This window comes from Nonomuraea sp. NPDC050310 (assembly GCF_040655795.1).
In the GTDB taxonomy this organism is placed as follows: Bacteria; Actinomycetota; Actinomycetes; order Streptosporangiales; family Streptosporangiaceae; genus Nonomuraea.
In genome coordinates, this window is record NZ_JBFAKP010000011.1 from 57,113 (window position 1) to 112,166 (window position 55,054).

51 protein-coding genes and 1 pseudogene (2 of these 52 cut by a window edge) are annotated in these 55,054 nt (G+C 72.2%); 26 read left to right on the forward strand and 26 right to left on the reverse strand.

The features are described 5' to 3' along the window. Positions 1–663, reverse strand: partial view of an acyl-CoA dehydrogenase family protein gene (locus AB0I67_RS24530; RefSeq protein WP_357927620.1) — the 5' portion only. Its footprint begins 477 nt before the window's first position; 663 of the gene's 1,140 nt are visible here — the first part of the coding sequence; the start codon lies at positions 661–663; its stop codon lies beyond the left edge, outside the window. Beyond that, on the reverse strand, positions 654–1,856 hold the full coding sequence (locus AB0I67_RS24535; protein WP_357927621.1) for an acyl-CoA dehydrogenase family protein: 1,203 nt from the start codon (positions 1,854–1,856) through the stop codon (positions 654–656). Before AB0I67_RS24535 ends, AB0I67_RS24530 begins: the two co-directional genes overlap by 10 nt. 112 nt (positions 1,857–1,968) lie before the next feature. Between AB0I67_RS24535 and AB0I67_RS24540 the strand changes: the two genes are divergently transcribed. Together AB0I67_RS24540 and AB0I67_RS24545 are read left to right on the forward strand one after the other, a co-directional pair. Beyond that, a complete protein-coding gene (locus AB0I67_RS24540) occupies positions 1,969–2,547 on the forward strand; it encodes a GNAT family protein (RefSeq protein ID WP_357927622.1) in 579 nt (192 codons plus the stop codon). A 24-nt stretch (positions 2,548–2,571) separates the two neighbouring features. Beyond that, complete coding sequence (locus tag AB0I67_RS24545) at positions 2,572–4,887, forward strand: hypothetical protein (protein WP_357927624.1); 2,316 nt, start codon at positions 2,572–2,574, stop codon at positions 4,885–4,887. Here AB0I67_RS24545 and AB0I67_RS24550 read toward each other — a convergent pair. Beyond that, positions 4,884–5,489, reverse strand: a complete 606-nt coding sequence (locus tag AB0I67_RS24550; protein ID WP_357927625.1) for a TetR/AcrR family transcriptional regulator — start codon at positions 5,487–5,489, stop codon at positions 4,884–4,886. The genes AB0I67_RS24545 and AB0I67_RS24550 overlap by 4 nt on opposite strands. A gap of 63 nt (positions 5,490–5,552) precedes the next feature. Between AB0I67_RS24550 and AB0I67_RS24555 the strand changes: the two genes are divergently transcribed. Further along, positions 5,553–6,767, forward strand: a complete 1,215-nt coding sequence (locus AB0I67_RS24555) for an FAD-dependent monooxygenase (RefSeq protein ID WP_357927626.1) — start codon at positions 5,553–5,555, stop codon at positions 6,765–6,767. A gap of 46 nt (positions 6,768–6,813) precedes the next feature. Here AB0I67_RS24555 and AB0I67_RS24560 read toward each other — a convergent pair. Together AB0I67_RS24560 and AB0I67_RS24565 are read right to left on the reverse strand one after the other, a co-directional pair. Beyond that, positions 6,814–7,554, reverse strand: a pseudogene (locus AB0I67_RS24560) (DMT family transporter); the annotation flags it as partial. A 70-nt stretch (positions 7,555–7,624) separates the two neighbouring features. Continuing rightward, on the reverse strand, positions 7,625–8,002 hold the full coding sequence (locus AB0I67_RS24565) for a VOC family protein (RefSeq protein WP_357927629.1): 378 nt from the start codon (positions 8,000–8,002) through the stop codon (positions 7,625–7,627). Between the two features lie 410 nt (positions 8,003–8,412). On the opposite strand from AB0I67_RS24565, the gene AB0I67_RS24570 reads away from it, so the two are divergent. Both AB0I67_RS24570 and secA2 read left to right on the forward strand, forming a co-directional pair. Further along, the gene (locus AB0I67_RS24570) at positions 8,413–9,501 is read left to right on the forward strand and encodes a DMT family transporter (RefSeq protein ID WP_357927631.1); all 1,089 of its coding nucleotides are present in this window, start codon (positions 8,413–8,415) and stop codon (positions 9,499–9,501) included. A 158-nt stretch (positions 9,502–9,659) separates the two neighbouring features. After that, positions 9,660–11,813, forward strand: a complete 2,154-nt coding sequence (gene secA2, locus AB0I67_RS24575) for an accessory Sec system translocase SecA2 (RefSeq protein ID WP_357927633.1) — start codon at positions 9,660–9,662, stop codon at positions 11,811–11,813. A 363-nt stretch (positions 11,814–12,176) separates the two neighbouring features. Here the strand turns inward: secA2 and AB0I67_RS24580 are convergent, their stop codons facing one another. Both AB0I67_RS24580 and AB0I67_RS24585 read right to left on the reverse strand, forming a co-directional pair. Next, complete coding sequence (locus AB0I67_RS24580) at positions 12,177–12,992, reverse strand: SAM-dependent methyltransferase (RefSeq protein ID WP_357927635.1); 816 nt, start codon at positions 12,990–12,992, stop codon at positions 12,177–12,179. Positions 12,993–13,079: 87 nt separating this feature from the next. Further along, entirely contained in the window at positions 13,080–14,126 is a 1,047-nt protein-coding gene (locus AB0I67_RS24585; RefSeq protein ID WP_357927637.1) for an acyltransferase, read from the reverse strand. Between the two features lie 144 nt (positions 14,127–14,270). Here AB0I67_RS24585 and AB0I67_RS24590 point away from each other — a divergent pair, with 144 nt between their 5' ends. Further along, positions 14,271–14,633: a PRC-barrel domain-containing protein gene (locus tag AB0I67_RS24590; protein ID WP_357927639.1), complete on the forward strand. Its 363-nt coding sequence runs from the start codon at positions 14,271–14,273 to the stop codon at positions 14,631–14,633. A 60-nt stretch (positions 14,634–14,693) separates the two neighbouring features. Here AB0I67_RS24590 and AB0I67_RS24595 read toward each other — a convergent pair whose 3' ends face one another. After that, complete coding sequence (locus AB0I67_RS24595) at positions 14,694–15,269, reverse strand: nucleotidyltransferase (RefSeq protein WP_357927641.1); 576 nt, start codon at positions 15,267–15,269, stop codon at positions 14,694–14,696. A gap of 81 nt (positions 15,270–15,350) precedes the next feature. On the opposite strand from AB0I67_RS24595, the gene AB0I67_RS24600 reads away from it, so the two are divergent. Together AB0I67_RS24600 and AB0I67_RS24605 are read left to right on the forward strand one after the other, a co-directional pair. Continuing rightward, the gene (locus AB0I67_RS24600) at positions 15,351–15,818 is read left to right on the forward strand and encodes a DUF1360 domain-containing protein (protein ID WP_357927643.1); all 468 of its coding nucleotides are present in this window, start codon (positions 15,351–15,353) and stop codon (positions 15,816–15,818) included. Next, entirely contained in the window at positions 15,815–16,345 is a 531-nt protein-coding gene (locus AB0I67_RS24605; protein ID WP_357927645.1) for a DUF6328 family protein, read from the forward strand. The genes AB0I67_RS24600 and AB0I67_RS24605 overlap by 4 nt, the downstream gene beginning before the upstream one ends. Here AB0I67_RS24605 and AB0I67_RS24610 read toward each other — a convergent pair. Then, the gene (locus tag AB0I67_RS24610; protein ID WP_357927647.1) at positions 16,312–17,256 is read right to left on the reverse strand and encodes a TIGR03557 family F420-dependent LLM class oxidoreductase; all 945 of its coding nucleotides are present in this window, start codon (positions 17,254–17,256) and stop codon (positions 16,312–16,314) included. The two genes, AB0I67_RS24605 and AB0I67_RS24610, sit on opposite strands and share 34 nt — an antisense overlap. Positions 17,257–17,317: 61 nt before the next feature. Between AB0I67_RS24610 and AB0I67_RS24615 the strand changes: the two genes are divergently transcribed. Next, on the forward strand, positions 17,318–17,467 hold the full coding sequence (locus tag AB0I67_RS24615; protein WP_020543887.1) for a GPGG-motif small membrane protein: 150 nt from the start codon (positions 17,318–17,320) through the stop codon (positions 17,465–17,467). Here the strand turns inward: AB0I67_RS24615 and AB0I67_RS24620 are convergent. From AB0I67_RS24620 to AB0I67_RS24635, 4 genes are all read right to left on the reverse strand, one after another. Further along, positions 17,457–18,989, reverse strand: a complete 1,533-nt coding sequence (locus AB0I67_RS24620) for a Coagulation factor 5/8 type domain-containing protein (protein ID WP_357927648.1) — start codon at positions 18,987–18,989, stop codon at positions 17,457–17,459. The two genes, AB0I67_RS24615 and AB0I67_RS24620, sit on opposite strands and share 11 nt — an antisense overlap. Positions 18,990–19,067: 78 nt before the next feature. After that, positions 19,068–19,799, reverse strand: coding sequence for a metallophosphoesterase (locus tag AB0I67_RS24625; protein ID WP_357927650.1), 732 nt, complete (start codon positions 19,797–19,799; stop codon positions 19,068–19,070). Next, entirely contained in the window at positions 19,783–20,031 is a 249-nt protein-coding gene (locus tag AB0I67_RS24630) for a BON domain-containing protein (RefSeq protein ID WP_357927652.1), read from the reverse strand. Before AB0I67_RS24630 ends, AB0I67_RS24625 begins: the two co-directional genes overlap by 17 nt. Positions 20,032–20,078: 47 nt before the next feature. Then, on the reverse strand, positions 20,079–21,071 hold the full coding sequence (locus AB0I67_RS24635; protein WP_357927654.1) for a DNA topoisomerase IB: 993 nt from the start codon (positions 21,069–21,071) through the stop codon (positions 20,079–20,081). Positions 21,072–21,153: 82 nt separating this feature from the next. Between AB0I67_RS24635 and AB0I67_RS24640 the strand changes: the two genes are divergently transcribed. From AB0I67_RS24640 to AB0I67_RS24650, 3 genes are all read left to right on the forward strand, one after another. Then, entirely contained in the window at positions 21,154–21,423 is a 270-nt protein-coding gene (locus AB0I67_RS24640; protein WP_357927655.1) for a hypothetical protein, read from the forward strand. Continuing rightward, entirely contained in the window at positions 21,420–22,433 is a 1,014-nt protein-coding gene (locus tag AB0I67_RS24645) for an SDR family oxidoreductase (protein WP_357927657.1), read from the forward strand. Before AB0I67_RS24640 ends, AB0I67_RS24645 begins: the two co-directional genes overlap by 4 nt. Positions 22,434–22,498: 65 nt before the next feature. Then, positions 22,499–24,328, forward strand: a complete 1,830-nt coding sequence (locus AB0I67_RS24650) for a transketolase (protein ID WP_357927659.1) — start codon at positions 22,499–22,501, stop codon at positions 24,326–24,328. 118 nt (positions 24,329–24,446) lie between these two features. On the opposite strand, the gene AB0I67_RS24655 is transcribed toward AB0I67_RS24650, so the two are convergent. Next, positions 24,447–24,692, reverse strand: a complete 246-nt coding sequence (locus tag AB0I67_RS24655; RefSeq protein WP_357927661.1) for a hypothetical protein — start codon at positions 24,690–24,692, stop codon at positions 24,447–24,449. Between the two features lie 37 nt (positions 24,693–24,729). On the opposite strand from AB0I67_RS24655, the gene AB0I67_RS24660 reads away from it, so the two are divergent. From AB0I67_RS24660 to AB0I67_RS24710, 11 genes are all read left to right on the forward strand, one after another. Beyond that, entirely contained in the window at positions 24,730–25,251 is a 522-nt protein-coding gene (locus tag AB0I67_RS24660; protein WP_357927663.1) for a shikimate kinase, read from the forward strand. Between the two features lie 47 nt (positions 25,252–25,298). Beyond that, on the forward strand, positions 25,299–28,691 hold the full coding sequence (locus tag AB0I67_RS24665) for a protein kinase (RefSeq protein ID WP_357927665.1): 3,393 nt from the start codon (positions 25,299–25,301) through the stop codon (positions 28,689–28,691). An 83-nt stretch (positions 28,692–28,774) separates the two neighbouring features. Then, positions 28,775–29,902: a hypothetical protein gene (locus tag AB0I67_RS24670; protein WP_357927666.1), complete on the forward strand. Its 1,128-nt coding sequence runs from the start codon at positions 28,775–28,777 to the stop codon at positions 29,900–29,902. A 34-nt stretch (positions 29,903–29,936) separates the two neighbouring features. Beyond that, positions 29,937–31,037, forward strand: a complete 1,101-nt coding sequence (locus AB0I67_RS24675; protein WP_357927668.1) for a winged helix DNA-binding domain-containing protein — start codon at positions 29,937–29,939, stop codon at positions 31,035–31,037. Between the two features lies 1 nt (position 31,038). Continuing rightward, entirely contained in the window at positions 31,039–31,950 is a 912-nt protein-coding gene (locus tag AB0I67_RS24680) for a sugar kinase (RefSeq protein WP_357927669.1), read from the forward strand. A 27-nt stretch (positions 31,951–31,977) separates the two neighbouring features. Next, complete coding sequence (locus AB0I67_RS24685; RefSeq protein WP_357927670.1) at positions 31,978–32,847, forward strand: DUF4429 domain-containing protein; 870 nt, start codon at positions 31,978–31,980, stop codon at positions 32,845–32,847. A gap of 85 nt (positions 32,848–32,932) precedes the next feature. Further along, positions 32,933–33,622, forward strand: a complete 690-nt coding sequence (locus AB0I67_RS24690) for a VIT1/CCC1 transporter family protein (RefSeq protein WP_357927671.1) — start codon at positions 32,933–32,935, stop codon at positions 33,620–33,622. 46 nt (positions 33,623–33,668) lie between these two features. Then, positions 33,669–34,646, forward strand: coding sequence for an AraC family transcriptional regulator (locus AB0I67_RS24695; RefSeq protein ID WP_357927672.1), 978 nt, complete (start codon positions 33,669–33,671; stop codon positions 34,644–34,646). A 128-nt stretch (positions 34,647–34,774) separates the two neighbouring features. Continuing rightward, entirely contained in the window at positions 34,775–36,001 is a 1,227-nt protein-coding gene (locus tag AB0I67_RS24700) for a styrene monooxygenase/indole monooxygenase family protein (protein ID WP_357927674.1), read from the forward strand. Further along, entirely contained in the window at positions 35,998–36,462 is a 465-nt protein-coding gene (locus AB0I67_RS24705) for a flavin reductase family protein (protein ID WP_357927675.1), read from the forward strand. Before AB0I67_RS24700 ends, AB0I67_RS24705 begins: the two co-directional genes overlap by 4 nt. Positions 36,463–36,534: 72 nt before the next feature. After that, positions 36,535–37,326, forward strand: coding sequence for an SAM-dependent methyltransferase (locus tag AB0I67_RS24710; protein WP_357927677.1), 792 nt, complete (start codon positions 36,535–36,537; stop codon positions 37,324–37,326). 388 nt (positions 37,327–37,714) lie between these two features. Here the strand turns inward: AB0I67_RS24710 and AB0I67_RS24715 are convergent, their stop codons facing one another. Genes AB0I67_RS24715 through AB0I67_RS24755 form a run of 9 tightly spaced genes read right to left on the reverse strand, consistent with a single transcriptional unit; the run spans position 37,715 to position 49,303 of the window. After that, positions 37,715–39,067, reverse strand: a complete 1,353-nt coding sequence (locus tag AB0I67_RS24715; RefSeq protein WP_357927678.1) for a hypothetical protein — start codon at positions 39,065–39,067, stop codon at positions 37,715–37,717. Positions 39,068–39,075: 8 nt separating this feature from the next. After that, positions 39,076–39,759 (reverse strand): tyrosine-protein phosphatase, encoded by a 684-nt coding sequence (locus tag AB0I67_RS24720; RefSeq protein ID WP_357927680.1) that lies wholly within the window; start codon positions 39,757–39,759, stop codon positions 39,076–39,078. Beyond that, on the reverse strand, positions 39,756–41,366 hold the full coding sequence (locus AB0I67_RS24725) for a beta-N-acetylhexosaminidase (protein WP_357927682.1): 1,611 nt from the start codon (positions 41,364–41,366) through the stop codon (positions 39,756–39,758). The genes AB0I67_RS24720 and AB0I67_RS24725 overlap by 4 nt, the downstream gene beginning before the upstream one ends. A 13-nt stretch (positions 41,367–41,379) precedes the next feature. After that, a complete protein-coding gene (locus AB0I67_RS24730) occupies positions 41,380–43,344 on the reverse strand; it encodes an NPCBM/NEW2 domain-containing protein (RefSeq protein WP_357927683.1) in 1,965 nt (654 codons plus the stop codon). Positions 43,345–43,356: 12 nt separating this feature from the next. After that, positions 43,357–44,901, reverse strand: coding sequence for an alkaline phosphatase D family protein (locus AB0I67_RS24735; RefSeq protein WP_357927685.1), 1,545 nt, complete (start codon positions 44,899–44,901; stop codon positions 43,357–43,359). Between the two features lie 11 nt (positions 44,902–44,912). After that, the gene (locus AB0I67_RS24740; RefSeq protein WP_357927686.1) at positions 44,913–46,235 is read right to left on the reverse strand and encodes a sugar ABC transporter substrate-binding protein; all 1,323 of its coding nucleotides are present in this window, start codon (positions 46,233–46,235) and stop codon (positions 44,913–44,915) included. 11 nt (positions 46,236–46,246) lie between these two features. After that, entirely contained in the window at positions 46,247–47,053 is an 807-nt protein-coding gene (locus tag AB0I67_RS24745) for a carbohydrate ABC transporter permease (RefSeq protein ID WP_357927688.1), read from the reverse strand. Positions 47,054–47,060: 7 nt separating this feature from the next. Then, on the reverse strand, positions 47,061–47,993 hold the full coding sequence (locus AB0I67_RS24750; protein WP_357927690.1) for a sugar ABC transporter permease: 933 nt from the start codon (positions 47,991–47,993) through the stop codon (positions 47,061–47,063). Further along, positions 47,990–49,303 (reverse strand): glycoside hydrolase family 36 protein, encoded by a 1,314-nt coding sequence (locus tag AB0I67_RS24755; RefSeq protein WP_357927691.1) that lies wholly within the window; start codon positions 49,301–49,303, stop codon positions 47,990–47,992. The genes AB0I67_RS24750 and AB0I67_RS24755 overlap by 4 nt, the downstream gene beginning before the upstream one ends. Before the next feature lie 159 nt (positions 49,304–49,462). On the opposite strand from AB0I67_RS24755, the gene AB0I67_RS24760 reads away from it, so the two are divergent. After that, a complete protein-coding gene (locus AB0I67_RS24760) occupies positions 49,463–50,638 on the forward strand; it encodes an ROK family protein (RefSeq protein ID WP_357927692.1) in 1,176 nt (391 codons plus the stop codon). A gap of 16 nt (positions 50,639–50,654) precedes the next feature. Here AB0I67_RS24760 and AB0I67_RS24765 read toward each other — a convergent pair whose 3' ends face one another. Beyond that, positions 50,655–51,479 carry a phytanoyl-CoA dioxygenase family protein gene (locus AB0I67_RS24765; RefSeq protein ID WP_357927693.1) on the reverse strand — a complete coding sequence of 275 codons (825 nt, stop codon included), beginning with the start codon at positions 51,477–51,479 and terminating at the stop codon, positions 50,655–50,657. A gap of 150 nt (positions 51,480–51,629) precedes the next feature. Between AB0I67_RS24765 and AB0I67_RS24770 the strand changes: the two genes are divergently transcribed. Further along, on the forward strand, positions 51,630–52,451 hold the full coding sequence (locus tag AB0I67_RS24770; protein WP_357927695.1) for a helix-turn-helix domain-containing protein: 822 nt from the start codon (positions 51,630–51,632) through the stop codon (positions 52,449–52,451). Here AB0I67_RS24770 and AB0I67_RS24775 read toward each other — a convergent pair. Then, positions 52,426–53,307 carry a helix-turn-helix domain-containing protein gene (locus AB0I67_RS24775; RefSeq protein WP_357927696.1) on the reverse strand — a complete coding sequence of 294 codons (882 nt, stop codon included), beginning with the start codon at positions 53,305–53,307 and terminating at the stop codon, positions 52,426–52,428. The genes AB0I67_RS24770 and AB0I67_RS24775 overlap by 26 nt on opposite strands. Positions 53,308–53,363: 56 nt before the next feature. Between AB0I67_RS24775 and AB0I67_RS24780 the strand changes: the two genes are divergently transcribed. Beyond that, positions 53,364–54,167, forward strand: a complete 804-nt coding sequence (locus AB0I67_RS24780) for a phytanoyl-CoA dioxygenase family protein (protein WP_357927697.1) — start codon at positions 53,364–53,366, stop codon at positions 54,165–54,167. Positions 54,168–54,228: 61 nt separating this feature from the next. Here the strand turns inward: AB0I67_RS24780 and AB0I67_RS24785 are convergent, their stop codons facing one another. After that, positions 54,229–55,054: the 3' portion of a ferritin-like protein gene (locus AB0I67_RS24785; RefSeq protein ID WP_357927699.1), read on the reverse strand. The gene runs 200 nt beyond the window's last position; 826 of the gene's 1,026 nt are visible here — the last part of the coding sequence; its start codon lies off the right edge, out of view — the gene reads right to left on this strand; its stop codon occupies positions 54,229–54,231.

The window sequence follows — 55,054 nt, forward strand, 5'->3', positions numbered from 1 at the left end:
CGCCACGCGCTCGTTCATCAGGGTGGTCTGCGCCACCCGCCAGCCGTCGCCGATCTCGCCGAGCCGCAGGTCGTCGCCGAGCCGGACGCCGGTGAGGAAGACCTCGTTGAACTCGGCCTCGCCGGTGATCTGGCGCAGCGGGCGGACCTCGACCCCGGGGGCCTGCATGTCGCAGACGAAGTAGGTCAGGCCGCGGTGCTTGGGGACGTCCGGGTCGGTGCGGGCGACGAGGATGGCCCAGCGGGCGTGGTGCGCGCCCGAGGTCCAGACCTTCTGCCCGTCCACGATCCACTCGTCCCCGTCGCGGACCGCGCGGGTGGCGAGGGTGGCCAGGTCGGATCCGGCGCCGGGCTCGGAGAAGAGCTGGCACCAGATCTCCTCGCCGGTGTAGAGCGGGCGCAGGAAGCGGCGCTTCTGCTCCTCGGTGCCGAAGGCGAGGATGGTCGGGGCGGCCATGCCGAGCCCGATGGTCTGCACGCCGAAGTCGGGCTGCGGGTGCCCGCTGAGTGCCGCCTCGATCTCGGGCTGGAGCTCGCGGGACAGCCCGAGCCCGCCCAGGCCGACCGGGAAGTGCACCCAGGCCAGGCCGGCGTCGAAGCGGGCCCTCAGGTACTCGAGCCGGTCGGACGGCGCGTTCTCCAGAAACTTGGTGACTACATCCACTTCTTCAGCTCCCGGTAGGCAAGGGATCGTTTGTGCACCTCGTCGGGCCCGTCGGCCAGGCGCAGGGTCCGGGCGTGCGCCCAGAGGCCGGCCAGCGGGAAGTCCTGGGAGACGCCGCCGGCGCCGTGGACCTGGACCGCCTTGTCCAGGATCCACTCGACGGTCAGCGGCGCGGCGATCTTGATGGACTGGATCTCGGTGTGCGCGCCCCGGTTGCCCACGGTGTCCATGAGCCAGGCGGCCTTGAGCACCAGCAGCCGCAGTTGCTCGACCCGGACCCGCGACTCGGCGATCCAGTCCTGGACCACGCCCTGCTGGGCGATGGGCTTGCCGAAGGCGGTGCGCTCCAGCGCCCGCTTGCACATCATCTCGATGGCCCGCTCGGCCATGCCGATCAGCCGCATGCAGTGGTGGATGCGGCCGGGGCCGAGGCGGGCCTGGGCGATGGCGAAGCCGCCGCCCTCCTCGCCGACGAGGTTGTCGGCCGGGACCCGCACGTCCTCGAAGAGCACCTCGGCGTGGCCGCCGTGGTCGCCGTCGGTGTAGCCGAAGACCGTCATGCCGCGCTTGATCGTCATGCCCGGCGTGTCGCGGGGCACCAGGATCATGCTCTGCTGCCGGTGCGAGGGCGCCTCGGGATCGGTCTTGCCCATGACGATGAAGATCTTGCAGTTGGGGTTCATCGCGCCGGAGATGAACCACTTGCGGCCGTTGATGACGTACTCGTTGCCCTCGCGGACGATGCTCGTAGCGATGTTGGTCGCGTCGGAGGAGGCCACGTCCGGCTCGGTCATCGCGAAGGCGGAGCGGATCTCGCCCTCCAGCAGCGGGCGCAGCCACTCCTTGCGCTGCCACTCGCTGCCGAACATGGAGAGGACCTCCATGTTGCCGGTGTCCGGCGCCGCGCAGTTGGTGGCCGCCGGCGCCAGGCTCGGCGAGCGGCCCATGATCTCGGCGAGCGGCGCGTACTGCAGGTTGGTGAGGCCGGCGCCGTGCTCGCCGGGCAGGAAGAGGTTCCAGAGCCCGCGCTTGCGCGCCTCGTCCTTCAGGTCCTCCAGCAGGGGCGGCGGGCCCCAGCCGGCGGTCGCCGCCTGCTCGTCGAAGGCCGCCTCGGCGGGGTAGACGCACTCGTCCATGAAGCGCAGGAGGCGCCGGCGCAGTTCCTCGGTGACGCTGTCGAAGGCGAAGTCCATGCCGCGACACTACCGACCGGTCGGTATGACTGTCGACCACGGCGACTGGCTTCCCGTTAATCGCCCCAGGTGGCACTCAACCGGGCGCCGGCCGCGCCGCTACCCTCCTGCCATGACACACGCCTTGCCCGCTCCGGTCGTCCTGGAGAACGCGGTGGTCCGCCTGGAACCGCTCACCCTTGACCACGTGCCCGACCTCTTCGAGGCCGGCGGCGCCGACGAGGAGGTGTGGCGCTGGATGCCCTGCCCCACGCCGCGGACCAAGGACGAGCTGGCCGGCCTCGCCCAGTACCTGATCGGCCGGCCCGACCACTACGTGCCCTTCGCCGTCGTGCACGACGGCCACGCGGTCGGCTGGACCACCTTCGGCGACGTGCCCACCTACAGCCACAGTGTCGAGATCGGCTGGACGTGGTACGGCAGGGCGGTGTGGCGCACCGCGGTGAACACCTCGTGCAAGATCCTGCTGATCGACCACCTGTTCGCGCACGAGCACGACTACAACCGCGTGCTGCTCAAGACCGACGTGCTGAACACCCGCTCGCAGGCGGCCATCCGGCGGATCGGCGGCGTGCACGAGGGCACCCTGCGCCGGCATCGGAAGCGTCCCGACGGCACCTGGCGCGACAGCGTACATTTCGGCATTCTCAAGGAGGAGTGGCCGGAGCACCGGGCTCGCCTGAACCGTTAGCCGAAAGGCGGCATCTAACCGCGCATGGATGATCGGCTGGGCGCCTACTGGCTCGGCGCCAGTCTCGGCAATGGCGCCGTGCGCGAAGCCTACGACCAAGCCGGTTCACGCTACGCGCTCATGCTGTTACCCAAGTCCGCCGACCGCTCCTCCTGCCGCCGGGCCCAGACGGTCACCTCGCTGTACGTGGCCAAGCTCGTCGACGCGGACCTGGAGGGCGAGCGGCCGTACGTGGTCAGCGAGTACGTGCCAGGGCCCACGCTGCGCCAGGTCGTCGCCGAGCAGGGGCCCTACGGCTGCGACGAGCTCTACCGGCTGGCCTCCGCGACCGTCACCGCGCTGGCCGCCGTGCACGAGGCGGGCACGGCGCACGGCGCGGTCGACCCCGACCACGTGCTGCTCGGCCCGGAGGGACCGCGGCTGATCGGGCTCGGCGCCGCCGGCGCCGAGGAAGGCCCGCCCGCCGACATCGCCGCCTGGGCCGAGTTGATCGAGTTCGCCGCCGGCGGCGAGCTCGACCGGGCCCTGCGCGAGCTGGTCGGCCAGGCCCGCGACCCCGACCCCGGCCGCCGGCCCGACGCCCGCCGATTACTCCTGTCCCTGCTCGACGCCCCTCAGTCCCAGCAGGGACGGCTCCTGCCCCCCGAACCCGTGGACGACCCGCCGCTCGGCGAGCGCGCCGAGCAGGTCTACCTCGCCCTTCCCAGCGCCGAGCAGGAACTGGTCCCCGAGATCCTGCTGCGGCTGGTCGAGCCCGGCGAGACCCGCTGCTCGGTCCCCCGCGCCGACCTCGGCGAGCGCGCCGAACCCGTGCTCCAGGCGTACGGCGAAGCCGGCCTGCTCACCGTGACCGACACCGTGACGATCACCCACCCCGCCCTGGTGCGAGCCTGGCCCCGGTTGCGGGAATGGCTCGACGGGGAGCGCGAGGGCCTCGCCGTACACCGCGAGCTGGCCCAGGCCGCGCGGCGGTGGGACACCAGCGGGCGGCGCGACGCCGACCTGATCCCGCCCGCGCAGGTCGACAAGATCGTCGCCTGGGCGGCCACCGCCCGCCGGCACGTGACGCTGAGCGACGAGGAGCAGGAGTTCCTCGACGCCGGCACCGCCCGCAGCCGCCGCCGGGCCCGCACCAGACTGGCCGTCGTCGCCGGCGGCCTGGTGCTCGCGCTGCTGGCCGCCGGCCTGGCGCTGTGGCAGACGGGCAGCACCGGCGACCAGCTCGACGAGACCATGGCCCGGCTGGCGGCCAGCAAGGCCGAGGAGCTGCGGGTGGCCGACCCGGTGACCGCGCGGCGGCTCAGCCTGGCCGCCTGGAAACTGGCCCCGGTCGAGCAGGCCGCCGACGCGTTGCGGCGCTCGGCGACCGACCCCGCGCTGTCGGTCTTCACCGACCCGGGCGCCGACGAGCGCTCCATCCACTCCCTCAGCGACGACGGCTCGCACCTGGCCGCGGTCACCAACGGCGTGCTGCGCGTCTACGACGTGCGGACCGGCGAGCAGCTCGTGGCCAAGAACGTGCCCGAGAAGATCCGCGCCCTGGCCTGGGAGCCGGACGGGCGCAAGCTGGCCATGGTCGGCGCGGGCCGCACCTTCCTGTGGGACGCCTGGTCTGGGCAGGCGCTCGGCGAGATCGGCCGAGGGCTCGACTGGCCCGGCGAGCACTCGGCGTGGTTCAGCCCCGGCGGCGGCCTCGTCTTCGCCGCCGACCGGCAGAGCGGCGAACGCTGGGCCTGGGACCTGCGGGCCGGGCGGGTGCGCTTCGACGGGGAGTACGCGCTGGTCTCCCCGCGCGACCAGCTCGCGCTCGTCTTCGACGCCTCGCGGTCGGAGCTGCGCTGGCTGGACGGGCAGAAGAGCCGGCCCGCGCCCTGGCTGGCCGGGTTCGCCCTCGACTACGCCGCCTTCAGCCCCGACGGGCAGCGCATCGCCGTCGCCACCGAGCGCGGCGTGCAGATCTTCGGGCTCGACGGGGCGCCCAGCCGCGAGCTGCCGCTCACCCCGGCGGCCGGGCCGCTGCGCTTCAGCTCCGACGGGCGGTTCCTGGCCGGGACCGCGCACGACCACGTGCGGGTCTGGCGGCTGTCGGACGGGGCGCTCCTGGTCGACCGGCGGCTGCCCAGCGCGGGCGCCCGGCCGGCCCAGGCTCGCTTCACCGGGGAGGGACTGCGGGTGCTCACCGGGCACGGTACGGTGATCAGCCTGTCGCTCACCGCCTCGGGGGCGCCGGAGGCGCTCGACCGGGCCGCGGACACGATCTGCGCCACGGCGGGCGGGCTGTCACCGGCCGACTGGCGGCGGCTCCTCGCGGGGCTTCCACACCGGGAGACCTGCGATTAGCCCTTCTCCTGGCTCGGTGGTGGCGGCTCGGCGGTCTCGGACGCCGGGTCCGGCCTTCTCACGGCCAGGCCGGTGAGCAGTTCGGCCAGGCCGGCGCGCAGGTCCTCGACGCTGGGCTCGGCGCCCGCGCCGACGATGGCGTCGAAGAGCACGCCCTCGCAGTAGGACACCACCTGGCGCGCCTGCCGTACCGGGTCCGGGAAACCGGCGGCGGCCAGCAGCGCGACGGCGGGGTCTCGGAAGCGCGCCCCCGCCCGGTCGTAGATCTCCCGCAGCTCCGGCCGCCTGGTCGCCTCCAGCGCCAGCTCGTAGCGGGCCAGGGTGCGCCGCCGGTCGGCGAGCTGCGCCTGCAGCCCCTTGGCCATAGTCTCCACCAGGTCGCCCGCCGGCAGCACGAACACCTCGGACAGCGCCTCCTCCTCCAGGCTGGTCAGCCGCGCGAGGGTCAGCTCCAGCAGCGCCGCGCGGCTTCGGGCCAGGTTGGACGTCGAGCCGGGCGGCAGGCCGGCCGCCTCGTCCACCGCGCGGTGGGTCAGCCCGCGCATGCCGCGCTCGGCCAGCAGGGTGATCGCGGTCTCGGCGATGAGCTCCGTACGGTTCACACCGCGATACTACAGGTGTAGTCTGCTCACTACAGCTGTAGTTTCCCTGCGGGAGGGGCGGTCATGGGTCGTCGGGCAGTGGTCATCGGAGCGGGCATCGGCGGCCTGACCGCCGGCATCGCGCTGCACCAGCGCGGCTGGGAGGTGCGCGTGCTGGAGCGGGCGCCCAAGCTGGAGCCGATCGGTTCCGGGCTGGCGGTGGCGGCCAACGCGCTCAAGGCGCTCGACACCATCGGGCTGGGCGACGAGGTGCGCAAGCTCGCCTCGATCCAGGGCGAGGCCGGGCTGCGGCGCAGCGACGGCCGCTGGCTGACCCGCACCACGCCGGAGAAGGCGATCGAGCGCTGGGGCGACGGCGTGGTGCTGATGCGCCGGGCGCGGCTGTCGGAACTGCTCGTCGGCGCGTTGCCCACGCACGCGCTGCACCTCGGCGTCGAGACCGGACCGGCCGAGGCCTACGACGCGGAGCTGGTGGTCGTCGCCGACGGCATCCACTCCGCCAACCGGGCCCGCCTGTTCCCCGGCCATCCGGGGCCGGTCTACTCCGGCGCCACCGCGTGGCGGGCGCTCGCCCCCAAGCCCGACCGGCCGCTCAACAGCGCGGAGAGCTGGGGCGAGGGCAAGGTCTTCGGCATCATGCCGCTCGCCGACGACGAGGTGTACATCTACGCCACCGACGCGCTGCCGGCCGGCACGGTCCTGGCCGACGAGAAGGCCGAGCTGCTGCGCCGCTTCGGCCACTGGCACGACCCGATCCGCTCGCTGCTGGAGAGCCTCGACCCGGCGCGGATCATCCGCAGCGACGTCCACTACCTCGCCCAGCCGCTGCCCGCCATGCACCACGGCAAGGTCGCGCTGCTCGGCGACGCCGCGCACGCCATGACGCCCAACCTGGGCCAGGGCGCCTGCCAGGCGATCGAGGACGCGGTCGTGCTCGCCGCCGTCGCGCCCGACCTGGAGGCCTACACGCGGGTACGGCTGCCGCGGACCAGCAAGATCGTCGCGCGGGCGGCGTCGGTGAACCGGGCGGTCATGTGGCGCAACCCGGTGGCCACCGGCCTGCGCAACCTGGCGCTCAGCCTGGGCTCGCGGATCAGTCCAGATCTGCTGTTGCGGTCGCAGGAAGAGGTGCTGGGATGGGCCCCGCCTCCGGCCCCTGCTGCTGGACCGGCGGCTGCTGGATCGGCTGCTGCTGCGTCCCCGCCTGGGTCGCCTTCTGGGCCGGCTGCTGCTTCGGCTGCTGCTTCGAGTGATCGGGGGCCAGCCGGCCGAGCGTGATCGTGCCCGCCACCGTCAGCGCCGCGGCCAGCAGCGCGGGCACCGCCGTGCTCGGGCTGGTCGGCAGCGGCTCGCCGAGCAGGATCGCCCCGGCCATCACGCTGGTGATCGGGTCGACCACCTGCACGCCCGCGTAGGCGATGCCGAAGTAGCCGACCGCGTACGACTTCTGCAGCAACACCGTCGCGCAGACCAGCAGCGTCGGGATGGCCAGGGTGAACCAGTGCAGCAGCGTGCCGAAGTCGCCGTCGAACCCGCCGCCGACCACGCGCACGAACGTCGACACGCTGGCGGTCGCGGCACCGGCCGCCACCGCCAGCAGCAGCGCCTTCGCCGACCCGTGCACCCGCCGGGCCGCGAGCTGCGCCACCACCACGATCACCGCGATCACGCCGATGAACCCCAGCGCGCTCGGCGTGCTCAGGTACGGCTTCACGTTGTGCGGAGGCACGAGCAACATCAGCCACAGCAGGCCGACCGTCACGGCGATCGACCCGAGAACCTCCGCCTTGTACGGCTTGCGCCCGTACATGAACGCGGCCAGCGGCACCGCGAACACCAGCGTCGCGACGCTGATCGGCTGCACCGCCACCAGCGGCGCGAAGCTCAGCGCCACCGCGTGCAGGCAGGCGCCGGTGAAGGAGATGGCGCCGCCGATCCACCAGCGGGGGCGGCGCATCAACGTCAGCGACGCGCCCTCCGCCACCGCTTCGTACTGTTGCAGCGCCGCGCCCAGCGCGTACCCAAGGGCCCCTAGCAGGGCGATCACCAGGCCGACCCAGGTCATGGGCGCCCGCAGAGGTCCGTGAAGAGCATTGATACAGAGTATTAGCCCAGGGCGGCGTTTGAATCGGCCTTTAGGCTGATCTCTCCGGGCAGACGCAGAACAGATGGCCCGCCGGGTCGCGCATGACGACCCAGCCGCCGCCCTCGATCTCCAGGCCCGGCTGGAAGTCCGGCCTGGTCGCGCCCAGTGCCTCGTACTCCTTGACCGCCTTGTCCACATCCGGGACGCGGAAGTCGAGATGGAACTGCTTGTCCGGACCCGGCCACGCGGGGGCCTGGTGCTCGTCCAGGCGGGCGAAGTAGATCGTGGCCGTCTCGTCCCCTACGGCGGCGTAGTCCTCGTGGGTCACCTGGATGGGGAGACCGGTGATCTGGTGGTAGAACTCGGCGAGCTCGCCGGGGTTGGGGCAGTCGATAGTCGTAGCGATGAGCTTGGCTTTCGTCGTCATGCGAGCCATGCTTCCGCGCTTACCTGTCAGGTGGCGTCAGGTATGTCACAGCGTTTCCCTCTTGGAGGGGCGGGGGTCGCACGGAGGGGCGGGGACCTCTCGGAGGTTGGGGGTCTCACGGAGGGGCCGGGGGTCTCGGACGGCGGGGGTCTTACGGAGGGGCGGGTGGGTCCTTCGGGAGGGGCCCCTTCCTCCCGAAGGAGTCCCCTTCGGGTCGGGAGATTTGGGGAGGCGGGGGTCGAGAGGGCGCGGCTAGGGTGGGCGGGTGCCGTATTACGTGATCTCTCCGCCCCCCGCTCGCTAGCGGGCGGCCCCAAGACGCGAAGAATCCGGATCTGACCCGATCCGGGGGTGGCTGCTGCCCGCATTCCAGGGCCCTGTTCAGACACTCCCTTCGGAAGCGATCCATCATGAACTCCCTGAGCGCCCGGCGTGGCGCGTTCTACGTGTGCGTGGCCGCAGCCGCCTGGGGCACCGGCGGTGCGGCGGGCAAGCTGCTGTTCGACGAGGCCGGGCTCGACCCGGTCGGTGTCTCCCTCTGGCGTTACCTCATCGGCGGGGTGCTGTTGCTGGCCACCGCCCGGCTGTTCCACCGTCCCGGGGCGAGGCGTCCCCTCTCCGTCCCGGCGGCGGCGTCCCCGCGTCCTGGCAGCGCCCGGTCCAGGTGGGTGAGCAAGGACATGGTGGTCGTCGGGGTGGGGATGGCCGTCTACCAGACCGCCTACTTCGCCGCGATCGAGGCCACCGGGGTGGCCGTGGCGACGGTGGTGACGATGGGGGCGACCACGCTGTTCGCGGCCCTCGGCGGGCGGGTGTTCCTGGGCGAACGGCTGTCCCGCGCCGGGGTGGCCGCCATGGCCGCGGCGCTCGGCGGGCTGCTCCTCCTGACCACCGGCCTCCCCACCGCAGCCGAAACCGCCGCCCAGGAGGCCACCGCAGGGGCGGCCGGGGTCGGGGGCGCTGGAGACAAAGCGGCCGGACCAGTGGTGGCCAAGGTTGGGGCCGCTGGAAACGGGGCGGCCGGGTCGGTGGTGGCCGGGGTCGGGCCGGCTGGGGATGAGGGGGCCTGGGCGTCGGGGGCGGTGGTGGGGGTGGGGATGGCGTTGCTGTCCGCCGCCGGGTACGCCGCCGTCACCCTGTACGGCAGGCGGCACCACGCCGACCCGGCGCGCACGACGGTCGGCGGGTTCGGGGTGGCGGCGTTGTGCCTGGCGCCGTTCCTGCTCGCCGGGGGGATAATCCCGTCACTCTCCCTCGAGTCCCTCCTGCTCCTCCTCTACCTCGGCGCGATCCCGACCGCCCTGGCCTACGGGCTGTTCTTCCGGGCGCTGAGCGCGGTCAAGGCCACCACCGCCTCGGTGATCTCGCTCGGCGAGGCGGTCGGGGCGGCGGCGCTGGGGGTGGCGTTCCTGGGCGAGCGGCTGACCCCGGCCGGGGTCGCGGGCAGCGTGGTGCTCCTCGCGGCGGTCGTCGCCTTGACCATGCACGAGGCGCGATGAGCTAAGGTCCGGTACGGCGGCGCCTGCCGTACCGGACCCGGCCCGTGGGCCCCCGAAGGAACAGGCCCGGGCGACCACTCGTTGGAGGGACTGTGAGCGGCAAAAGGGCCTCGGCTGAACCATCCGGACGTTCGAAGCTTTCCGCCTTCTTCCGGAACATGCTCGACCGGCCGGGCGGCGTGGGCATCACGTCGTACGAGCGGGTGGTGCACGCGGCCAACAAGCTGAGCAAGCGCCCCGACAAGCCGGACATCTCCGACCTGGCGGGCTTCTGTGCCTTCGCGCGCCACGCCGCCGAGGAGACCCTGGGGCTCAAGCCGTACGACGTGCAGTTGATCGGCACCCTGGCCCTGCTCGACGGGCACATCGCCGAGATGGCCACCGGCGAGGGCAAGACGCTCTCCGGCGCCATGGCCGCCGCGGGCTACGCGCTGCAGGGCAAGCACGTGCACGTCATCTCGGTCAACGACTACCTCGCCAAGCGCGACGCGGAGTGGATGGCGCCGTTCTACGCGGCGATGGGGGTCACGGTCGGCTACATCGACCAGAACTCCACCCACGAGCAGCGCCGCGAGGCCTACGCCAAGGACGTGCTCTACGGGCCGGTCAGCGAGATCGGCTTCGACGTGCTGCGCGACCGCCTGTGCACCGACCCGAAGCAGATCATCGTCCCGGCCCCGCAGGTGGCGCTGGTCGACGAGGCCGACTCCGTGCTGGTCGACGAGGCGCGGGTGCCGCTGGTGCTGGCCGGAGCGGCGGAGCTCGGCACGACCGCGCCCGAACTCGCCGCCCTGGTGCGCACGCTGGTGCGCGGCTACCACTACGAGATCGACGAGCAGGGCCGCAACGTCTACCTGACCGCCAAGGGCGCGGCCACCGTGGAGAACCAGCTCGGCGTCGACCTCTACGACGAGAACGAGCCCGGCACGCTGATCGAGGTCAACCTCGCCCTGCACGCCCACGCGCTGCTCGCCCGCGACGTCGACTACATCGTGCGCGACGGCAAGGTGCAACTGATCAACGCCTCGCGCGGCCGGGTGGCACTGCTCCAGCGCTGGCCGGACGGCCTGCAGGCCGCGGTCGAGGCCAAGGAGGCGCTGGCGCCGACCGAGAAGGGCGAGATCCTCGACCAGATCAGCGTCCAGGGCCTCATCCGGCGCTACCCGCAGATCTGCGGCATGACCGGCACCGCGGTCGCGGTCAGCGAGCAGCTCGGCGAGTTCTACGGGCTCAAGGTCGCGGTCATCCCGTCCAACCGGCCGTGCGTGCGCGAGGACGAGCCCGACCGCATCTACCCCACCGAACCGGACAAGATCGCCGCGCTGGTGGAGGAGATCCAGGCGGTCCACGAGAGCGGCCGGCCGATCCTCATCGGCACCCTCGACGTGGCCGAGTCCGAGCACCTCGCCAAACTGCTCCAGCGGCGCAAGCTGGAGCCGGTCGTGCTCAACGCCAAGAACGACGCCGAAGAGGCCTCGATCATCGCCCGCGCCGGCGAACACGGCGCGATCACCGTCTCCACCCAGATGGCCGGGCGCGGCACCGACATCCGGCTCGGGGACGGCGTGGCCGAACTCGGCGGACTTTACGTGATCGGCTCGGGCCGGCACGCCTCCAGCCGCCTCGACGACCAGCTCCGCGGGCGGGCCGGGCGGCAGGGGGATCCCGGGGGGTCGGTGTTCTTCGTCAGCACGCAGGACGCGCTGATCACCCAGTTCGTGCCCGACGAGCGGCCGCCTTCGGCGGACCCGGACGGGGTGGTACGGCACCGCCGGGGGGCCTACCTGGTGGGGCACGCCCAGCGGGTGGCCGAGGGCGTCAACCTGGAGATCCACCGCAACACCTGGCGGTACACCCGGCTGCTTGAGCATCAGCGGGAGCTGGTGCTGGAGTGGCGGGACAAGGTGCTGCACGGGGACTCGGCCAGCGTGGCGCTGTCGGGGGCGGATCCGGAGCGGTGGGCCGAACTGCCCGAGGAGAGCCGGGACGAGACGGCGCGGCAGATCGTGCTGTTCCACCTTGATCGGTGCTGGACCGAGCATTTGGCGTTTTTGACGGATCTCCGGGAGGGGATCCATCTTCGGGCGCTGGGGCGGATGAGCCCGTTGGACGAGTTCCATCGGGAGGCTGTGGCGGAGTACAAGCAGCTTATGACCGAGATCGAGAAGCGGTCGCTTGAGTCGTTCGAGGTGCCTGATCCTGAGCTGCGGCGGCCTAGTGCTACGTGGACTTACATGATCAACGACAACCCGTTCGGGACCGAGTGGGAACGGATCGCCAAGCGGGTCAGCTCGGCGGCTCGCCGGAACTGAGGCTTCGGGGGCACCGTAACCTGACCGGCCACCGCACAGGATCACCCCCCACCGCACCCTGTGCTCGCCGCATCGGTGGGGCGGGGTGGTCGGTGGGTCGGCCGCCGCACAGGATCACCACCCACCGCACCCCCTGCCCGCCGCATCGGTTGGGGCGGGGTGGTCGGTGGGTTGGCCGCCGCACAGGATCATCACCCGCCGACTCCGTGCTCGCCGCATTGGTTGGGTGGGGTGGTCGGTGGGGGCGGGGGGTCGCTTCCCCGGGCGCCCCCTGTCCACCAATGCCCCCTGTCCACCAATGCGGTGAGGAGCCCGGCGGTGGGGATGATCCTGGGCGGCGGGGGGCCACAGACCCAAAGAAGGTCAAGGTTTGCGGGCCGCGGCGCCGAGGAGGATCTCTTCCCACGGGGCAAGGGAGACCGGGGGTGGGCCGTCGGGCCGCCATTGGGGGAAGGGGACCAGGCCGGGGTCGACCAGGTCCAGCCCACTGAAGAAACGCCCGATGGCGGCACGGGAGCGGAAGTGGCCGGTGCCCATGGTGGCGTGGAGCATCGCCTCCAGCGCCTTGGCCTGCGGGCTGGGCGAGGCGTAGAAGTTGGAGGCGACGAGGTGACTCCCGGAGGCCAAGGGCTGGAGGTACTCGGCCACGAGCTTCCAGGGGTCGGCGTCGTCGGGGAAGAGGTGCAGGAGGCCGACCATGAGCACCCCGACGGGCCGGGAGAAGTCGATCAGCCGGAGAAGGTCGGGGTGGCCCAGCACGGAGTCGACGTCGCGCACGTCGGCGGTGATGACCACGGCCTGGCCGTTCTCCCGCAGGATGGTACGGGAGTGCAGTTCGACCATCGGGTCGATGTCCACGTAGACCACCCGGGCACGGGGGTCGGCCCACTGGGCGACCTCGTGGGTGTTCTCGATGGTCGGCAGCCCCGAGCCGAGGTCGATGAGCTGGGTGATGCCGGCCTCACGGACGAGGTGGTCGGTGGCGCGCCCGATGAAGGCGCGGTTGCACCAGACGAGGTCGACCACTTCGGGCACGGCCTGCTTGAGCCGGTCGGCGACCGCGCGGTCCACGGCGAAGTTCTCGGTGCCGCCCAGCAGCGCGTCGTGGACGCGGGCGACGCTCGGCCGGCCGGCGTCGATGCCGGGCGGGATCCACTCATGGCCGGTTCCGAGCGTCATGTCCGCTCCCGCAGCGTGTAGGGGTGTGCAGCGGATCGTATCCCCCCGGGCCGGGCCCAGGCCATGCTTACCGGCCGGCCGGTACGGTCAGGCCGGAACCGGCTGCTTGCCGAGGGCCCAGCGCTTGAGCCGGGGCGCGAGCGGCTGTTCCACCACGCGGTGCACGCCGTACGCCGCCGCGAGCATCAGCACGATCACCCCGGCCAGCAGGACGTAGGCGTTGACGTAGTCGTCGAGCAGGTTGAACAGGACGAAGCCGATGGAGGCGTGCAGCAGGTAGAGCGGGTAGGTCAGCGCCCCGGCGGTGACCATGCCGGGCCGGCCCAGCGGCTTGGTCACCCGCAGCGCGACCAGCGTCATCACCAGGAAGATGGCCACGACCACCGCGCCGACCGCGACCGCCGAGTAGCTCACGTGGTAGCGCTCCCCCACCGCGTTGGCGTAGCGGACCGCCTGGTAGACCGCGTTGCCCAGGCAGATCGGCACCAGCAGCGCGATCTGCCAGCTCATCCCGAAGCGGTAGAGCAGGAACAGCGCCATGCCGCCGACGAAGTAGTGCGAGAACTCGGACTGCACCATCAGGTCGGCGGCCTGCGGCAGCAGCCCGGCCTGCACCGCGAAGGTCAGCGCCAGCCAGCCCCACATCACGCCGAGCACGCGGGTCTTGGTCATGCCGACCAGGGTCAGCGCCAGGATGATGAAGTAGAAGCGCATCTCCGACCAGAGCGTCCAGTAGACGACGTCCACGTTGGGGATGTCGGCCACCGCCTGGAGCATGGTCAGGTTGGCCAGGAACTGCACCGGCGTGACCTGGTAGAGCCCCTGGCCGAGGGTCAGGATGACGATCGAGGTGACCGCGATCCCGAACCAGTAGGCCGGGTAGAGCCGCACCAGCCGCGAGACGGCGAACTGCCGGGGCGTGCGCCCCCAGGCGCTCATCAGCACGACGAAGCCGCTGATCAGGAAGAACAGGTCCACGCCGAGGTAGCCGTACCGGGTGACCGTGCTCTCGGCGGCGAAGACCACCGCGGTCTCGTTCTTGGACCACCCGGAGAAGGTGTAGTGGTACAGGACCACGCAGAGCGCCGCGAGCAGCCGCAGCGCGTCGACCTCGTAGAGCCTGTCCCTTTCCACGGAAGAAGAGTGGACTGGTCCCCTTGACTGCTGGTTGATGTTCTGTTGGTACGGCACAGCCGTAGAGGCTAAGCCACGTTTACCAATTTGTGTCCGGGTAGCAGGAAATTTCCCGAGAAAGTCGGACGAAAGGAGCACTCCCTCATGGAGCTCTGGGACTATCGCCCTGACGTCTACGATCGCGGCAAGAGCCTCGACCTGGTCGGTTACCACGTGCAGGCCACCGACGGGAAGATCGGATCCATCGACGAAGCCACGTACGAGGTCGGCGAGAGCTACGTCATCGTCGACACCGGCCCGTGGATCTTCGGCAAGAAGGTCCTGCTTCCCGGCTCGGTGATCACGCAGATCGACCCGCAGGAGCGCAACGTCTACGTCTCCCGCACCAAGGCGGAGATCAAGGACGCGCCCGAGTTCGACGAGGCGACGTTCAAGGAGCCTGAGTACCGTACCCGGGTCGGCGAGTACTACCGCCGCTTCCCGCAGGGTCCGGGCACCGCGTTCTGACCTGATCGGACCACAAGGGCCGCACCCCAGCAGGGGTGCGGCCCTTGCCGTGCCCGCGGTCTACGGCCAGTCCTCCTCGGCCTCCGGGCGCACCGGGTGGTCGATCACCCCCAGCCGCTCCAGCAGCGTCAGGAAGGTGAAGGCGTACGGCGAGCGCATCGTCACAGCCCCCACCCGGTCCCAGTTCACCTGCTCCCGCAGCGCGCGGACCTGCGGCAACAGGCTTCCGTAGTCGCAGGCGTGCTCGGACATCGGCATCAGCCACGAGATCACCAGGTCGGTCGCCTCCAGCACCGGCATGATCACCGCCGAGGCCTTGAGCGGTTCGGCCCGCGCCAGCAACTCCTCGGTGACCGGGTTGTCGGAGACCCGGTAGATCAGGTCCACGAGCCGGTCCTCGTCGAACGCCTTCACCAGCCAGTCCTCGGGCGGCTTGTGCGTGCGGAAGCCCAGATCGCGCAGCGCCTCCAGCGCGATCGGCGCGTCCTTCTCCATCAGCACGAAATCCACGTCGTGCAAGGAGGGGGCCGCGCCCCTGGCGTACGCCGCGCAGCCGCCCGCCAGGGCGAACTTGACGCCGGCGTCCTTCAATCCCGAACTGGCGCGCTTGAGCGTCTCAAGAATCGCATCCGTCACCTCATGACTGTGGCTCCCCATGTACGGCAGCTACCCCCACGATCCACGAGTAGACCTGCACGTGGCGGGTAGCGCTGAGCTGTGCTCGAGGAAACGGAACGCGAATACCGCAAGGGGCCCCTGGCCCCCTATCTCAAGATCCTCGCCGTGTACGGCGGAGCGGTCGGCCTGGCCGCGGCCCTGGCCGCGCTGACCGGCCGGCGACCGCCCGACCGGGTGGGCCCGCTCGACCTGGCCATCATGGGCATGTGCACGCACAAGGTCTCCAGGCTGATCGCCAAGGACCCGGTAACCAGCCCGCTGCGTGCGCCCTTCACCCGCTACCAGGGCGTCAGCGGCCCGGCCGAGCTGAAGGAGGAGCCGCGCAACGCCGTCGGCGAACTGCTGGCCTGCCCGTTCTGCCTGGCCCAGTGGACCGCCACCGGTTACGCGGCCGGTCTGGTCTTCGCGCCGCGGCTGACCCGGCTGGTCGGCGCGACGATGAGCGCGGTGGCCATCTCCGACTGGCTGCAGTTCGCCTACGCGAAACTGATGAAGGAGGCCGAGTGAGCGAGGGGCGCCTCGACCGGCACGCCGAACGCGGCGAGCCAGGCGAGAGCCACAAGGAACGGGTGGACCGCGAGCTGCAGGAACTCCTGCAGGGGCTGCGGGTGGCGGTCACCGGTGTGCAGGTGCTCTTCGCCTTCCTGCTGACCGTGCCCTTCCAGCAGGGCTTCTCCAAGATGGACAACGCGGGCCTGTGGTTGTTCTTCATCGCGTTGCTCGGCTCGGCGCTGGCCTCCGTGTGCTTCATCACCCCGGCGGCGCAGCACCGGCTCATCTTCCGCACGGGGCTGAAGGAGCGGATGCTGCACCGGGCCAACTCGCTCGGCGTGGCGGGGGCGGTCTTCCTGCTGATCGCGATGACCGCGGCGGTGTCGCTGGTGGCGGAGGTCGTGCTGAACGATCCGACGGCGGTCGCCTTCGGCGCGCTCGTGGCCCTGGTGGGCGGCTACTTCTGGCTGCTGCAGCCGATCCTCGACCTCCGCCGCGGCAACGGCGGTCAGCGCAACGCCGGCAAGACCTCGCGGGAGTAGAAGTCGAAGAAGGCGTCCTGGTCGTGGCCGATCTGGCTGATGTACACCTCGTCGAAGCCGGCCTCCACGTACTCGCGCACCCCTCGGATGTGCACCTCCGGGTCGGGGCCGCAGGGCGTCTGCGCTGAGGCCTCCTCGACCGTCACCATTTCCGCGAGCTGCTCGAAGTGCCGGGGCAGCGGCAGGAGCTGGGCGGACTCGCCCTTGATGCCCTGCGTGGGCCACAGCCGGTGGACGGTCTTGCGGGCCTCGGACTCGTCGGCGGCGTAGCAGACCTTGAGCCCGCCCTGGGCGGGCTTGCCCGCCTCCTTGAAGCGGGCGACGTTCTCGGCGTCCGGGCCGGTGGAGATGAACCCGTCGGCGATGCGGAGCGCCAGCTCGACCGACTTGGGCCCGAAGCCGGACATGTACACCGGCGGCGGCTCGTCCGGGAGGCTGTACAGCCGCGCGGTGTCCACCGAGTAGTGGCGGCCCCGGTGGGTGACCAGCTTGCCGCTCCACAGCTCCCGCATGAGGCCGACCGCCTCCTCCAGCATCTCCCTGCGTTCGGCGGCCGGCGGCCAGCGGGAGTCGAGGATGTGCTCGTTCAGCGCCTCACCGGTGCCGACCCCGAGCCGGAACCGGCCGCCGGTCAGGATGGCGCTGGTGGCCGCCGCCTGGGCCACGATCGCCGGGTGGATCCTGACCAGCGGGCAGGTGACGGCCGTGGTGATGGGCAGGCTGGTCACCGACGCGATCGCGCCGATGACCGACCAGACGAAGCCGCTTTGCCCCTGGACGTCAAGCCACGGGTGGTAGTGGTCGGAGATCCAGAGCGCCTCGAAGCCGGCCCGCTCGGCCGCCTGGGCCTGCCGTACGAGCTCCTTGGGGTCGTGTTCCTCGCTGCTGAGGAAGTAACCGAAAGTAGTCATGTGACATATCTGCCCTGGAGGTGTGCGTTAAGGCACGGCCTTTGAGGGCAGATGTGAGCTCATGGCTACTTTGCTCTGGATCATCGCGGTAATCCTCGTCATCGCTGGGATCTACGTGATCCTGGCTCGTCGCGATCTCCTGTGGGGGATCGTCCTGATCGTCCTGGGCTTCCTCGTGGGTCCGGGCGGTGTCTCCATCTTCAACGTGTAGCGCGGGTCGTGGCGGCCTGCCAGGTCTGCAGGTAGGCCTCGGCGCCGGCCGCCATGTCCCGCACAAAATCCTCGCCGGCGACGGCCCGCATGTCCTCGACCCAGTCAGGGACGAGGCCGTAGTGGGCCACGCCGTCGACGTTGTAGTCCCAGGTGCGCTGGCCCGTCATCGGGCGGGCCAGCCCACCAGGCAGCGGGTAGGTCACCGCACTGCCGGCGCGCGGCCCGGGCAGGGCGTGCATGCCGTTGGCGTCCATGCCGTACCCGAATCCGGTCCTGCCCAGCTCGTCGCGCAGGGCCTTGGTCTCCCGCCAGGTCCTGGTGAACTCCTCCGCGTGCCCGCTGATCGGCGTGATCATGCCGCCGAGCTGGTAGATGCGGCGGAAGTAGGTGGGGTCGGTCCAGCTGTGGCTGGAGATGACGCCCGGATAGCCGCGTGACTCCAGCAGATCCAGCGTCTGCGCCGCGGCCTTGACGCTCATGTGGTCGATCTCCACGATCATCCCGCGTGCGATCATGCCCTCGATCATGTACCGGCCGAGTGCGGTCAGGCCCTTGACGTTGCAGTGCGGGCCGGGCGGGTACAGCGGCAGCGGCGGGATGCCGAGCGAGAGCTCCTTGGGCAGCACGCCCGGCACGATGGTGTTGTCGTGCGCCGGGCCGGTGCAACGCTCGACCCGCCAGAAGCTTCCGGAGGACAGGAAGTTGCCCGCGTTGACGATCGCGCCCTGCGTGCCGGAGTCGAAGCGCACGCCGCACAGCGCGTTGTCGTACTTGTGGCAGACGAACATCGAGCGCACGCCGAGCGCGTGCATCTCGTCGAGCCCGCGGTCGATCTGGGCGCGGGTGCAGTGCGGGATGCCCAGCGTGGTGCGGCAGCCGAACGGCTCGGAGGTCTCGATGCCGAGCACGACGGCGAGCTTGCCCTGGGCGATGACCGCGCGGGCCTCCTCGGCGCTGCGCACGACGCGGAACCAGCCCTGGCCGGGTCCGCCCGCCTGGGCGTCGATGTGGTCCTGCAGCTCGAAGGTGCGCCGGGCCTCCAGGCGGAGGGTGGTCATCTCGTCGCAGGAGTTGGTCTTGATCGGGTAGATCGCGCAGAGCTGCCGGTTGGCGACCAGGTCGTTGACCATGATGCGCAGGCCGCCGCGCCAGGCGCGCTCGATCCACTCGTAGTAGTTCTGCTGGTGGGTCATCGAGTCGTGCGCCGGCCAGTCGCGGAAGGTCGGCCAGCCCACCGGGTCGTGGGTGCCGGTCGGGGAGCCGGTGCGGGTGAAGTTCTCGAACCACGCCAGTTCCCCGTTGGGGTGGTGGTCGAGGCAGTCGAGCAGGGCCCTGGCCGGGCCATCGGGGTGGAAGGGCTTGCCGCAGATGAGCCGGCCGCCGAAGGCCTCGTGGCTCATCAGGTGGTTGTGGGTGTCGACGTACCCCTGAACGGGCTGCGCCGCCGTACTCGAGGCAGCGGGGGGCGCGAGCGCGAAGAGCAGGAGGAAGGCGAGCAGGGCAGCGGCACGACGGAGCATGGGCACCTCGCGGGGCTACTTGGGGGGCGCCCCCAGCGTGTGCCCATGACTCCGGGCCGTCAAGGCCCAATATGAGCCTCACTCGTCATTCAGGCAGTACACCCCGTAGGCCCGCCCGAGCACGGGCAGCGCGACGTTGCGCACCCGGATCCCGCCGGGCGTCATGCCCTTCTCCGCGCCCTTGTGCGCGTGACCGTGCAGGATCAGCTCGGCCCCGACGCTGTCCACCGCCTCGGCCAGCAGGTAGCTGCCCAGGAAGGGGTAGATCTCGGGCGGCTCGCCCTCCAGAGTCTCCTTGACCGGCGAGTAGTGGCTCAGCACGATCTTCCGGTCCGCCTGGACCTCCTTCAGCGCGTGCTGCCAGGCCTCGGCGATGTGCCGGGTGTGGGCGACGAAGTTCTTCATCTCGCGCTCGCCGAACTCGCTGGCGCACTTGCCGGCGAACCCGCCGCCGAAGCCCTTGCCGCCGACCACGCCGATCTTGACCGGGCCGCAGTCCAGCACGTGGCTGTCGTCGTCCAGGACCACGATGCCGTGGTCACGCATCTCGGCGGCGATCTCGTACTGCTGGTCGGAGTGGTAGTCGTGGTTGCCGAGCACGGCGACGACCGGGACGGGCAGGTCCTTGAACTCCTGCGCGACCAGCCGGCCCTCCTCGGCGGTGCCGTGCCGGGTCAGGTCGCCCGCGAGCATGAGGACGTCGGCGCGCTCCTCGATCCCGCGCAGGCGCTCACGGTACTTGCCCCGGACGTCCTCGCCCAGGTGCACGTCTCCGACCGCTGCGATCCGGATCTCAGTCAAGATGCTCATCCTCCCCCGGCCTCGTCACGTCCACCACCTTGATCTCGTTGTGGACGTGCAGGTCCGGTGCCGTCTCCTGGGCCACCTCACCGATGACGCGGCGGTGCTCCTCGCCGGACACCTGGCCGCGCAGGAACACCTGGTCACCGCGCACGTCGACCCTGATGCCCAGCTCGTGGGTCCGTCCGTCCTCGGCCAGCGCCTTCTGCACTCTCGCCGCGATGTACTGCGGAGCCTCCATCGCTCGCCTCCCTCGGTAGAAGGGCCGCATGCCCGCCCGCACCGGGGTCAAACCGTCCGGCGGGCGCGCAGCAGCTTGATCACGGCCTGTTCCGCCGCGCCATGGGTGGCCGGTTGCCCCAGGTCGGTGCCGTCGCCGAGGCTGTCCAGCGGGATGGTCCTACCCTCTTCGAAGGCCTCCACCACCCTGGGATCCACATACGAGGTGCGCGCGACCGTCGGGGTGTTGCCGAGGTACTCCGAGACCTCCTTCATCACCCGCGCGACCGCCCGCCGGCCCCGCGAGTGCTTGGAGACGGCGAGGCCCACCGCCGCCAGCACCGTGGCGTGCCAGGTGCGGAAGTCCTTGGCGGTGATCTCGCACCCGGCCGTCTCGCGCAGGTAGTCGTTGATGTCCTGGCTGCGCACGTCCACCCAGCCGCCGTCGGTCCGGTAGCGCAGCAGCTCGCCCTCTCCGGCCTTCGACTTCAGCGACCTGATCACCGAGCAGACCGCCGGGTCGCTGACCACGATCTCCTGGGAGATGTCGCCCTTGGCCTGGTAGCAGCAGGTCACCGAGCCGTTGGCGCAGGTCACGTGCTCCATCCGGAGGGTGGCCAGGCCGAAGGTGTCGTAGCTCTCGGTGCCGATGCGGAAGAAGCCGACGTCGAGCATGCGCGCCGCGGCGGCCAGCACCCGCTCCCGGGTCAGGCCGCGCTGGGCCAGGTGGCGGTCGACCTGCTCGCGGAAGGCGGGCAGCCGCTCGGCGACCTCCAGGACCCGGTCGAACTTCAGCCGGTCCTGCTGCTCGCGCCACTGGTCGTGGTAGCGGTACTGCCGGCGGCCCGCCGCGTCGGTGCCGGCCGCCTGGAGGTGGCCGGCGGGGTCGGCGCAGATCCACACCTCGGTCCACGCCGGCGGGATCACCAGGGCACGGATGCGGCGCAGCACGGCGACCGAGCGCACGCGCCGGCCGTCCGGGTAGTGGTAACTGAACCCCCGGCCACGCCTCCGGCGGACGATTCCGGGCTCGTTCTGATCGCTGGGACGCAGTTCGGGCACGTCGGACGGGCTACCCGCCGGGTTATGGGACAAACGGTGGGGGTAGCGGGCAGAGGGAGAGCGAATGGCAGGAGGGAACGATATGGCCCAGAATGAACGCCCTGAGGACGTGCGGCCCGAGGAGTACTCGGAGTCCGGCAAGCCCATGGTGCCCGCGACCCCGCGGGATGTCGTCCACATCCGGGTGGGTTCGTTCATCCTGGTGTTCGCCTTGGCCATCGGGGTGCTCGGGCTCATCGCCCACGCGCCCGGGCTGACCTGGGCGGCCGGGATCGTGGCGGTGATCACCATCGTGGACATCGTCCTCGCACTGCGCCGCCAGCGCAGCAGAGGTGCGGGTGAGGCCGGGTGAGTCTGGCCGGGAAAGTGGTGGTCGTGACCGGCGCCAGTGGGGGCGTCGGTCGCGCTGTGGTGCGTGAACTCGGCGCCCGGGGCGCCCGCGTGGCGCTGATCGCCCGCGGCGCCACCGGCCTGGGCGCCGCCGCCGTGGACGTGGGCGTCGCCGGGGGCGAGGCCGTCGTCTACGAGGCCGACGTCGCCGACTACGGCGAGGTACGGCAGGCAGCCGAGCGCATCGAGGCCGACATCGGCCCCATCGACGTGTGGATCAACGCCGCCTTCTCCTCCGTCTTCGCCAGGTTCACCGAGATCTCCCCCGAGGAGTACGAGCGCACCACCAAGGTGACCTATCTCGGTTACGTGTGGGGCACCAAGGTCGCGCTCGACCTCATGCGCCCGCGCGACCGGGGCGCGATCGTCCAGGCCGGGTCGGCTCTCGCCTACCGGGCGATCCCCCTGCAGTCGGCCTACTGCGGCGCCAAGCACGCCATCAAGGGCTTCACCGAGTCGGTCCGCACCGAACTGCTGGCCGAGGGCAGCGGCGTGCACGTCACCATGGTGCAACTGCCCGCGCTCAACACCCCGCAGTTCGACTGGGTCCGTTCCAAGCTCGCGGGACGGCCGCGGCCCGTGCCGCCCATCTACCAGCCCGAGGTGGCCGCCGAGGCGTTGCTGCTGGCGGCCGAGCGCCCGGAGCGCAAGGAGTACTGGGCCGGCCTGTCCACGGTGCTCACGCTGCTGGCCAACCGGGCCGCGCCCGCGCTGCTCGACCGCTACCTGGCCCGCACCGGCGAGTCGGCGCAGCAGGACGGCGGCGGCAAGCCGCCCGGCGACCGGACCGGCAACCTGTGGGAGCCGCTGGACGACTCGCGTGACTTCGGCGCGCACGGCTCCTTCGACGAGCGGGCCCACCCGCGCAGCCTTCAGCTGTGGTTCAGCCGCAACCGCCGCGCGGCCCTCGCCGCGACGGGTGTGGCGGCCCTCGGCGGAGCGATTCTCGCCCGGCGCGTGACCCGGCGCTGACCTACCTGACGTTAACCGCCGCGTCGGGGGGTAGGCGCGAGCGGGAAGACCACGAGGAGGCCCCGATGCCCGAACGAGACCTGCAATTCCTGTGCGACCTGGCTGCACAGCTCAGAGTGGACTCGATCAGAGCTTCGGAGGCGGCCGGATCGGGCCATCCGACGTCGTCGATGTCGGCTGCCGATCTCATGGCGGTGTTGTTCAGTTGCCATCTGACCTATGACTTCGCCGATCCCGGCAACCCGCGCAACGACCACCTGATCTTCTCCAAGGGGCACGCCTCGCCGCTGCTCTACTCGCTGTACAAGGCGGCCGGCGCGATCAGCGACGAGGAGCTGCTCACCTTCAGGAAGCTGGGCTCCCGGCTGGAGGGCCACCCGACACCGCGCCTGCCGTGGGTGGACGTGGCGACCGGCTCGCTGGGCCAGGGACTGCCGGTGGGGGTCGGCGTCGCGCTGGCCGCGCGCCTGGAACGTTCGCCGAGCCACGTGTGGGTGCTGTGCGGCGACAGCGAGCTGGCCGAGGGGTCGGTCTGGGAGGCGGCCGAGCACGCCGGGCAGGAGGGACTGGCCGGCCTGACCGCGATCATCGACGTCAACCGGCTCGGCCAGCGCGGGCCCACCCGGCACGGCTGGGACACCGGCGCCTACGCCCGGCGCTTCGGCGCCTTTGGGTGGCACACCATCGAGATCGACGGGCACGACCCGGGCGAGATCGACTACGCGCTGTCCGACGCGGCCGGCACCCGCCGCCGCCCCACGGTGATCCTGGCCCGCACCCGCAAGGGCGAGGGCGTCAACGAGGTGGAGAACCGGGAGGGCGCGCACGGCAAGCCGCTCAAGGACCCCGAACGCGCGATCACCGAGCTCGGCGGCGAGCGCCGGCTGACTGTGGAGGTGCGCCGGCCCGACCCGGCCGATCCCCGGCCGCCGCGCGAGCTGGCCTCGCTCAAGCTGCCGGAGTTCGAGCGCGGCCAGAGCGTGGCCACCCGCACCGCCTACGGCGAGGCCCTGGCGGCGCTCGGCGCGGCCCGCGCGGACGTGGTGGCGCTCGACGGCGAGGTGGCCGACTCCACCAAGACCGAACGTTTCGCCGAGCTGTTCCCCGAGCGGTTCGTCGAGTGCTACATCGCCGAACAGCAACTGGTCGCGGCGGCGATGGGCTTCCAGGCGCGCGGCTGGGTGCCGTACGCGGCGACCTTCGCCGCCTTCTTCTCCCGGGCCTTCGACTTCATCAGGATGGCCGGGGTGAGCGGTTCCGATCTGCGGCTGATCGGCTCGCACGCCGGGGTGGCGATCGGCGAGGACGGCCCGTCCCAGATGGGGCTGGAGGATCTGGCGATGGTGCGCGCCGTGCACGGCAGCACCGTGCTCTACCCGTGCGACGCCAACCAGGCCGCCGCGCTGGTCGCCGAGATGGCCGACCTGGACGGGGTCTCCTACCTGCGCACCACGCGCGGCGACACTCCGGTGATCTACCCGGCCGGCGAGCGGTTCCCGGTGGGCGGCTCGCGGGTGCTGCGCCGTTCGGCGGAGGACCGGGCCACCGTGGTGGCCGCCGGGGTGACCGTGCACGAGGCGCTGGCGGCGGCGGACGAGCTGGCCAAGGAGGGCCTCGCGGTCGGCGTGATCGACCTCTACTCGGTCAAGCCGGTGGACGTCGCGGCGCTGCGCGAGGCGGCGATCACCACCGGCACGCTCATCACCGTCGAGGACCACCGGGCCGAGGGCGGCCTGGGCGACGCCGTCCTGGACGCGGTCGCCGAGCTCGGGCCCCGCGTGATCAAGCTGGCCGTGCGCGGCCTGCCCGGTTCGGCCACGCCCGCCGAGCAGCTCGCCGAGGCGGGCATCGACCGCTCGGCCATCGTCTCCGCCGTCCGGCGCCTGGCCGGCTGAGCCTTCGTCCCGCCGGATCGGGCCGGTCCGCCCGGCTCCGGCGGGACGAAGGAAAACCGGCCGACCTGGAGTGGTCGGCCGGCCGAGGGAGGCGGGCGGGATCGGGGCGATCGGGGGATCACACCTCCGGGTCCACGATGCGGCGCTCCTCGTACACGGTCTCGCGAGTGCGCTCCGGCGCGGTGGGATGCACGATCTCCCTCGTCACCCGCACCCGGTAGAGGCCGAAGAGCATCATCGCGATACCGCCGATCATCAAGATGACGCCGACGATGTTGATGTCCAGGCCCGCGATGTCGAACTCGACCGCCCAGGTGAGGATGGCGCCGAGCATGATGAGCACGATGCTTCCGGCGATTGTCATCGGATTACCTCCTTAGCACCGAGGAACTTCTATCCCCATGTCGAAAAACAAACCCGTCGTGGTGATCGGCCTGATGGGCTCCGGTAAGACGACCGTCAGCACACTGCTGGCCCGTGCCCTCGACCTGCCCCTGAGCGACAGCGACCCCTGGTTGCGCGACCATCACCGGGCCACGGCCGCCGAACTCGCCGCCGGCCAGGACCCGTCGGTCCTGCACGCCCGCGAGGCCGCGCACGTCCTGGAGGCGTTGCGCAGGCCCCAGGTCATCGCCGCCGCGGCGAGCGTGGTGGAGGACCCCGGCGTACGGCAGGCGCTGCACGACAGCGGCGCCTTCGTCGCCTGGCTCGACGCGCCCGACGCCGTGCTCCGCGAGCGCATGAAGTCGGGCACGCACCGCCCCGGTTTCGACCCGGCGGTGATGCGGGCGCGGCGGCAGCCGTACTTCGAGCGGGTGGCCGACGTGAAGGTCGACGTCGGCTCGAAGACGCCGGAACAGGCGGCCGAGCAGATCCTCCAAGCCCTGGTTTCGGACAGCCCGAAGCCCGGGATCACCGAATAATCGGACAGAACCAATCGCGGAACGAGAGCATCTAAGCTGCAGTGACGATGCGCTTGCTTCCCGGGGATCCGGAGCGACTCGGCGGCTATTGGCTGGCGGGGCGGCTCGGCACGGGCGGCCAGGGCATCGTCTACGAGGCCTATGACGAGCAGGGCCGGCGCTTCGCGGTCAAGGTCCTGCACTACGGCGTGCCCGACCAGATGGCGAAGGAGGCGCAGGCGGCCGGCAAGGTCGCCTCCTTCTGTACCGCCCGCGTGGTCGAGGTACGCCTGGAGGGGCCGCAGCCGTACCTGGTCAGCGAGTTCGTGGCCGGGCCTGATCTGCGCCGGGCGGTCCAGCGGCAGGGCCCCTACCAGGGCGGCGCGCTGGACCGGCTGGCCGCGGCCCTGGCCACCGCGCTGGCCGCGGTGCACCGGGCCGGCGTGGTGCACCGCGACTTCAAGCCGGAGAACGTGCTGCTCGGCCCGGACGGGCCGCGGGTGATCGACTTCGGCGTCGCCCGGCTCGGCCAGACCTCCAGCACCGGTTTCGCCGCCGGGACGCCCACCTACATGGCCCCCGAGGTGTTCACCGGCGCGCGGGCGAGCGCCGCCTCCGACGTCTTCGCCTGGGGCGGGGTGGTGCTGTTCGCCGCGACCGGCGAGGACCCGTTCCAGGCCGAGAGCCTGGGCGGGGTGATGCACCGGGTGCTGACCGTCGATCCCGACCTCGGCCCGTTGCGCGGGCCGCTGCGCGAGCTGGTGGGCCGCGCGCTGGCCAAGGACCCCGGCGAGCGGCCCAGCGCCGAGGAGCTCCTGCTCGGCCTGCTCGACCGCGGGGCGAGCCAGGGGGAGGATCCGGAGCGGGCGGGCTTCGCCGACCTGGCCCCGCCGCCGGATCCCGCGCCGGCTCGGCCGCTGGGCGAGCGCGCCGAGGAGCTCTACGCCACGCTCACCCCCGCCCAGCAGGAAGCGCTGCCCGGCCTGCTGTTGCGCATGCTCGGCGAGGACTCCGTCCGCCCGCTGCCCGCCGCCGAGATCGACGATCCCGAGCTCATCTCACGACTGACCGAAAAGGGGCTGCTGCTACGGCGCAGCATCCCGGTCCCGCCCACCGACACCGAGACCGGCAAGCTCGTGGCCGTGGGCGACGGCTCGGTCGTGCCGGCCAGCGCCGCGCTCTTCCACGCCTGGCCGCGGCTGCGCGGCTGGGTGGCCGAGGACCGCGACGGCCTGCCCACCCACCGGCGGCTCCGGGAGGCGGCCCGGCGCTGGGCCGAGCGCGACCGGCGGCGGGCCGACCTGCTGCACGGCTCCGCCCTCGACGAGGCGCTCACCTGGGCGGCGACCGGCCGCCGGCATCTGGCGCCGAACCGGCTGGAGCGCGACTACCTGGCCGCCGCCCGCGCCCAGGCCCGTCGGCGCGGCCGGTTCCGTGCGATGGCGACGATCGGCCTGGCCGCGATGCTGGCCGTCGCGGTGGCCGCCTCGCTGCTGGTGCTGCACCAGCACGGCGAGCTGTCCGTGAAGCTCACCGAGGCCAACGCCCGGGCCATCGCCGCCCGCGCCGACAGCGTGCGCGGCAGCGACCCGCGCGCGGCGATGCGGCTGAGCGTGGCGGCCTGGAAGGTCTCGCCGGTCTTCGAGGCCCGCACCGCGCTCCAGCGTTCGCTCGCCCAGCCGGAGCTGGCCGTCTTCACCGACCCCGAGGCCGACACCGGCGCCCGCTACCAGCTCGCCGACGACGGCCGCGGCCTGGTCAGATGGCTCGGCGACCGGGTCACCCGCTGGGACGTGGCGACCGGGGCCCGGATCGCCGACCACACCGTCCCGGCCGACCTGCAGCGCGCCAGCGAGCTGAGCCCCGACGGCGCGCTGATCGCCGGAGTGCGGGAGGGCGCCACCCGCGTGCTCGACCTGGCCACCGGCCGCCAGGTCGGCGAGGGGCTGCCGGCCGGCGACTACGTGTGGCTGTACGGCGGGCGGCTGGTCACCGTCACCGCCGCCGACCGCGACCGGCTCTACTCGGCCACCACCGGCGACGAGCTGCTCGACGTGACCGGCAAGGCGGTGACCGCCTCGGCCGACGGGCGCTGGGTGTGCGTGGCCGACCACACCGGCCGGGTCGAGCTGTGGGAGGTCGGCACGCGCCGCCGTACCTACTCCGGGAAGGTCGAGCCGCCGGTCACCCGCGAGGCGGGGCCGCCACCGGCGGCCTTCAGCGCCGACGGGCGGCGGCTGGCGATCGTGGGCAGCCAGGGCACCGTGCTGGTCGACACCGCCAAGGGCCGGGCCGAGCCCGAGCTGCTGGCCGCGACGGCGGCCACCGCGCCCGCGTTCAGCCCGGACGGGCGCTTCCTGGCGATCGAGAGCCAGGAGGGCTTCGACCTGTGGCGGCTGTCCGACGGCCACCTGCTGGCCGGCTACCCGGCCGACGAGGCCGGGGGCGACTTCGCCTTCTCCGCCGACGGCCGGCGGCTCACCTACCTCAAGGACGGCGGCAGCGTGGTCTCGCTGGACGTCTCCGGCGCGGTCGAGCGGCCAGACCCGCGGCCCGAGCTGGCCGCCGACAGCGCGGTCACCACGCTGTCGGCCGACGGCAAGGTCGTCGCGGCCGAGGCCGGGGCGACGATCGAGCTCACCGACGCCGAGCTGCGCCGGCCGCTCGGCCGGATCGAGGCCAAGGGCGCGCCCGCGTTCGCGGCGGGCGGCAAGGTCATGGCGATCGCCGGGGACCCGGTCACCGTCTGGACGGTCGCCGACCGCACCCGCATCGCCCAGCTCGACGTGGGCGAGTACCGCACCACGATCGCCCTCTCCCCCGACGGCGACACGCTGGCCGCGGCGGGCAACCAGGACGTGCAGGTCTGGGACGTGCGCGCGGCCAAGCTGACCCGGACGGTGCGCAGCGAGCGCGTCACCGCGCTGGCCTTCTCCCCCGACGGCCAGACCCTCGCCGCCGGGGCCGACCTCATCCACCTGCCGACCGGGCGGGTGGCTCGCGACAAGGCCGGAGTGGCGCGGCTGGCGCCGACCTCGATCGCCTTCTCCCCCGACGGCCGCAGCCTGGCCTACGGCCTGAACGACGGCCGGATCCAGCTCTGGAGCGTGGCCGAGCGCCGCGAGGCGGGCAGCCTGGCGGCCGGGGAGAACGTGAACGCGCTGCGCTTCTCCCCCGACGGCCGGCTGCTGGCGGTCAACGGCCGCTGGGTGCGGCTGTGGGAGGTCACCACGCTGCGCGAGCTGGGCCAGGTGCCGATCGGCCAGTACTCCAGGGAGCTGGCCTTCAGCCAGGACGGCCGCCGGCTGCTGGGCGTGCTGCCCGACGGCTCCGTCCAGGACTCGCCGGTGGATCCGGCGCTGGCGGTGGCCGAGGTCTGCGAGCGGGCCGGGGGCGGGCTCAGCCGGCAGGAGTGGGAGCGGTGGATCCCGGAGACGGCCTACCGCACCGACCTGTGCTGAGCGCAGACCGCGACGAATCCGGGTCTCGCTCGTTGAGACCGGGTGGACGCTGAAGCCGCGACCGGGGGGCCGGAGGGAGACGCATGCGGGTGGTGATCGTCAGCCGGGGGGATCAGGCGCCGGGGCTTGATCACAGGGACAACGACGTGGCCTACGTGATCAGCGGGGGGCCGCAGGTCATCCCGTGGGCCAGGCACATCGAGGACGTGGGGGACCTGTCCGATCCGGCCCTGGTGCTCAAGGCGGCCGGGCTGTGCGTGACGGCGCTCGGCGGGGTGGACGCGATCGTCGTGCTGGACCCGAGGGACCTGTACCTGGGCGGGCTGCTGCGCGAGCGCCTGGAGGTGCCCGGCCACTCGCTGGCCTTCCTGCGCGGTGTGCTGGACGACGCGGCGGCCAAGGAGCGGGTGGCCGCGGCCGGGCTGTCCGCGCCGCGCTTCGCCCAGGCGGCCACGATGGCGCAGGTGCGCCGGTTCGTGCAGGAGCTCGGCAGCGCGGCCGTGGTCAGGCCGGCCGGCGGGCGGCCGGTGGTCGTGCCGTACGGGCTCGACCCGGCGATCGTCTTCGGCGCGCCGGAACTCGGCCCGGCGCTGGTCGAGGAGTTCGTGCCGGGACCGGTCTGGCACGTGGACGGGCTGGTCCACCAGGGGCGGCCGCGCTTCGCCCGGGCCTCGCGCTACCTGGGCACCCGTTACGGCTACGAGCGGGGCGAGCCGCTGGGCTCGGTGGAGCGGTCCGACGCCGAGGCCGAGACGATGACCGCCTTCGCGCTGGCCTGCCTGCGCGCGCTCGGCGTGGCCGACGCCGTCTTCCAGGCCGAGCTGGTGCAGGCCGAGAGCGGCCCGGCCTTCCTGGGGCTCGACCTGCATCCCGGCGGCCCCGCGGCCGAGGTGTTACGGGAGGTGCACGGCGCCGACCTGGCGCGGGCGTGGATCGGCGCCCAGCTCGGCCAGGCGCCCGGACCCTTCCCGCCTCCGGTCGAGCACGCCGGCTACCTGCTGGTCCCGGGCCGGCCCGGCCGCACGCTGCGCTGGGCGGTCGCCCTGGCCGGCCGCCTGCCCGGTCTGTACGGCGAGGCCGTCCCGCCCGCCGGTCACCTGTTCCAGCCCGGCGAGCCGGCCGGGGTGTTCCGCTTCCGGCTGCCCGCCGCCGCCGACGTGGAACGGTCGATCACGGCGGCGATCTCCGCCTTCACCTTCGAGAGCACCTGATCCCGCCGGCCGGCCCTTGAGTAGGGTGCTCGCCATGGATCCCCTCCTCAGCCGGCGGGCGCTCAACCGCGCCACCCTGGAGCGCCAGTGGCTGGTGCGCCGCTCGAACCTGTCCGTCCTCGACATGGTCACGCATCTCGCCGGCCTCCAGGCGCAGACCCCGCACACCTGGTACACCGGCCTGTGGAACCGCATCGAGGGCTTCACCGCCGAGGCCGCCTCCGACCTGCTCGCCTCGCGGGACCTGGTCAGGATCGCGCTGCAGCGCAGCACCATCCACCTGGTCACCGCGGACGACTGCCTGGCGATGCGGCCCCTGCTGGAGCCGCCGACCGCGCGGATGACGCGCACCACCTTCGGCAAGAAGGTGGCCGGGGCGCCGGAGGCGGAGCTGGCCGAGGTGGGCCGCCGGCTGGTCGAGGAGCGGCCGATGACCTTCGCCGAGCTGGGCCGGGCGTTGCACGAGCACTGGCCGGAGGCCGACGCGCACGCGCTGAGCATGTACGTGCGCTGGCTGGTTCCGCTGGTGCAGGTGCCGCCGCGCGGCCTGTGGGGGCGGAGCGGCCCGATCGCGCACACCAGCGCGGAGTCGTGGATCGGCCGCGAGGTGCCTCCGATGAGCCTGGAGGAGTTCGTGCGCCGCTACCTGGCCGCCTTCGGGCCGGCCTCGGTGATGGACATGCAGACCTGGTCGGGGCTGACCCGGCTGAACGAGGTCTTCGCCGGGATGGACCTGCCGCGCTTCCGTGACGAGAACGGCCGCACGCTGTACGACCTGCCGGACGCGCCGCGCCCCGGCGAGGACCTGCCGGTGCCGGTGCGCCTCATGTACGACTTCGACAACCTCTTCCTGGGCCACGCCGACCGCAGCCGGGTCATCGACGAGCGCACGGCCGAGGTCTCGGCCGGGTTCGTGCGCGCCAACGTGATGTGGCGCATCGTCCTGGTCGACGGCTTCCCCGCCGGCGACTGGACGATCGCCGGCGCCAAGGGCACGACGACGCTGACCATCCACCAGTGGCGGCCCATCCACGATCTGGACGCCGTCGCCGCCGAGGCCCGCCGCCTGCTTGACTTCCTGGCACCCGGCGACCACCACGAGATCGCCGTGACCGACCAGCCTTCGAGGATCTGACATGCTCGTGACCTTCGGCGAGACCATGGCGCTGTTCGTCGCGCGCCGCACCGGCCCGCTGCGCTTCGCCCGCGACTTCGACCTCGGCATCGGCGGAGCCGAGTCCAACCTGGCCATCGGGGTGACCCGGCTGGGCGGCGAGGCCGCCTGGATCGGCCGGGTCGGCGCCGACGAGTTCGGCGACCTGATCCGGACGACGCTCCGGGGGGAGGGCGTGCGCACGCACGCGATCACCGACGACGAGGCGCCGACCGGGCTGATGATCAAGGGCCGGCGCACCGCCGACCTGATCGACGTCCGGTACTACCGCCAGGCCAGCGCCGGCTCGCGGTTGTCGCCCGATGACCTCGACCCGGAGCTCATCCGCTCGGCCCGGGTGCTGCACGTCTCGGCCATCACCCCGGCGCTGTCGGCCTCCGCCCGCCAGACCGTACGGCATGCGGTCGAGGAGGCCAGGGCCGCGGGCGTGCTGGTCTCGCTCGACGTCAACTACCGCCGGGCGTTGTGGTCGCCGGAGGAGGCCGGGGCCTGGTTGCGCGACATCGTCGGCGAGGTGGACGTGCTGTTCGCCACCGAGGAGGAGGCCCGGCTGATCAGCGACGAGCCGGGCAGGCTGCCGCCGCGGCACGTGGTGCTGAAGTTCGGCGCCAAGGGCGCGATGGAGCACTCCGACGGGGTGGAGCGGCGGGCCGAGCCGTACCGGGTGACCGAGGTGGACTCGGTCGGGGCGGGCGACGCCTTCGCGGCGGGCTGGCTGGCCGAGTGGCTGGCCGGGGCCGAGCCCGAGCAGCGGCTGAGCACGGCCTGCGCGGCCGGGGCGTTCGCGGTGACCTCGCAGGGCGACTGGGAGAGCCTGCCGCGCCGGTCGGATCTGCGGCTGCTCACCGGCGGCGGCGACGGGGTCAGCCGCTGAGCCCGTTGTGCTCCTAGACTTGTCCACATGTCCGAGATCATTGGCTCCGACGGCACGTGGACGTTCAACGGCGAGGTCCTGCGCATCGTCCCGGGCATCGGCTCGGGCGTCCACGAGCTCCGCAAGACGCTGGGCGAGCTGACGATCCCGCTGGAGGCGATCGCCGGGCTGGCCTTCGAGCCCGGGCGGAAGGGCGGGCACCTGCGGCTGCGGCTGCGCAAGGGCGCCGATCCGCTGAGCGAGGCGGTCGCCGGCGGGCTGGGCGCGCCCGCCGACCCCTACCGGCTGGCGGTGCCGAAGGACCGGCGGGGCGCGGCGGACTACATGGTGGACGAGGTCCGCGACATGCTGCAGGTCTACCAGGTGCCCGCGGGGCCGTGCGAGCACTACCTGCTGCCCGCGCCGGAGGTGCCGATCACCGCCTCCGCGGGCGATGCCACCGTGACCTTCGACGGCGAGTGGGTGCGGCTGGTCTGGACGTGGCTGGCCGCCTCGGCGAAGGAGGCGGCGGGGCCGCAGGAGTACCGGCTGTCGGACCTGACGGGGGTGGAGTGGAGCCCGCTGTCCGGCGTGGGGTACGGCAGCCTGCGGTTCCGGGTCAAGGACGGCGGCCCGGACAAGCGGCCGGACAAGGACCTGCGCTGCGTCTCGTGGGGCATCCAGAAGTTCGGCGGCACGACCGCGCTGGTGGCGGCGGCGGTGCTGGCCCGGCTCGACCGCGGTCCGGCGAGCCTGGAGGCGGCCCCGCCGGCGCTCGCCCCGGCCGAGCCGGCGGCCGACCACGACGCGGTGTTGCGCCGCCTGGCCGAGCTGGGCGAGTTGCACCGCGCCGGGGTGCTCACCGACGAGGAGTTCGCCGCCGCGAAACAGGGGATGTTGCGGCGTCTGACGGATTAGCCCAGGTCAAGCCCCGTTTTTCGGGGACTTTGGCTAGGCTCTCCTCGCTTGCGGATCATCTTTTCCCGCCATACCGTCACAAATCATGAAAGAGCACCACCACCGCGACGTGACCGGCGGCTGGCTCCGACCCGCCGTGTTCGGCGCGATGGACGGCCTCGTCTCCAACTTCGCGCTCATCAGCGGCGTGGTCGGCGCGGGCGCCACCGGCACCGTCGCGGTCGTCACCGGACTGGCCGGCCTCGTCGCCGGCGCCTGCTCCATGGCGGTCGGCGAGTACACCTCCGTCGCCTCCCAGACCGAGCTGACCAAGGCCGAGATCGAGAATGAGAAGGCCGAACTGGCCCGCAACCCCGAAGGCGAGCTGGCCGAGCTGACCGCCCTCTACCGCGGGCGCGGCCTCGACGCCGAGACCTCGGAGAAGGTCGCCCGCCAGCTCACCGCCGAGCCCGAGGTCGCCTGGCGGGTGCACGTGCGCGAGGAGCTCGGGGTCGACCCCGACGACCTGCCCTCGCCCTACCTCGCCGCGGGCTCCTCCTTCGCCGCCTTCGCGGCCGGTGCCGCCGTACCCGTGCTGCCCTTCGCGCTCGGCGCCACCGGCCTGCTGGTCGCCGCCCTGGCCAGCGTGCTGGGCCTGCTGCTGGCCGGCGGCATCGTCGCCCGGCTGACCGCGCGGCCGTGGTGGGCCGGGGCGTTGCGCCAGCTCGTGCTCGGCGCCTTCGCCGCCGCGGTCACCTACGGCATCGGCAGCGCGGTGGGAGCGAGCCTGGGATAGGTATTTTTACCTGGAACGAGGCCCGTTCCCCGGCCGATGATCTGGTGTGCTTCTCGGCAACCGGCCCGTCTTCGCGAGCACCGACCTGGACGAGGTCCGCGACGAGGTGGGCAAGATCTTCTGCCCGCACCGCCTGGACCTCACCGGCCAGGCCGACCTGCTCGCGGCGCACTTCAATTCCGTCCAGCTCGGCTCGGTCCGCGTCAGCTACCTCGACTACGGGGCCGACGTGCACATCGAGCCGGGCGACCTGGAGACCTTCTACCTGGTCATGATCCCGCTCGCCGGGCGCAGCCTGATCCGCGCGGGCGACCAGGAGATCGTCTCCACCCCCGCGCTGGCCTCGCTGCCCTCGCCCACCCGGCACCTGGACATGCGCTGGGCGGCCGGCTGCCCGCAGCTCATCGTCAAGTTCGAGCGGCACGCGGTCGAACGCTCGATGGAGCAGCTCCTGGGTGAGCCGCTGGACCGGCCGGTCGTCTTCGACCTCGGCGTGGACCTGACGACCGGCTGGGCCCGGGCCTGGCGGGGCATGGCCGACCTCATCGTGCGCGAGGCCGAGCACGACGACGGGCTGCTGTCCCAGCCGCTGGCCGTCTCGCACCTGGAGAACGCGCTGCTCACCTCGCTGCTGACCGGCCAGCCCTCCACCTACCTCGACCGGCTCACCGCGCCCCGGCCGCCCGCGCTGCCCAAGGTGGTGCGCCGGGCGGTGGAGTTCGTGGAAGGTCACGCGCACCTGCCGCTCAGCACCGACGACATCGCCCGCGCGGTCGCGGTCAGCAGCCGTTCGCTGCAGGAGGGCTTCCGCGCCCACCTCGGCCTCACCCCGATGGCCCACCTCCGGCGCGTACGGCTGGCGCGCGTGCACGAGGAACTGGCGACGGGCGACCCGGCCCGGCTCACGGTGACCACCGTCGCGGCCCGCTGGGGCTTCCTGCACCAGGGCCGCTTCGCCGCCCTCTACCGCGAGGCCTACGGCCGGCCGCCGTCGGAGACCCTGCGCCAAGGCGTCCCGGTCTGAGCCCGCGGCCGGACTCCGCGTCTGGTGGATGAGACCCGCGCTCAGTGGATGGCCCGGCCCGGCGGCCGGGCCGTACCTTCGAGTGCAGGCGCCGCCACCCACCCTCTCACCAGCAAGGAGACCCACCCATGCGTAGCATCCTCGTCGTCGGCGCCGGTCAGGCCGGCCTCCACCTGGCCCTCGGACTGCTCCAGAAGGGCTACGACGTCACCGTCGTCGGCAACCGCACCGCCGAGGGCATCCGCGACGGCCGCGTCATGTCCGGCCAGGCCATGTTCGGCACCGCCCAGGCCTGCGAGCAGGCCCTCGGCCTCGACTGGTGGACCGGCGAGTGCCCGCCGATCGACGGCATCGAGCTGTCGGTGCCCGCACCGGACGGGCGGGGCCGGGCCCTGCACTGGTCGGCCCGCCTGCACGCCCCGGCCCGCTCGGTCGACCAGCGGATCAAGATGCCGGCCTGGATGGCGGAGGTGGAACGGCTCGGCGGCAAGTTCCTGCTGCACGACGCCTCCCCCGCCGACCTGGAGCGGTACGCCGAGCGCCACGACCTCGTGCTGGTGGCGGCCGGGAAGGGGCAGATCGCCTCGCTCTTCGAGCGTGACGCGGCCCGCTCGCCGTACCAGGCGCCGCAGCGGGCGCTGGCGGTCACCTACGTGCACGGCCTGCGCCCGCGCGAGGAGCACTCGGCGGTCTGCTTCAACCTGATCCCGGGCGTGGGCGAGTACTTCGTCTTCCCCGCGCTCACCCGCACCGGCCCCTGCGAGATCATGGTCTTCGAGGGCGTGCCCGGCGGGCCCATGGACTGCTGGGGCGACGTGCGCGGCCCCGCCGAGCACCTGGCGCGCAGCCGCGAGATCCTGGAGCGCTTCCTGCCGTGGGAGGCCGAGCGGTGCGACGGCATCGAGCTGACCGACGCGGGCGGCGTGCTGACCGGGCGGTTCGCGCCGACGGTCCGCCACCCGGTCGCGGTGCTGCCCTCCGGCCGGCCGGTGCTGGGCGTGGCCGACGTGCTGGTGCTCAACGACCCGATCACCGGCCAGGGCAGCAACAACGCCGCCAAGTGCGCCGACGTCTACCTGCGCGCCATCGTGGAGCGCGGCGCGCAGCCGTTCGACGCGGCCTGGATGCGGCAGACCTTCGAGCGCTTCTGGAGCCAGGCTCAGCACGTGACGAGCTGGACCAACACCCTGCTCGCCCCGGCGCAGCCGCACCACCTGGCGCTGCTCGGCGCGGCCGGGCAGGTCCCGGAGATCGCCTCCCGCTTCGTCAACGGCTTCGACGACCCGGCCGACTACGGCGACTGGTTCCTCGACGCCGGCAAGGCCGAGGCCTACCTGAGCCGGGTGGCGGCATGAGAGCGCTCCGTGACGCCTTCGGGCAGTTCGCCACCGGCGTGGCGGTGGTCACCGCGGTCAGCCCCGAAGGCGAGCGGGCCGGGGTCACGGTCAACTCCTTCACCTCGGTCTCGCTCGACCCGCCGCTGGTGCTGTGGTGCCTGGCCGGCCGGGCGCCGAGCGCCCGGGTGTTCCTGCGGGCGGGGCACTTCGCGGTCAACGTGCTGGCCGCCGGGCAGGACGAGCTGTCGCGGCGCTTCGCCACGCCGGCGGCCGACAAGTTCGCCGGGGTCGAGCTGCTGGCCGCGCCGCTGCCCATGCTCGCCGGGGCGCTGGCCACCTTCGCCTGCCGTACCGTGCGGGTGCTGGACGGGGGCGACCACCACATCTTCGTGGGCGAGGTCGAGGACTACCGGCGGTCCGGAGGGGAGCCGCTGGTCTTCCATTCGGGCCGCTACCGGGAGTTCGCGCCGGCCTGCTGATCGTCTGCCCTCGCCGCGGAAAATCCGTCATAGTGGGGACGGTTCGGGGATTCCAGGCGAGGGAGGACCGGCGTGAGCCGCGAGCACGAGATCGACCCGAGCATCCCCAGCGTCGCTCGGATGTACGACTACTACCTCGGCGGCAAGGACCACTTCCCGGCCGACCGGGAGGCCGCCGAGAAGATCGTCGCCCTGGTGCCCAGCGTCCGGCAGATCGCCCACGACAACCGCGCCTTCCTCGGCCGGGCGGTGCGGTTGCTGGCGGCGCGGGGCGTCACCCAGTTCCTCGACATCGGCTCCGGGCTGCCGACCCAGCAGAACACCCACCAGATCGCCCAGTCGGTGGCCCCCGAGGCCCGCGTCGCCTACGTGGACAACGATCCCGTGGTGCTCTCGCACGGGCGCGCGCTGCTGGCCGACCACGTGCACACCATCGTCGTCGACGCGGACATGCGCGCGCCCGACGAGCTGCTGGCTCATCCCGAGATCCGCGGCCTGCTCGACTTCGAGCGGCCGGTCGCCGTACTGCTGCTGGCCATGCTGCACTTCGTCCCCGGCCGGGAGGAGCCCGCGCAGATCCTCACCGCCCTGCGCAAGGTGCTCGCGCCGGGCAGTTACGTGGTCGTCTCCAACGCGTTCGCGGGTGAGGTGGACCCGGCGCGGTTGCGGGCCGGGGAACGGGTGTACGCCGGGACCAGCGCGGGCGGCGTGCACAGCCGCACCGCCGCCGAGCTCGCGGGCTTGACCGAGAGGTTCGAGCTGCTGGAGCCGGGCATCGTGCCGGTGGACGCCTGGCGGGTGCCGGAGGCGCGGCCCGACTTCACCAAGCCCGGCCTGCTCGGCCTCGTGGCGCGGGTGAACTAGCCGGTTCCTGGGCAGTGGCCCACCCGGCGCCCGGGCCGCTCGACCGGCCCGGCTGGGCGCGTGCTCCTTGACGAGGGCGTGGATCCGCTCGGCCAGGATGCGGTCCGGCTCCTCCAGCTCGGCGATCTTGGCGAGCACGTCCACTTCGGGGTCGGCCTTGGCGCCGCGCCGCGCGCTGGCCTTGAGCTCCTCGGCGTGCGCCTTCATCGCCGCGCGCTCCTCGGCCGAGAAGCCTTCGAAGGTCTTGGGGGTGGTGGTGGCGGCCATCTTGGGCTCCTTCTGGGTGGCTGTCCTGCTGACAACCTCAGAGTGCGCCCCCGCGTTGATAGATCAGCGATGCGTCCGCGATGGGCCCGCCATCGCGCGGCGGGGCGGGCCCATCGCGGCGCTAACAGGCCAGGTCGGGGCAGGTCAGGGCCAGGACGAGCCGGTTGCTGCCGTAGATGTTGTCGTAGTCTCCCTTGAACTCGTTGACCAGCCAGAGCTCGCCGCTGCCCGGCCAGTAGGACAGGTTCTGGGCGTTGCCGGGCGCGGTCGTCATGACGTGCACCTCGATCGCCGAGCGGTCCGCGGCGATGCTCACCCGGTGCAGGCAGGACTTGCGGAAGGCCCCGACGACGGACCGGCCGTCCTGGTCGGGCATGTAGCTGACCGGCGGCATGCCCTCGGGGCAGAGCCCTTCGAGCACGCCCCGGCCGCCGGTGAAGGCGCTGCCCTGCATGTCCCAGACCGGGCTGGTCCATCCCTCGGTGGGGCGGACCACCCCGCCGGCGTCCGGCTTGAGCAGGGCGGTGCTCGCGTCGAGCGGCCAGCGCAGGATCTTGCCGCCGGAGGCGCCCTGCCGGTACTCGACGGTGACCAGGTGGTCGGCGCCCGAGCGGTCGAGCGAGACGCCGTGGAAGCAGGGCCGCGCCAGGCTGGAGTCGCACCCGGCGGGGGCGGCGAACCGGTAGAAGCCGATCTGCGGCAGCGCGAACTCCGACCAGGCCGCCGAGCACACCCCGGCCGCGCAGCCGACGTTGCCGGAGGCGGTGGAGTTCATCCGCCATAACTGGGTGAGGTCGAAGACCCTGACCACGCGGTCGGCGCCGGGCAGGCCCGGGGTGTCCCCGCCGCTGAACACGAAGAGCTTGTTGCCGTACCAGGTGAGGCCGTCCGCGTGGCTGGCGATCTCGCGGAAGCCCTCGGCGCTGCCGTCCGGCTCGACCAGCAGCGCGTGCCGGTACGGCGCGCCGGCCGTCCCGGCGGTGACGTCGGCGAAGGTGACCCGGGCCAGCCGGTTGGCGCCGTGCGGATGGGACGAGCCGCTGCGCCAGCTCACCGCGACGATCTTCCGGCCCGGGCAGCCCGCGCACGGCGGGTAGAGGACCGAGCCGTTCATGCCGTCGCCGCTGCCGGTGATGCCCTGCGGGAACCAGTTGCCGGTGGTGTCGTCGGTGCCGTTCCAGCAGAACCCGCTCACCGGGACGCTGACCCGCAGGTTGGTGGGGTGGCAGATGGCGCGGGTGGCGTGCCCTCCGGCGGCGATGACCGCGCTCAGGTCGGTCCTGCCGACCGGGAAGGCGGCGGCGACCGCGTCGCGTTGGGCCTTGCCGTCGGTGTAGACGAGCGGGTTCACCTGGGCGAGTTGCGCCGCGGTGAGTGCCGGTCCGGTCGCCGCCGAAGCGGGGGCGGGCAGGCCGAGCAGTCCCGCCACGAGCAGGGCGGGGGCGAGCAGGACGGCGGCTAATCGGGTGGCCATGGCCTCTCCTAGGGGTCGATGAGTCGGGCTTTCAGCAAGGTGATCTCGTCCTGGCCGAGCCCCGCCCCGCGCAGGTACGGCTCGGCCCCGCCGTACCGCTCGCGCAGGTAGGCGAGCGTGGCCAGCATGGTGGCCGCGGTGACCTCGGCGAACAGCCGCCTGGACCGGGTGGTCGCGGCGAACTGCGCCTCGTGGCGCAGGGCGTCGGCGGTGAGGGCGTAGTCGGCGGCGATGTCCTCGTCGGCCACCCCGGCCAGGCTGAGCGAGAGGGCGACGATCAGGCCGGTGCGGTCCTTGCCGGAGTGGCAGTGCACCAGCACGCCACCTGCGGGGGCGGTGGCGATGGCGGCCATGGCCTCGGCGACGAGTGGCGCGCCGCGGTCGAGGATGGCGCGGTAGATGGCGGGCAGGGAGTCGGCCATCTCCTCCAGCACGGTGTCCTCCGGCCGCAGGACCGGCAGGTTGCGGTAGGCGGGGTGGGCGGCGAGGGGGCTCGGGTCCGCCCGGCACTCGGCGGCCAGGCGGAGGTCGGCCACGAGGGTGATGCCGTGGCCGAACACCGCCTCGACGCTCACCGGCCGTGGCCGGTCGGAGCGGATCAGCGCGCCGGGCCGGACCCGCCCGCCACCCGCCGCGGGGAGCCCTCCCAGATCCCGGGCATTCGCACACCCCGGCCAGGACAGCGTGCTCATCGGGGTTCTCGCAGGTTGCTGGTCCAGGCGTCGAGCTGGGCCTGCCACTCGACCGGGTCCTCGGGCCGTCCGGGCACGCCGGGCCGGGTCTGCCAGGGCAGCGGCCCGTCCTCGCGGCGGTACTCGACGCCGATGGCGGCGAGCCTCGGCAGGTGCGCGGCCAGCCGCCGCCGGAAGTCGGCCAGGTCCCGCCCGGCCGAGCTCCACACCGTCTCGGCGAAGGCGGAGAGCCGGGGGAAGGTCATGTAGTCGACCCGCCGGTTGGAGTCGATCAGCTCGGTCCAGACCCCGCACTGCGAGCCCACCACCCGGGCCGCGGCCTCCTCCCCGCGCAGTTCCTCGGGGATCGGCTCGAAGGCGTAGACGTCGTCGAGGGTGAGCACGGTCCCGAAGGGCACGGGCTCGTCCTCCCCCGGCCCCTGCCGGTAGTCGAAGTAGACGGCCGTGTTCGGGCAGGTGATCACGTCGTGCCCGGCCTTGGCGGCGGCCACCGCGCCCAGGTCGCCACGCCAGGACGCGACGACCGCGCCGGGCGCGAGGCCGCCCTCCAGGATCTCGTCCCAGCCGACCAGCCGCCGGCCGCGAGCGGTGAGGTAGTCGTCGAACTGGTGGATGAACCAGCTCTGCAACTCGTCCTCGTGGGTCAGCCCCAGCTCGCTCATCCGCCGCTGCGCGGCGGGGCTGGTGCGCCACTGGTCCTTGGGGCACTCGTCGCCGCCGACGCAGACGTAGGGGCTCGGGAACAGCTCCAGCACCTCGTCGAAGACGTTCTGGAAGAACGTGATCGTGCTGTCCTCGACGTTCAGCACGTTGACGCCGATCCCCCAGGTGGTCCGCACCTCCAGCGGCGTGCTCAGGTTGCCGAGCTCGGGGTAGGCGGCGATGGCCGCCTGGGTGTGGCCGGGCAGGTCGATTTCCGGCACGATCATGATGTGCCGGCGCGCGGCGTAGGCCACGATCTCGCGGATGTCGTCCTGGGTGTAGAAGCCGCCGTGCGGGCGGCCGTCCATGGTGCCGTTCCAGCCGGTCTGGCTCTCCTTGCGCCAGGAGCCGACCTCGGTCAGCCGGGGGTAGCGCCTGATCTCCAGGCGCCAGCCCTGGTCGTCGGTGAGGTGCAGGTGGAGGACGTTGAGCTTGTGCATCGCCATGAGGTCGATGAACCGCAGCAGGTCATGCTTGGTCATGAAATGTCGGGCGACGTCGAGGATGCAGCCACGCCACCCGAACCGCGGCTCGTCCTCGATGTGGACGGCCGGCACCTCGCAGGACCCGCCGGCCGCCGCCCGCCGGAAGGCCTCCGGCGGAAGCAACTGACGCAACGTCTGCGCGCCGTAGAAGGCCCCCGCCGGGCCGCCCGCGACGATGGCCACGCCGTCCTCGGCCACCGTCAGCCGGTAGGCCTCGGGCGGCAGGTCGCCGAGGCCGATCGTGATCGTTCCCGGGCCTGGGCCGCTCGGGAGCAGCTCACCTCCGGTGAAGGGGCAGAGTTCGGCCCGCAGCCAGGCGGCCACCTCGCCGAGCGCGGGATCGGCGGTCAGCGCCGTCCGGCCGGTGAGGACGAAGGTGCCTGGTCTGGTCTCGGACCGGACGGGCTTGGGAACGATCATCAAGTGTGACCTCCTACTTGCAGGTGATGGTGGCGTCGGCGATGTCGGCGTGATCGGACTGCGCGTTGTCGCCGCCGTTGGTCACGACCAGGCGGACGTGACCGGCGCCCTGGACGTTCGCGGTGACCTTCCTGGCCGGTTGCGCGCCGGTGACGACGCCGGAGTGCGCCACCCGGCCGCCGTCGGCCCAGACCTCGACGTCGACCGAACCCAGGTCGCCGACCTGGTCGTCCACGCCGGCCTGGAACTCGACCACCGAGCAGCGCCCGGCGGTGTAGAACTCGATGTCGGCCGGCGCGTGTGTGCCCAGCCCCTTGGCGTAGCGCACGCCGCCGATGGTGAGCGGCGCGCCGTCGCCCTGGCCCTTGCCGCCCACGCTCTGGTCGCGCTCGACGGGCCCCCAGTAGTTGGCGGCCTTGGTCCAGGTCAGGTCGCTCAGGTAGCTCGTGCCCGGCCCGGGAGCCTGCGCGACCCGGACGACCGCGCCGCCGGCGAGGGTGCCCGCGTCGCCGAGGCGGACGCTGCCGGTCAGGTCGTAGGTCTTCTGCTCGGCGCCGGCCGGTGCGGTGACCGCCCAGGTCGCGGTGAACCTCTCGCCGTCGCGCAGCGCGCCGGTCCTGGCCGGCGTGCGCGGCGTCGCCCTCCACCCCTCCGGTACGGCAAGCGTCACCTCCACGTCGCGAAGCGTCCCGGTGCGGCCGACGTTCGTGACCGTGGCCGAGATCTCCGCCTCCTTGCCGGGTTCGAGGGTGGAGGGCCGGTTGTCGCCGAGGAAGCGCGCCGGGTCGACGTCGAACGAGACCAGCGAAGGGGCCCGCTCCCGGCCGGCGCTCACCCGGTACATGACCGAGGAGTGCGCCGGCACGGCCGCCGACAGGTCGCCCTCGCTCGACCAGACCGCCCCGGTCCACAGGTCCTCGACCCGGTAGCGCCCGGTGTCGGGCAGCTTGAGCCGGCTCGCCTTGACCGAGATGGTGGCCTGCCGGTCGCTCTCGTTGAACAGCACGACCGCCCGGTCGCCGTTCTCCAGCGGCTTGACCAGCACGTGGTACCAGCCGTCAGTCTGGGCGTAGCGGCCCATGAGGCCGAGCCGGTCCTGGTTGACCGCGATGACCTTGGGGTTGGCCACGATCGAGGCGGGCGCCTTGGCCGGGTCGGCCTGGAGGATCAGCGGGGCCGCGCCGATCGCCCAGAGGCTGAACTGGCTGCGGTACTCCGCTTCGCTCATCCCGCCGCGGCCGGCCTGGATCAGGTCGGGGTCGGCCCAGCTTCCCTTGCCCGCGTAGTCGACGCGGAGCATGTTCGTCTCCCAGAGGCCGGCCATGCCGGCGTAGGTGTCGGCGATCGGCCGGTTGTAGACGTTGGTGCGCCAGGTGGTGGCCACCTGCCCGCCCCAGAGCCAGGGGACGCTGTTGCCGTCCTCGTTGTTCATCGCGAAGACGATCGAGTCGCCGAGGGCCTGGCGCATGGGCGGGTAGAGGATCTCGGCGATGTCGCGGGAGGTCTTGCCGGGGAAGTCGGCGACCGGGACGTTGCACCAGTCGTACTTGACGTAGTCGACGCCCCAGCTTCTGACCAGGGCGGCGTCGGCCGCCTCGTTCTTGTAGGAGCCGCGCCCGGCGCCGGCGCAGGCCTTGGTGCCGGCCGACAGGCTCAGGCCGAGCTTCAGCCCCTTGCCGTGCAGGTGGTCGGCCAGCGCCTTGACGCCCGAGGGGAAGCGGGCGGGGTCGGCGTTGCCGTCGGGGCCCTGCCAGCAGCCGTCGATGATCACGTAGGTGTAGCCGGCCTGGGCGAGCGTGGCCATGGCGTCGGCGGCCTGCCGTACCGTCGCCTCCGAGACGGCGCAGCCCAGCGTGCGGCTGCTCCAGCCCATCGGCGGGGTCTCGATCGCGGGCGGCGCGGACGTGGTGGCGTCGGCACTGGCTAAGGGCATGGTGAGGAGGGCCGCCACCGACAGGGCGGCCGTGATCTTGCGCATGGGAGGGTCCCGTCAGGCTGGGTTGAGGCTCGGGTTGCCCGGCTCGATGACGAAGCTGCCGGAGGTGTAGACGGGGGCGTGCGGCTGGGTGACGACCGCGAGCGAGCGGAAGTCGACCTTCATCTCGGTCGGCGAGATGCGGGTCCTGACGTAGCCGCGGCGGCCGTTGAAGAACTTCACGTGCGGGTTCTCGTCCAGCAGGATCTGCGTGTTGGGGTACTCGTCGAAGCCGTTGCCCGCGCTGGTGACCGAGGTGGTGACCAGTTCGACGGCGACCGACTTCGAGGCCGGGTCCTTGTGGTCGCGCTTGAGCTCGCCGGCCCAGTGCGAGTGCACGTCGCCGGTGAGCACGACGCCGTTGCGCTTGTTGTCGTCGAGGGCGGCGGCCAGGCGGTTGCGGGAGGCGACGTAGCCGTCCCAGCCCTCGTTGGAGAAGGACTTGGCCAGGCCGTTGGACCAGTCCATCTCCATCATGAAGACCTGCTGGCCGAGCAGGTCCCAGGTGGCGCCGGAGTTCTTCAGCTCGCCCTCCAGCCAGGCCTCCTGCTCCTTGCCGAGCAGGGTGCGGTTCTGGTCGAAGGCCTCCAGGCAGTCGGGGCCGATGTTGCCCGACCGGCCGGTGCAGGCGTACAGGTCGCGGTACTGCCGGGTGTCGAGCAGGTGCAGGTTGGCCACCGCGCCCCAGCGGATGCTGCGGTACAGGCGCAGCTTCCAGCCGTCCGGCCGCTGGGCGCGGCGCAGCGGCATGTTCTCGTAGTAGGCCTGGAAGGCGGCGGCCCGGCGGGGCAGGAAGGGCGGGTCGGGCTGCTCGGGGATGTCGGCCGCCCAGCCGTTCTCGATGTCGTGGTCGTCCCAGACCACCGCCCACGGCGCGATGGCGTGCGCGGCCTGCAGATCGGGGTCGGCCTTGTGCTGGGCGTGCCGCAGCCGGTAGCCGGCCAGGTCGAAGCACTCGCCGCCGGCCTGGTCGCGCACGGGGTACTTGTAGTCCCCGTACTCGTAGAGGTAGTCGCCGAGGAAGGCGATCAGGTCAGGGTGGTCCTCGGCCATCCGGCGGTAGGCGGTGAACCAGCCGGTCTGGTAGTCGGCGCAGGAGGTGAAGGCGAGGTTGAGCTCGCGGCTCCCGGCGCCGGGGGCGGGCGAGGTCAGCGTGCGGCCGACCGGGGAGATCTCGGTGCCGACGCGGAAGCGGTAGAAGTACTCGGCGCCGGGGGCGAGGCTGTCCAGTTCGATGTGGACGCTGTGCGCCGCCTCGGGCCGGGCCACCTCGACGCCGCCGCGCACGACGTGGCGGAAGTTCTCGTCCTTGGCGACCTGCCACTGGACGGGCACCGGCCGGTCGGGCATGCCGCCGAGACCGTCCGGGGCCAGGGGGTCCATGGCCAGCCGGGTCCAGAGGACCATGCCACGGGGATCGGGCTCGCCGGAGGCGACGCCTAACTGGAAGACATCCGACAGGGGGGCACGCCGGGCCGCCGCGCGCACTGGTGCGGTGTCCAGTGCGGCGACGAGGCCCAGGCTCGCGCCCCCGGCGATGAGTGAACGCCGGGTGATCATGCGGGGGGCTCCTACTTGATGGTCGCGTTGCCCTCGGTGACGGCCTGCTCGACGCCCTGCTGGGCGGTGATCTTGCCGAGGTAGACCTCGTTGAAGATGCCGGTCAGCTTCTGCTCGAAGCCGGTCCAGCCGGTGACGATCGGCATGTTGAAGGTGGTGCCCTTCGACTGCTCCAGGAAGGGGGTGACGTCGACCGGCTTGGCGTTGTTCTTCCAGAAGTCGATGTAGCCCTGGGCCAGGCTGTCGCCCACCAGCGCGGGGAAGATGTAGCCCTGGTCGGCCATCGACTTCTGGGCCTCCTCACCGGCGAGGTACTTGGCCAGCTTCATGGCCTCCTCGGGGTGCTTGCTCTTGGCGTAGACCGACTCGCCGAGGCCGTTGATGTTCACGGCCCGGCCCTTCGGGCCCTCCGGCATCATCGCGACGCCGATGCCGAAGTTGATCTCCGGTGCGACGTAGGGCAGCAGGGCGTTGTTGGCCGGGTACATGGCGACCTGGCCGCCCTTGAACATGTCGGCGGCCTTGCCGGTGGGCGGGTTGGTCTGGGTGGCCGGCGGCGAGACGTGGTGCTTGGTGATCAGGTCGACGCCGAACTGCACCGCCTCGGCGGAGGCCGCGTCGTTGAAGACGTACTTGCCGAAGGGCTTGTCGACCAGCTTGCCGCCGTTGGACTCGATCCAGTTCATCCACTGGGTCTGGGAGTGGTTGGTGGAGGCGAAGCCGTACGTCTTGATCTTGTCGGGGTTGAAGCCGGCCTCGCCGGGGTGCTTGCCGGCCTCGTCCACGGTGAGCTTCTTGGCCAGCTCGACCAGCGTGCCGGAGCCGTCGGGCGCCCAGGTGAGCTTGTCCGGCATCTCGACGCCGGCCTTCTCGAACAGGTCCTTGTTGTAGAGCAGGCCCGGCATGCCCCAGTCCTTGGGCACGCCGTACAGCTTGCCCTCGTAGGTGTTGGAGGCCACGACGTTGGGGTGGTACTTGGCGGGGTCGAGCTTGAGCGGGCTGAGGTCGGCGAGGACGCCCTTGGTGACGAAGGCCGGGAAGTAGCTGACCTGCATCCAGAACACGTCGGGCGCGCTGCCCGCGACGGCGTCGGCGGTGAGCTTGGTCCAGTAGTCGTCGTAGGGCATCACCTCGATCTTGACCTTGATGTTCGGGTTCGCCTTCTCGAAGGCCGCCATGACCTTGTCGTAGCCGACCTTCTGCTGCTCGTCCCAGAGGCGGTAGGTCAGCGTCACCGGGCCGGCGCTCTCCGAGGAGCCGCCGCCGGAGCCGCAGGCGGCGAGGGGCAGGGCCAGCAGGGCCGCGAGGGTGAGGCGTATGCGGGGGGATTTCATACTCGTGCCTTTCACTTCAGACCGGTCAGGACGACCGACCGGACGATGTAGCGCTGGAAGAAGATGAAGATCACGACAGTCGGCACCAGGGCGATCAGCCCGCCGGACATGATCGCGGTGTAGTCGACGCCGATGCCGACCTTGAGCGCGGCCAGCGCGACCGTGATGACCTTCGTCTCGTCGCCGCTGGTGATGATCAGCGGCCACATGAAGCTGTTCCACGAGGAGATCACCGTGATGATCGCCAGGGTGCCGAGCGCGGGCTTGCACAGCGGCAGGAGCACCCGCACCAGGATGGTCATCGGGCCCGCGCCGTCGATCCGCGCGGCCTCTTCGAGGCCCGCGGGCAAGCCGCGGAAGAACTGCCGCATCAGGAAGATCCCGTACGGCGAGCCGAGGAGGTACGGCACCAGCAGCCCGCCCCAGGTGTTGATGAGGTCGAGCTCCTTCATGATGAGGAACAACGGGATCACCGTCACCGCGACCGGCACCATCATCGTCGCCACGAACAGCCAGAACAGCACCTCGCGGCCACGGAACCTGAGCCGGGCGAAGGCGTAGGCGGCGAAGGTGGTGAAGACGAGCTGCCCGACCGTCAGCGCGGCGGTCATCAGCGCCGTGTTGAGGATGTACTGCGGGAACTCCCCGCCGAGCAGCTTGGTGAGGTTGTCGGTGGTCGGCGGCACCCCCGGCAGCCACGGCGCGGTCGTGTGCAACTGCTCCTGCGACTTGAACGCCGTCAGCACCACGAGGATGTAGGGGAAGACGGTGATCACCGAGCCGACGATGAGCGTGGCGTAGAGCAGAAAACGCTTCATGGGTCCCTCAGCTCATGTCGTAGGTGGTGCGCTTGCTGAAGAACCTGATCTGGACCGAGGTCACCAGCAGGATGATCAGGAAGAGCACGATGGACACGGTCGCGGCGTAGCCGAAGTCGAACTCCCTGAACGCCAGGTGGAAGATCTTGAAGTTGATCACCGTCGTGGACTCGCTGGGCCCGCCCGCGGTCATCGAGTAGATGGTGTCGAACGCCTGGAAGGCGCCGATCATGTTGGTCACCGTGACGAAGAACATCGTGGGGTTGAGCAGCGGCAGCGTCACCCGGAAGAAGCGCTGGACCGGCGTCGCCCCGTCGCAGGCGGCCGCGTCGTACAGCTCCTGCGGGATGCCCTGCAGCCCGGCCAGGAAGAACAGCATGTTGTAGCCGGTGTGCTGCCACACGCTCACCAGCGCGACGGCCGGCAGGGCCAGCGACGACTCCGACAGCCAGGCGGGCCCGGTGATGCCGAACACGTCGAGCAACTGGTTGATCGCGCCGTCCTTCGGATCGAAGATCCAGCTCCAGACCAGGCCGAGCACCATCGGCGTGGCCATCCAGGGGATCACGAACAGCGCGCGGAAGAACTTCACGCCCTTGACCCGCTGGTTCAGCATCAGCGCCAGGAGCAGGGCCAGGACCGTCTGGAGCGGGATGGCCAGCAGGACGTAGACGATCGTCGTGCCGAGCGAGCTCCAGACCGATCCGTCGGCGGCCAGCTTGCGGTAGTTGTCCAGGCCGACGAAGGTCGGGTCGGACAGCAGTTCCCAGTCGAAGAGGCTGAGGACGAAGACGATGACGACGGGCAGCAGCAGGAAGGCGACGACGCCGAAGAGACTGGGCCCGATGAACAGGTACGGGTACCACCGGCCTGGCCTGCGGCGCTTGGCGGCGGGCCGTACCGGTGTCCGGACCGGTGGCGGCGCCGTCCCGACCGTCACGACGGATCCGTCCTGGTCGGGACCATCAGCCGTCTGGTGGTGGCCAGGCCCCAGTCGTCCAGGGCGGCGATCGGGTCGCTGGAGCCGCGCAGGCCGCCGGTGGCGTCGATGTGCGCCGCCCACTCCTCGCGGGCCTCCACCTCGGGGCGGGCCATGATGCAGTCGGGGTCGTTGACCCACCAGCGCGCGTGCAGGAACTCGCGGGCGGCGCCGGTCAGCCGGGCGCCGAGCTGCGAGGGCTGGCTGATGTCGCCCGACCTGGGCAGGAGCGTCGGGGCGATGTCGGGGCTGACCCGCATGATGTCGACCAGGCCGAGGCTCGGCAACATCGGGGCGCCGCAGCCGTGGATGGTGGCCGCGGGGCCGGCCCCCTGCCTGATGAGCTCGAGCCCGCGCCGGTAGGCGGCGATCGGGGTGAGGTCCTCGTGGCGGCGGCCGGGGAGCGCTCCGGCGTAGAGGTAGTCGAGCTTGAAGTGCGTCAGGCCGATGGCCGACAGGGTCTCGAAGACGTGCACGAGATGCGCGGCGGCGTCGGGGTGGGTGACGTCGAGAACGGCGAGGTCCTGGTCCCACATCCGGCCCGCGTCGGCGCCGCCGACCAGCCAGTCGGGGTGCTCGCGGAAGATCCGGCTGCGGTGGCCGACCAGGAAGGGCGCCAGCCAGATGCCGCCGCGCTTGCCGGCCTCGCGGACGGTGCCGACCGCGCGTTCCAGCGAGCCGAACTCGGGGCGCAACTCCAGCCAGTCGCCGATCTCGGCCTCGTAGCCGTCGTCGATCAGGAACATGTCGGCCTCGACGCCGTGCTGCTCGGCCAGCCGCAGGTTGTCGAGGATGTCCTGGTCGGTGACCTTGTCCCAGTAGCCGTACCAGGAGCACCACATCGGGGGGACGGCCGGGAAGCTCGGCGGGGCCACGCCCTCGGCCATCATCTCGGCCCAGGTGCGCAGGGCCGCGTCGAGCGGGCCGTCGACCTGCGTGTGCCGGACCGGGCCGTCGGCGGAGACGACCAGGCGGCCGCCCTCCTCGCGGACCCGGATGGACGGGACGTCCAGATGGCTGGCCGCCGACCAGAGCGAGACGGGCGCGCCGTCCCCGGGATCGACCGCGATCAGGCCCTCGCCCTGGAACGCTCCGGGCGGGATCGGGGTCTCGGGGCGGTAGCAGAGCGTCTGGATGGTCTCGCTCGCCGGCCTCGGCGGGCTATCGCCGACGCGGTAGGCGCCCGTGGGACTCCACGACTGCCAGCCGTGCTCGAAGATCAGCGCCTGCTGGGGGTGGCCGGTGATTTCGCCGACATCAGCGAACGGCATCAGGCTTCTCCTTTCGGAGAGTTTCGAAGGAGCGCTTCATTAGTAGCATCGGCGAGCAAAGCTCGGCAATGCCTAATTTCACGCCACATCGCACCTGGCTTCGTCAATCTCGACATCTATGATCATTGGCAGCCCGCGAGTTAAAGAGGAAACCTTCCAATGCCGCACCCTCCGCCCACCGGTGGCGACCTGTCCCGGCTGCGCCGGCTCAACTCGCTGTCGGCCGTCAACGCCCTGCGCGGAGCCGGAGCCGTCACGTTGTCCGCCCTGGCCGAGCGCACCGGCCTGTCGCGGCCCTCGACCAAGGAGGTCCTCGGCGAGCTGATCGACCTGGGCTGGGTCGCCGAGGTCTCGCCATCGGCGGGCGGCATGGGCCGGCCCGCCCGCCGCTACCGCTTCCGCGCCGACCGCGGGCACCTGATCGGCCTCGACATCGGAGGGCACAACGTCCGTGCCGCCCTGGCCGACCTCGACGGCGAGATCCTGGCCGAGACCAGGCAGCCCGTCCTGCCGCTCGCCCCGCGCGAGGAGCGCCTGGCGGCGATCGAGCGGGCGGTGGCCGGCTGCCTGGCCCTGGCCGGCAAGCAGCTCTGCGACCTGTGGGCGGTGGCGGTCGGCACCACCGGCATCGTCACCCCCGACGGCCGGGTCGCCTACTCCGCCACCATCCCCTCCTGGACCGGCCTCGACCTGGCCGGACGGCTGCGCGAGCTGTTCGGCTGCCCGGTGCTCGTCGACAACGACAGCCGCCTCGCCGCCCTGGCCGAGAACCGGCGCGGAGCCGCCCGTGGCGCGCAGGACGTGGTGTTCCTGCACGTCGCCAGGCGGATGGGGGCCGGCCTGATCATCGACGGCAAGCTCCACCGCGGCTTCGGCGCGGCCGCGGGCGAGCTCGTGATGCTGCCCGAGGTCCGCTGGCTGCGCGCGACGGGACACCTGAACGAGTGCGAGATCGTCCCCGAGGGCACCTCGCCGGAGGACGCCGCCGGGTACACCCTGGCCGCCGCCCGGCGAGGCGAGCCCCTGGCCATGGCGGCGGTCGACCGCTACCTCGACGACCTGGCCGTCGGCGCCGCCGCCATGGCCCTGCTGCTCGACCCGGAGGTCGTGATCCTCGGCGGCGGCTTCTCCCGCTCGGCCGACGTGCTGCTCGAACCGCTGCGCGCCCGGCTCGAACGCTCCTGCATGCGCCCGCCCGAGGTCCGCGCCTCCACCCTCGGCGAGGAGTGCGTGGTGCTCGGCGCGATCGACTACGCCGTCGATCACGTCGACCGGCACTACTTCACCACCGAGGCCGGACCGGTGCAGGCCCTGCCGCCGGCGACCGGCCCCTGAGCGGGGGCGGCGCCGATCACCGGTCGCCGGGCTCGGCCGGGCAGGGGTCGCCGATGTGCACCCGCGGGACCGGGTAGAGGACGTTGCGCCGCTGCTCGGTCAGGTCCTTGAGCCAGGCGTCGTCGTAGACGTAGCCGTACCGGCTGCCCGCCCACACCGGGCCGTAGCGGTAGATGACCACGCGGCGCTCGCCGGGGTTGGTGCGGGTGGAGCCGCCGTGCATCAGCCCGTCCACGAACAGCAGCGCGTCGCCCTTCTCCAGGTAGGCCGGGATCGCGCCGGGCAGGGTGTCCATCCGGTCGCCCTTGGCGTAGTCGCCGGCCAGCGGGTGCTTGAAGTTCGACTTGTGCGAGCCGGGCACGACCATCGTGGCGCCGTCGCCCTCGCCGATGTCGGTCAGCGCGAGGATGATGTTGACCTGGCCGCAGCGGAAGACGCCGTGGTCGTAGCGGTAGCCGCAGCGCAGCGCGGTGCGATAACCGCCCGAGTGCACCGGGTGGTGCCCGCCCGACTCGCGGATCGAGGCGATCGTCTCGTCGACGAAGACGCCGGGGATGTAGCTGTCCTCCTCCCCCGCGTAGTGCTTGACCAGGTCAAACCAGCTCGGGTGGTCGATCAGCTCCTCGAAGGGCCGGCCGGCGGCCACCGCCTGGTGCAGCTCGAAGCCGGTCTCGGGGGTGTAGTCGCGGCGCTGGGCGCCCCGGTACCAGTCGCCCCTGGCCAGGTCGCGCGGGAAGGCGTCGAACTCCGCGTTCAGGCGCTGGAGCAGATCGGCGTCGACGGCGTTCTTGAGGATCAGGTAGCCGTTGAGGTCGAACATGAAGTCATCGAGCTCGGACATGTCAGGAAACCTCCGTGATGTGGCGAGACGGGGTGTGGTGGGACTGGGATGTGGTGAGACCGGGATGTGGTGGGTCGCCGCCACTCTCCCCCGGCCGCCTCGCCCCGGTCATCCACCCGAACTCGCCGACCTGTCGCATATCCTCAAGGCGTGTCCTCCCTCGTGCAGGTCGTCGGCCTGCAGGCGTTCCACGAGACGGCGGGCTCCATGCCCCGCGCCCACATCCACCCCGAGCTGGAGTTCAACCTCGTCCTGTCCGGCACCGCCCGGTACGCGACGGTCAGCGGCGAGGTGGACCTGCCTCGCGGCCGGCTCGCCGTCTTCTGGGGCGGCTACCCGCACCGGCTCCTCACCGCCGAGCGCGTCGACCTCCTGTGGGCCACCGTCCCGCTGAGCGCCGTCATCGGCCACGACCCGCTGCGCGGCGCCGTCGAGCGGGCGCTGTCCGGCGAGTTCCTGTACGGCACAGCCGCCGAGGGCGAGCACGACCGCTTCCTGATGAGCCGCTGGGACCACGAACTGCGCCACGAGCCGCCCCGCCCGGTGGCCGAGGTCTGCCTGATGGAGATGCACGCCCGGCTGGCCCGGCTCGGCGGCGACCCGGGCGAGAGGTCGGGCTCCGGCGCTGCGGCGGCCGGCTCGGCCGAGCGCATGCTCGCCGTCGTCGCCCGCCGCTACACCGACAAGCTCTCCGTCGAGGAGATCGCCGACGCCGCCGGCGTGCACCCGACCTACGCCGCCCTGGCCTTCAAGCAGGCCCTCGGCATGCCCGTCTGGCAGTACGTCACCCGGCTGCGGGTCGCCCACGCGTGCCGGCTGTTGCAGGCCACCGACTGGGGCATCGACCGGGTCGCGCACGCCAGCGGGTTCCAGACCCGGTCGAGCTTCTACCGGGCCTTCGCCGGCTCGCTCGGCCAGACGCCCACGGAGTTCCGGCAGCGGGGGGTCACCGGCGTGGGGTACTTCCCGTGACCCGCGCCCGGTAGTCCCGGGGCGGCAGGCCGTACTCGCGGCTGAAGGACCGGCTGAAGTGGAAGGGGCTGACGAAGCCGGAGGCCGCCGCGATCCGGCCGATGTCCAGGTCGGTCAGCTCCAGGAGGCGGGCGGCGTGCCTGAGCCTGGCCTCCCGTACGGCCTGCATGGGCGTGCGGCCGGTCTGGGCGGAGAACAGGTGGGCGAACCGCGACGGCGACAACGCCACCGCCCTGGCCAGCGAGTCCACCGTGTGCGGGGCGCCCGGCTCGGCGGCGATGAGCGACTGTGCCTGCCGTACTCGCAGGTCGGCGCTCTCGTCCTGCGGCCTGGCGGTCGAGGCGGCCAGAACCAGCACCTCCTCGACGGCGCCCAGCACCAGCTCGCGGGCCGCGGGCGCCTCGGCGACCGCCGGCCGGTCGGCGGCGTCTTCGTCGGGCAGGGGCGGCAGCGGGCCGTGGCCCGGCCAGCGGGCGTCGGCGTGCGCCCGGCGGAAGGCCTGGTCCACGCGCTCGCGCACCGCCTCGGGCAGGGACGGCAGGAACGAGCACCTCCCGCCGACCGCGTACGGGGCCAGCCAGGTGTGCCAGGCGGGCCGGGGCTGGAAGTGGATCCACCAGAACCGCCACCCGTCCGCGCCGGGCGCCACCCGGTAGTGCTGGGCCACCTTCGACCCGAGAACGACCAGGTCACCGGGCCCCGTGGTGTGCGACCACTCCCCCTGCTCGACGTAGCCCGCCCCGGCCTCGGTCCACATCAGCAGCCAGCTCGGCGACCCCTCCGCGCGGCGCACCGAGTAGCCGGGCGCCTTGTCGTAGTGGCAGAGCAGCACCAGCTCGGTAGCAGGAACAGACATGTCGTCAGCCGTCGCAGACATACCGTCCACCCGATCACGTCCCTACCGTTGAGGTCATGAGCGAAGCTACCGCGACCATCGATCTCGCCGCCTTCCACGAGCACGGCTACCTCGTCGTCCCCGGGCTGCTCGGCCCGGCCGAGGTGGAGGAGCTGCGCGAGGAGTTCACCGCTCTGCACGCCGGCGGGCCGATCCCCGGCCACTTCACGCCGAGGCCGCAGGACGAGTCGGGCCCCTACGACCCGCTGCGCGACTACCCACGCGTCATGCACCCGCACCAGGTCAGCGGCGTCGCCCTGCGCTACCTGCTGGACGCCCGCTTCGGCGCGATCGTCGGCCGGCTGCTCGGCGAGGAGCCCGTAGCAGCCCAGAGCATGTTCTACTTCAAGCCGCCCGGCGCCAAGGGGCAGGCGTTGCACCAGGACAACTTCTACCTCAAGGTGGAGCCCGGCACCTGCATCGCCGCCTGGGTCGCGCTCGACGTCGTCGACCGGGCCAACGGCGGCCTCGAAGTGGTGCCCGGCACGCACCTGATGGACCTGTTCTGCCCGGACGAGGCCGACGACGACCGCTCCTTCACCCGCGAGTACGTCCCGCCGCCGCCCGGCCTGGAGCGCGTCCCGGTCGACATGCAGCCGGGCGACGTGCTCTTCTTCAACGGCAGCCTGGTGCACGGCTCGGAGCCGAACACCACCGCCGACCGCTTCCGCCGCAGCTTCATCTGCCACTACGCCGGCCGCTCCACCGAACGCATCTCCGCCTGGTACCCCACCCTCACCATGAACGGCCGGGAGATCCACTTCGACGAGGCCGAGGGCGGCGGCCCCTGCGGCACCGAAACCACCGCCGGCCCGCACTAGCCCGGGCCTCGCTCGGTCCAGGCGCCGGAGTTCCGCGGCCGCCTCGGCGCCGAGTTCGGCGTCACCGCTCCCGCCGGGGCAGGTAGGTGAAGGTCGGCCCCGCGGCGCAACCCTCCTCGTCGGTGAGCCGCATGAGCGCCTGCGCCTCGGCCTTCAGCTCGAACATGACGCCGGTCGCCTCGCCGAGCCGGCCGGGCTCGCCGTTGAACGTCTGCTCCAGGATCCGCAGCAACTCGCAGTAGGTCTCGTCGAACCGGTCCTGCGCCGCTCTGACCTCGCTTCCGGGCTCGGCCGGCCGCGGGTTGCGAGCCAGGGGACGGATGCCGTCCGGATCGACGGCGACCTTCTCCCCGGTCGGGCCCGACCGCGGCGTGTCACCGCGCCGGTAGCGCCGGCCGAGCTTGAGCTCCTCGAAGCGGTAGTAGTGGGCCAGCTCGTCCCGCTCGGGGTGGAAGACGCTCCGGTCGCCGTCCCAGACCGAACCGTGCGAGGCGCCCTCGCCCTGGTCCACGATCTCCTTGAGCGCGCCGAGCGCGGAGTCCAGATCCTCGACGGCGAACACCTCGCCGGCGGTGTGGCGGAACCGGGCTCCGCTGAGCTGCCGGGCCGGGTCGCCGCTGAAGACGGCCCGCTCGCCGTACCGCTCGCAGAGATGACGCAGGCCGGTTTCGACCGCGGCGTAGAACTGGCCGATGGTCTCGTACCGGTCGCTCTGGGCGGGCGCGTCCGCCGGGGCCGGCTGCTCCAGGCGCAGGAACATCTCCAGCGCCTCCGGCCCGAAGGGCAGCAGCGAGAGCTCCAGGGAGGGATCACCGTGCGGCAACGTCCTGGGGTACGGCGGCAGCATGCCGGGCTTGTCCAGCTCCGGCCGCCCGCCGACGGCGTTG

Bases quoted from the DNA above. Each gene is read 5' to 3' on its own strand.
- AB0I67_RS24545 (WP_357927624.1), top strand. From the start codon at position 2,572: ATGGATGATCGGCTGGGCGCCTACTGGCTCGGCGCCAGTCTCGGCAAT.
- AB0I67_RS24675 (WP_357927668.1), top strand. From the start codon at position 29,937: ATGGATCCCCTCCTCAGCCGGCGGGCGCTCAACCGCGCCACCCTGGAG.
- AB0I67_RS24610 (WP_357927647.1), bottom strand. From the start codon at position 17,256: ATGACTACTTTCGGTTACTTCCTCAGCAGCGAGGAACACGACCCCAAG.
- AB0I67_RS24570 (WP_357927631.1), top strand. From the start codon at position 8,413: ATGAACTCCCTGAGCGCCCGGCGTGGCGCGTTCTACGTGTGCGTGGCC.
- AB0I67_RS24725 (WP_357927682.1), bottom strand. From the start codon at position 41,366: ATGATCGTTCCCAAGCCCGTCCGGTCCGAGACCAGACCAGGCACCTTC.
- secA2 (WP_357927633.1), top strand. From the start codon at position 9,660: ATGCTCGACCGGCCGGGCGGCGTGGGCATCACGTCGTACGAGCGGGTG.
- AB0I67_RS24625 (WP_357927650.1), bottom strand. From the start codon at position 19,799: ATGAGCATCTTGACTGAGATCCGGATCGCAGCGGTCGGAGACGTGCAC.
- AB0I67_RS24780 (WP_357927697.1), top strand. From the start codon at position 53,364: ATGAGCGAAGCTACCGCGACCATCGATCTCGCCGCCTTCCACGAGCAC.
- AB0I67_RS24715 (WP_357927678.1), bottom strand. From the start codon at position 39,067: ATGGCCACCCGATTAGCCGCCGTCCTGCTCGCCCCCGCCCTGCTCGTG.
- AB0I67_RS24555 (WP_357927626.1), top strand. From the start codon at position 5,553: ATGGGTCGTCGGGCAGTGGTCATCGGAGCGGGCATCGGCGGCCTGACC.
- AB0I67_RS24540 (WP_357927622.1), top strand. From the start codon at position 1,969: ATGACACACGCCTTGCCCGCTCCGGTCGTCCTGGAGAACGCGGTGGTC.
- AB0I67_RS24650 (WP_357927659.1), top strand. From the start codon at position 22,499: ATGCCCGAACGAGACCTGCAATTCCTGTGCGACCTGGCTGCACAGCTC.
- AB0I67_RS24630 (WP_357927652.1), bottom strand. From the start codon at position 20,031: ATGGAGGCTCCGCAGTACATCGCGGCGAGAGTGCAGAAGGCGCTGGCC.
- AB0I67_RS24720 (WP_357927680.1), bottom strand. From the start codon at position 39,759: ATGAGCACGCTGTCCTGGCCGGGGTGTGCGAATGCCCGGGATCTGGGA.
- AB0I67_RS24760 (WP_357927692.1), top strand. From the start codon at position 49,463: ATGCCGCACCCTCCGCCCACCGGTGGCGACCTGTCCCGGCTGCGCCGG.
- AB0I67_RS24680 (WP_357927669.1), top strand. From the start codon at position 31,039: ATGCTCGTGACCTTCGGCGAGACCATGGCGCTGTTCGTCGCGCGCCGC.
- AB0I67_RS24615 (WP_020543887.1), top strand. From the start codon at position 17,318: ATGGCTACTTTGCTCTGGATCATCGCGGTAATCCTCGTCATCGCTGGG.
- AB0I67_RS24765 (WP_357927693.1), bottom strand. From the start codon at position 51,479: ATGTCCGAGCTCGATGACTTCATGTTCGACCTCAACGGCTACCTGATC.
- AB0I67_RS24745 (WP_357927688.1), bottom strand. From the start codon at position 47,053: ATGAAGCGTTTTCTGCTCTACGCCACGCTCATCGTCGGCTCGGTGATC.
- AB0I67_RS24565 (WP_357927629.1), bottom strand. From the start codon at position 8,002: ATGACGACGAAAGCCAAGCTCATCGCTACGACTATCGACTGCCCCAAC.
- AB0I67_RS24580 (WP_357927635.1), bottom strand. From the start codon at position 12,992: ATGACGCTCGGAACCGGCCATGAGTGGATCCCGCCCGGCATCGACGCC.
- AB0I67_RS24705 (WP_357927675.1), top strand. From the start codon at position 35,998: ATGAGAGCGCTCCGTGACGCCTTCGGGCAGTTCGCCACCGGCGTGGCG.
- AB0I67_RS24535 (WP_357927621.1), bottom strand. From the start codon at position 1,856: ATGGACTTCGCCTTCGACAGCGTCACCGAGGAACTGCGCCGGCGCCTC.
- AB0I67_RS24775 (WP_357927696.1), bottom strand. From the start codon at position 53,307: ATGTCTGTTCCTGCTACCGAGCTGGTGCTGCTCTGCCACTACGACAAG.
- AB0I67_RS24665 (WP_357927665.1), top strand. From the start codon at position 25,299: ATGCGCTTGCTTCCCGGGGATCCGGAGCGACTCGGCGGCTATTGGCTG.
- AB0I67_RS24690 (WP_357927671.1), top strand. From the start codon at position 32,933: ATGAAAGAGCACCACCACCGCGACGTGACCGGCGGCTGGCTCCGACCC.
- AB0I67_RS24735 (WP_357927685.1), bottom strand. From the start codon at position 44,901: ATGATCACCCGGCGTTCACTCATCGCCGGGGGCGCGAGCCTGGGCCTC.
- AB0I67_RS24590 (WP_357927639.1), top strand. From the start codon at position 14,271: ATGGAGCTCTGGGACTATCGCCCTGACGTCTACGATCGCGGCAAGAGC.
- AB0I67_RS24700 (WP_357927674.1), top strand. From the start codon at position 34,775: ATGCGTAGCATCCTCGTCGTCGGCGCCGGTCAGGCCGGCCTCCACCTG.
- AB0I67_RS24640 (WP_357927655.1), top strand. From the start codon at position 21,154: ATGGCCCAGAATGAACGCCCTGAGGACGTGCGGCCCGAGGAGTACTCG.
- AB0I67_RS24685 (WP_357927670.1), top strand. From the start codon at position 31,978: ATGTCCGAGATCATTGGCTCCGACGGCACGTGGACGTTCAACGGCGAG.
- AB0I67_RS24655 (WP_357927661.1), bottom strand. From the start codon at position 24,692: ATGACAATCGCCGGAAGCATCGTGCTCATCATGCTCGGCGCCATCCTC.
- AB0I67_RS24660 (WP_357927663.1), top strand. From the start codon at position 24,730: ATGTCGAAAAACAAACCCGTCGTGGTGATCGGCCTGATGGGCTCCGGT.
- AB0I67_RS24740 (WP_357927686.1), bottom strand. From the start codon at position 46,235: ATGAAATCCCCCCGCATACGCCTCACCCTCGCGGCCCTGCTGGCCCTG.
- AB0I67_RS24755 (WP_357927691.1), bottom strand. From the start codon at position 49,303: ATGCCGTTCGCTGATGTCGGCGAAATCACCGGCCACCCCCAGCAGGCG.
- AB0I67_RS24670 (WP_357927666.1), top strand. From the start codon at position 28,775: ATGCGGGTGGTGATCGTCAGCCGGGGGGATCAGGCGCCGGGGCTTGAT.
- AB0I67_RS24620 (WP_357927648.1), bottom strand. From the start codon at position 18,989: ATGCTCCGTCGTGCCGCTGCCCTGCTCGCCTTCCTCCTGCTCTTCGCG.
- AB0I67_RS24730 (WP_357927683.1), bottom strand. From the start codon at position 43,344: ATGCGCAAGATCACGGCCGCCCTGTCGGTGGCGGCCCTCCTCACCATG.